This window comes from Methanosarcina sp. 2.H.A.1B.4, from assembly GCF_000979385.1.
GTDB lineage: Archaea > Halobacteriota > Methanosarcinia > Methanosarcinales > Methanosarcinaceae > Methanosarcina.
Map to the genome: position 1 here is coordinate 1 of NZ_JJOV01000016.1, position 56051 is coordinate 56051.

The 56051-nt window shown below is 39.7% G+C and carries 44 protein-coding genes, 1 tRNA gene, 1 pseudogene and 1 CRISPR repeat array; of the genes and pseudogenes, 30 read left to right on the forward strand and 16 right to left on the reverse strand.

Annotation, left to right across the window (positions count from 1 at the left end):
* Positions 1-144: 144 nt before the first annotated feature.
* Both ccsA and EO92_RS03090 read right to left on the reverse strand, forming a co-directional pair.
* On the reverse strand, positions 145-1206 hold the full coding sequence (gene ccsA / locus EO92_RS03085) for a cytochrome c biogenesis protein CcsA (RefSeq protein ID WP_048169222.1): 1062 nt from the start codon (positions 1204-1206) through the stop codon (positions 145-147).
* Between the two features lie 24 nt (positions 1207-1230).
* Complete coding sequence (locus EO92_RS03090; RefSeq protein ID WP_235283150.1) at positions 1231-2250, reverse strand: cytochrome c-type biogenesis CcmF C-terminal domain-containing protein; 1020 nt, start codon at positions 2248-2250, stop codon at positions 1231-1233.
* 322 nt (positions 2251-2572) lie between these two features.
* Between EO92_RS03090 and EO92_RS03095 the strand changes: the two genes are divergently transcribed.
* The 6 genes from EO92_RS03095 (at position 2573) to EO92_RS03125 (ending at position 9437) form a co-directional block, all read left to right on the forward strand.
* Entirely contained in the window at positions 2573-3100 is a 528-nt protein-coding gene (locus EO92_RS03095) for a CDP-2,3-bis-(O-geranylgeranyl)-sn-glycerol synthase (protein ID WP_048133829.1), read from the forward strand.
* Positions 3101-3249: 149 nt separating this feature from the next.
* Positions 3250-3813 carry an orotate phosphoribosyltransferase gene (gene pyrE / locus EO92_RS03100; protein ID WP_048169223.1) on the forward strand — a complete coding sequence of 188 codons (564 nt, stop codon included), beginning with the start codon at positions 3250-3252 and terminating at the stop codon, positions 3811-3813.
* An 851-nt stretch (positions 3814-4664) separates the two neighbouring features.
* Positions 4665-5966: a phosphoribosylamine--glycine ligase gene (gene purD, locus EO92_RS03110; protein ID WP_048169227.1), complete on the forward strand. Its 1302-nt coding sequence runs from the start codon at positions 4665-4667 to the stop codon at positions 5964-5966.
* 435 nt (positions 5967-6401) lie between these two features.
* The gene (gene argF, locus EO92_RS03115; RefSeq protein WP_048133836.1) at positions 6402-7310 is read left to right on the forward strand and encodes an ornithine carbamoyltransferase; all 909 of its coding nucleotides are present in this window, start codon (positions 6402-6404) and stop codon (positions 7308-7310) included.
* 160 nt (positions 7311-7470) lie between these two features.
* Positions 7471-7555 (forward strand) — tRNA-Leu (locus tag EO92_RS03120).
* 433 nt (positions 7556-7988) lie between these two features.
* On the forward strand, positions 7989-9437 hold the full coding sequence (locus EO92_RS03125; RefSeq protein ID WP_048169229.1) for a homospermidine synthase: 1449 nt from the start codon (positions 7989-7991) through the stop codon (positions 9435-9437).
* 682 nt (positions 9438-10119) lie between these two features.
* Here EO92_RS03125 and EO92_RS03130 read toward each other — a convergent pair.
* The 3 genes from EO92_RS03130 to EO92_RS03140 all read right to left on the reverse strand — a co-directional run bounded on the left by EO92_RS03130 (position 10120) and on the right by EO92_RS03140 (position 13513).
* Positions 10120-10377, reverse strand: coding sequence for a hypothetical protein (locus EO92_RS03130; protein WP_048169230.1), 258 nt, complete (start codon positions 10375-10377; stop codon positions 10120-10122).
* Between the two features lie 359 nt (positions 10378-10736).
* Positions 10737-12827 (reverse strand): glycosyltransferase, encoded by a 2091-nt coding sequence (locus EO92_RS03135; RefSeq protein ID WP_048169232.1) that lies wholly within the window; start codon positions 12825-12827, stop codon positions 10737-10739.
* A 278-nt stretch (positions 12828-13105) separates the two neighbouring features.
* A complete protein-coding gene (locus EO92_RS03140; RefSeq protein ID WP_048133945.1) occupies positions 13106-13513 on the reverse strand; it encodes a DUF1699 family protein in 408 nt (135 codons plus the stop codon).
* An 873-nt stretch (positions 13514-14386) separates the two neighbouring features.
* Here EO92_RS03140 and EO92_RS18730 point away from each other — a divergent pair.
* The 7 genes and pseudogenes from EO92_RS18730 to EO92_RS18930 all read left to right on the forward strand — a co-directional run bounded on the left by EO92_RS18730 (position 14387) and on the right by EO92_RS18930 (position 20692).
* Positions 14387-14539, forward strand: a complete 153-nt coding sequence (locus EO92_RS18730; RefSeq protein ID WP_255350320.1) for a redoxin domain-containing protein — start codon at positions 14387-14389, stop codon at positions 14537-14539.
* Positions 14540-14646: 107 nt separating this feature from the next.
* Positions 14647-14844 (forward strand): redoxin domain-containing protein, encoded by a 198-nt coding sequence (locus tag EO92_RS18735; protein ID WP_255350321.1) that lies wholly within the window; start codon positions 14647-14649, stop codon positions 14842-14844.
* Positions 14845-14920: 76 nt separating this feature from the next.
* Positions 14921-15748 (forward strand): annotated as a pseudogene (locus EO92_RS03150) (IS5 family transposase).
* Between the two features lie 390 nt (positions 15749-16138).
* Complete coding sequence (locus EO92_RS03155) at positions 16139-17002, forward strand: chitosanase (RefSeq protein WP_052734247.1); 864 nt, start codon at positions 16139-16141, stop codon at positions 17000-17002.
* Between the two features lie 701 nt (positions 17003-17703).
* Positions 17704-19734 (forward strand): disaggregatase related repeat-containing protein, encoded by a 2031-nt coding sequence (locus EO92_RS18925; protein WP_082107927.1) that lies wholly within the window; start codon positions 17704-17706, stop codon positions 19732-19734.
* A 248-nt stretch (positions 19735-19982) separates the two neighbouring features.
* Entirely contained in the window at positions 19983-20342 is a 360-nt protein-coding gene (locus EO92_RS03165; RefSeq protein WP_048169234.1) for a transposase, read from the forward strand.
* An 11-nt stretch (positions 20343-20353) separates the two neighbouring features.
* On the forward strand, positions 20354-20692 hold the full coding sequence (locus EO92_RS18930; protein WP_369793111.1) for a hypothetical protein: 339 nt from the start codon (positions 20354-20356) through the stop codon (positions 20690-20692).
* Positions 20693-20893: 201 nt separating this feature from the next.
* Here the strand turns inward: EO92_RS18930 and EO92_RS18420 are convergent, their stop codons facing one another.
* Both EO92_RS18420 and EO92_RS03185 read right to left on the reverse strand, forming a co-directional pair.
* Positions 20894-24541: a PGF-pre-PGF domain-containing protein gene (locus EO92_RS18420; protein WP_052734248.1), complete on the reverse strand. Its 3648-nt coding sequence runs from the start codon at positions 24539-24541 to the stop codon at positions 20894-20896.
* Between the two features lie 818 nt (positions 24542-25359).
* The gene (locus EO92_RS03185) at positions 25360-27576 is read right to left on the reverse strand and encodes a PGF-pre-PGF domain-containing protein (protein ID WP_048169239.1); all 2217 of its coding nucleotides are present in this window, start codon (positions 27574-27576) and stop codon (positions 25360-25362) included.
* Between the two features lie 980 nt (positions 27577-28556).
* Between EO92_RS03185 and EO92_RS18425 the strand changes: the two genes are divergently transcribed.
* Complete coding sequence (locus EO92_RS18425; RefSeq protein ID WP_235283152.1) at positions 28557-28757, forward strand: hypothetical protein; 201 nt, start codon at positions 28557-28559, stop codon at positions 28755-28757.
* Between the two features lie 946 nt (positions 28758-29703).
* On the opposite strand, the gene EO92_RS17445 is transcribed toward EO92_RS18425, so the two are convergent.
* The gene (locus EO92_RS17445; RefSeq protein WP_156165711.1) at positions 29704-29955 is read right to left on the reverse strand and encodes a hypothetical protein; all 252 of its coding nucleotides are present in this window, start codon (positions 29953-29955) and stop codon (positions 29704-29706) included.
* A gap of 78 nt (positions 29956-30033) precedes the next feature.
* Here EO92_RS17445 and EO92_RS03195 point away from each other — a divergent pair, with 78 nt between their 5' ends.
* Positions 30034-30984: a phosphotransferase gene (locus tag EO92_RS03195; RefSeq protein WP_235283153.1), complete on the forward strand. Its 951-nt coding sequence runs from the start codon at positions 30034-30036 to the stop codon at positions 30982-30984.
* A 12-nt stretch (positions 30985-30996) separates the two neighbouring features.
* Here EO92_RS03195 and EO92_RS17450 read toward each other — a convergent pair whose 3' ends face one another.
* Complete coding sequence (locus EO92_RS17450; protein ID WP_156165712.1) at positions 30997-31167, reverse strand: hypothetical protein; 171 nt, start codon at positions 31165-31167, stop codon at positions 30997-30999.
* A 37-nt stretch (positions 31168-31204) separates the two neighbouring features.
* Between EO92_RS17450 and cbiZ the strand changes: the two genes are divergently transcribed.
* The 3 genes from cbiZ (at position 31205) to EO92_RS03210 (ending at position 33848) form a co-directional block, all read left to right on the forward strand.
* Positions 31205-31810: an adenosylcobinamide amidohydrolase gene (gene cbiZ / locus EO92_RS03200; protein WP_048169244.1), complete on the forward strand. Its 606-nt coding sequence runs from the start codon at positions 31205-31207 to the stop codon at positions 31808-31810.
* A gap of 100 nt (positions 31811-31910) precedes the next feature.
* Entirely contained in the window at positions 31911-32039 is a 129-nt protein-coding gene (locus EO92_RS18740) for a hypothetical protein (protein ID WP_255350322.1), read from the forward strand.
* Positions 32040-32399: 360 nt separating this feature from the next.
* Positions 32400-33848 carry a tetratricopeptide repeat protein gene (locus EO92_RS03210; RefSeq protein WP_048169248.1) on the forward strand — a complete coding sequence of 483 codons (1449 nt, stop codon included), beginning with the start codon at positions 32400-32402 and terminating at the stop codon, positions 33846-33848.
* 727 nt (positions 33849-34575) lie between these two features.
* Here the strand turns inward: EO92_RS03210 and EO92_RS17455 are convergent.
* The 4 genes from EO92_RS17455 to EO92_RS16605 all read right to left on the reverse strand — a co-directional run bounded on the left by EO92_RS17455 (position 34576) and on the right by EO92_RS16605 (position 39280).
* Positions 34576-34755, reverse strand: coding sequence for a hypothetical protein (locus tag EO92_RS17455; protein WP_156165713.1), 180 nt, complete (start codon positions 34753-34755; stop codon positions 34576-34578).
* 269 nt (positions 34756-35024) lie between these two features.
* Entirely contained in the window at positions 35025-35504 is a 480-nt protein-coding gene (locus EO92_RS03220; RefSeq protein ID WP_048169250.1) for a hydrolase, read from the reverse strand.
* A 118-nt stretch (positions 35505-35622) separates the two neighbouring features.
* Positions 35623-37190: direct repeats of the CRISPR family, unit length 37 nt; unit sequence GTTTCAATCCTTGTTTTAGTGGATCTTGTTCGCGAAT.
* A gap of 363 nt (positions 37191-37553) precedes the next feature.
* Complete coding sequence (locus EO92_RS03230; protein ID WP_048160523.1) at positions 37554-38066, reverse strand: metal-binding protein; 513 nt, start codon at positions 38064-38066, stop codon at positions 37554-37556.
* A gap of 584 nt (positions 38067-38650) precedes the next feature.
* On the reverse strand, positions 38651-39280 hold the full coding sequence (locus EO92_RS16605) for a GNAT family N-acetyltransferase (RefSeq protein ID WP_052734250.1): 630 nt from the start codon (positions 39278-39280) through the stop codon (positions 38651-38653).
* Positions 39281-39913: 633 nt separating this feature from the next.
* Here EO92_RS16605 and EO92_RS03240 point away from each other — a divergent pair.
* The 7 genes from EO92_RS03240 (at position 39914) to EO92_RS03270 (ending at position 48878) form a co-directional block, all read left to right on the forward strand.
* Entirely contained in the window at positions 39914-40123 is a 210-nt protein-coding gene (locus tag EO92_RS03240) for a CxxC-x17-CxxC domain-containing protein (RefSeq protein ID WP_048169254.1), read from the forward strand.
* 1233 nt (positions 40124-41356) lie between these two features.
* Positions 41357-42967 carry an ABC transporter substrate-binding protein gene (locus tag EO92_RS03245; RefSeq protein ID WP_052734252.1) on the forward strand — a complete coding sequence of 537 codons (1611 nt, stop codon included), beginning with the start codon at positions 41357-41359 and terminating at the stop codon, positions 42965-42967.
* A 535-nt stretch (positions 42968-43502) separates the two neighbouring features.
* Positions 43503-45128, forward strand: coding sequence for an ABC transporter substrate-binding protein (locus tag EO92_RS03250; protein ID WP_048169256.1), 1626 nt, complete (start codon positions 43503-43505; stop codon positions 45126-45128).
* Positions 45129-45353: 225 nt separating this feature from the next.
* Positions 45354-46346, forward strand: coding sequence for an ABC transporter permease (locus EO92_RS03255; protein ID WP_048169258.1), 993 nt, complete (start codon positions 45354-45356; stop codon positions 46344-46346).
* Positions 46343-47200 carry an ABC transporter permease gene (locus EO92_RS03260; RefSeq protein WP_048169260.1) on the forward strand — a complete coding sequence of 286 codons (858 nt, stop codon included), beginning with the start codon at positions 46343-46345 and terminating at the stop codon, positions 47198-47200. The genes EO92_RS03255 and EO92_RS03260 overlap by 4 nt, the downstream gene beginning before the upstream one ends.
* A gap of 99 nt (positions 47201-47299) precedes the next feature.
* Entirely contained in the window at positions 47300-48277 is a 978-nt protein-coding gene (locus EO92_RS03265; protein ID WP_048169277.1) for an ABC transporter ATP-binding protein, read from the forward strand.
* Positions 48267-48878, forward strand: a complete 612-nt coding sequence (locus EO92_RS03270) for an ABC transporter ATP-binding protein (protein ID WP_048161290.1) — start codon at positions 48267-48269, stop codon at positions 48876-48878. The genes EO92_RS03265 and EO92_RS03270 overlap by 11 nt, the downstream gene beginning before the upstream one ends.
* Before the next feature lie 664 nt (positions 48879-49542).
* On the opposite strand, the gene EO92_RS03275 is transcribed toward EO92_RS03270, so the two are convergent.
* On the reverse strand, positions 49543-50163 hold the full coding sequence (locus EO92_RS03275; protein WP_082107929.1) for a DUF998 domain-containing protein: 621 nt from the start codon (positions 50161-50163) through the stop codon (positions 49543-49545).
* 682 nt (positions 50164-50845) lie between these two features.
* On the opposite strand from EO92_RS03275, the gene EO92_RS03280 reads away from it, so the two are divergent.
* The 4 genes from EO92_RS03280 to EO92_RS03295 all read left to right on the forward strand — a co-directional run bounded on the left by EO92_RS03280 (position 50846) and on the right by EO92_RS03295 (position 53492).
* On the forward strand, positions 50846-51034 hold the full coding sequence (locus EO92_RS03280) for a CxxC-x17-CxxC domain-containing protein (protein ID WP_048140677.1): 189 nt from the start codon (positions 50846-50848) through the stop codon (positions 51032-51034).
* Positions 51035-51883: 849 nt separating this feature from the next.
* Positions 51884-52066, forward strand: coding sequence for a CxxC-x17-CxxC domain-containing protein (locus tag EO92_RS03285; protein ID WP_048160999.1), 183 nt, complete (start codon positions 51884-51886; stop codon positions 52064-52066).
* Positions 52067-52302: 236 nt separating this feature from the next.
* Entirely contained in the window at positions 52303-52635 is a 333-nt protein-coding gene (gene eif1A, locus EO92_RS03290; RefSeq protein ID WP_048161001.1) for a translation initiation factor eIF-1A, read from the forward strand.
* Between the two features lie 662 nt (positions 52636-53297).
* Positions 53298-53492: a CxxC-x17-CxxC domain-containing protein gene (locus EO92_RS03295; RefSeq protein WP_048169265.1), complete on the forward strand. Its 195-nt coding sequence runs from the start codon at positions 53298-53300 to the stop codon at positions 53490-53492.
* A gap of 563 nt (positions 53493-54055) precedes the next feature.
* Here EO92_RS03295 and EO92_RS03300 read toward each other — a convergent pair.
* Positions 54056-54988 (reverse strand): Fic family protein, encoded by a 933-nt coding sequence (locus tag EO92_RS03300; RefSeq protein WP_052734251.1) that lies wholly within the window; start codon positions 54986-54988, stop codon positions 54056-54058.
* A 595-nt stretch (positions 54989-55583) separates the two neighbouring features.
* On the opposite strand from EO92_RS03300, the gene EO92_RS03305 reads away from it, so the two are divergent.
* Entirely contained in the window at positions 55584-55775 is a 192-nt protein-coding gene (locus EO92_RS03305) for a CxxC-x17-CxxC domain-containing protein (RefSeq protein ID WP_048161108.1), read from the forward strand.
* Positions 55776-55860: 85 nt separating this feature from the next.
* Here the strand turns inward: EO92_RS03305 and EO92_RS18430 are convergent.
* Positions 55861-56051 (reverse strand): hypothetical protein (locus tag EO92_RS18430; RefSeq protein ID WP_369793110.1); only part of this gene is annotated, 191 nt, incomplete at its 5' end.

The following is a 56051-nucleotide window of genomic DNA, read 5'->3' on the forward strand; positions in this document are numbered from 1 at the left end:
GCATTCACAGCTTCCAGAACAAAACTTGACAATAGAGTATAGGTTTGAAAGTTCAAAAACGTTGCCAATAAGCGTATTATTGAAGAGTTGACGGCTGTATCCCGCCATTAAAATGACAGGGATTAGCCTTAGACGCTCCTAAATTTATTCCTCGCCAAAATACTTCCTGGCAAGAAGAACTGTGCTTGAACCTGTAAGGACAAGCAGGAAGAAAGCAATTATCATCCCTTCTGTTGTGAAGTCCTGCCAGGAATGCACCGATACCCACAGCCCGCTTCTTGTGACAAAGGTCGAGAAAATGACCAGGATAAAAGAGACAAGTGCAAGCATCGGGAGCATAAAACCATATTCTCCCTGCCGGACCCTGAGCTTTGCATGCAGATAAGCTGTTGCCGTAAGCCAGGGAATCAGGGAAGAAGTTTCTACAGGGTCCCAGGTCCAGTACCAGGCACCCCAGCCAAGCACTTCATATGCCCAGAATGCTCCGAATCCGATCCCAAGGGTAAGGAAGAGCCAGGAGACGCGCATCCAGCCGGTTGCAAGTTCGGACCACCTATTGTCCTTGAGGGCAAGGCCTGCAATTGCAGCAGAGAAAGGGAGGGTGAAAGCTGCATAGCCGAGGAACAGCAGAGGGGGGTGGATAGCCATCCAGAGGTTCCTGAGCAGAGGGTTCATGCCCTGTCCGTAAGAAACAACGAAAGGCTCCGCAAAGAGGTTCCAGTTTGTAACTTCAGGTATTCCTGCACCTGTTAGATAATACATTGAGAAAGGGTTTTTCAACGCCAGAAGTAGCAGGAATACAGAGGCTACAAAGAGTGAAACCGATCTCATAAGGGCAAAGAGATTTGTCTCCCTGAGAATTTTCCCAGTGCCTGTAAAACGCGTTATTGCAAGCATTATGAAGATAAAACCTGTCCAGATCAAAAATGACCCTTCCTGTCCTGCCCAGAGCGCCGAAAACCTGTAGTGCCAGGCAAGGTCAGTGCTGGAGTGCTGAAAGACATAACTGTATTCCGTGTCCACACCAAGCAGGTGGTAGACAAGCAGGAATATCGCGATTACTATTCCCGCTCCTCCTGCAAGTTCCAGCTTTTCGGAAAGGACCATAAATTTCCGGTCCTGCCTGATGACGGAAAACAGGGAGGTTAAAAAAGCAAGCAGTCCGGAAGCTCCCGCTATCCAGATGAGCCCCATTCCAGTATTCATACGATCACCATCTGCACACCCGTCTCATACATTTTTTTTACTAACTCGCTTCTTTCGATTATCATTTTTAGTTTCATTTCCCTGAGAGCTTCTTTCAGAAGAACGGTTTCCAGGAAGATCATCTCCTGAGGTACCTTTTTCTCTCAGGAGGGAATCCGAGAGGAAGAGTATCAGGACGCCCAGCACCATCAGATAAAATCCGCCCCAGAGAGCGGTCATGAAAGGCACCTTCCGGACATAAAGTTCCACGGTCCGGGCTTTTGTATCCACGGATTTTGGAGCGATAAACAGTTCTTCCAGAAGCCCTCTGTGAATATAGGTCTCGGTGTAAGACTGTTCCCACTTGAAATCACTTATATACCTTACCTGTCCGCGGTCAAAAGGCTGGCCCCACCTGTACACATCAAAATATACGGTACTTACGTAAGCCGAACCGGGATAGCCCCCGTAGGGAGTCCCTTCAATTCCCGATGTGATGTTGGTAACATGAACGCTGTAACCCATAGACTTAAAAGTGCCCACTCCTCCCTGGGGGACAACAGCAGAATCTTCAAGATTCATGTTCGTGCTGAAGAGAATGCCAACCAGAAGCAGGACTGCCCCGAGGTGGATAATATGGGAGCCAGCCCCCCGTAGATTCCCTTTCAGGGTCTTTTCCCGCAAAGAAAGTAGCCTGTACACAACCGCAAAAAAGGCTGCTGCAAGGAGTGGAAATACGAGGTTAAGAGGCAGGCTTGAGAAGGGGGAAAAAATAACCGAGAGCACAGAACCGACAGTTCCAAGCCCGAGGACAAGAAGAGCCTCCTTTCTCCCTGCGCTTCTTAGCAGAAGACACAGGGTCAGCAGCATGACCAGAGCAAGGGTGGGCAGGGCTGCACGCAGGTTAAAATACGCAGCATCGAGAAGAATCTCTTCTCCTGTACTGACCCTCAAGATAAAAGGGGTTAAAAGCCCCATTGTTATCAGAGCTGCGAGCAGCACCAGGACAAAGACCGTGGCAAGCATGGTGCTGCGAACTGTGAGAATATTGTTGAGTGGCTTCATAAAAAACCTTGAAAAATGTGATATAAAATATTACTTAATAAAATAAATACCATTAAATAGGAATTAATATTTACTTAAGCACATTATTTAAAAGTACCTAAAAAAAGTTGAAGAATACGGGGAGAGGAAAGCGGAAAATAATTATCTGGCTTACTTTGTAAACAAGTCATACAAAAAAATAAAAAGGATAAGGATATGGAAGGAAGTTGACTTCTGCCTTAGGAAAGAATGAACCGGAAATTAGAGAGTTATTAGAGAGTTATTAGAGAGTTATTAGAGAGTTGATACTACGATAGAGCTGATAATCAAGGCATTCTGGCTGATGATTCCTGCATACCTTCCCAATCCCTTCGCAGCCGTCTTTGGGGGCGGAAAGCCTATTGACGGAGGCAGGACGTATAAGGACGGGAAAAGGATTCTGGGAGACGGAAAGACCTATAGAGGGCTCTTTTCAGGCATATTTTGCGGGTTTCTTGCAGGATGCATTGAGATCTGGCTGAGTATGAATGGCTTTGAGATTATGGGAATTGAAATGCCCGGCTTTGGTCCGGACTATGCAAGCGCGTTGAAAGTTGTTCTCGCCCTTGCCTCAGGCGCCCTGTTTGGAGATATGTTCAAGAGCTTTTTCAAGCGCAGGATGGGCCTGAAAAGGGGAGCGTCACTGCCTCTTGTAGACCAGCTGGACTTCGTTGTGGGGGCCTGGGTTTTTACATACCTTGCAGCTCCTGAATGGTTCGTGAACAATTTCACCACAGGAATCATGCTTACTGTCCTCATAATGACGCCTCTACTCCATCTTACGACAAACATAATCGGATACATTATAGGTGTGAAAAAAGAACCCTGGTGACACATTCTTGTAATATTCATAAAGACCCTGTACGGAAAAAATTGCATAAAAAGATGAGAAAAACCCTGTATAACGACTGAGAATAAACCACAGGAAAAAACTTTAAAAATATTTATCGCGCTAATAAGGCTGCAAACACCGGTGAGATAATGAGTCAATCAAAACCAGAAACTGGAAATGAATTTGAATCACAAAAACAGGAACTGATCGCAGCCCTGAAAGCCTGCGGAGCTGTCCGCTACGGGGACTTCACGCTCGCCTCGGGAAAGAAAAGCAAGTATTACATCGATATTAAGAAAGCCAGCACCGATCCCAAAACCCTTAAAATTATTGCCAGGCAGGCAGCCCTCAGAGTAAAGGAAATGGATGTGGACACAGTTGCAGGTGTGGAACTCGGAGGCGTCCCTCTGGCAACCGCGGTTTCCCTCGAAACTGAGCTTCCCCTGCTGATTGTAAGGAAATCTGTCAAGGACTACGGCACAAAAAGCAGGTTTGTAGGCGAGCTTAAACCGGAAGACAGGCTTGTAATGCTCGAAGACGTAACAACCAGCGGGGGCTCGGTCAGGGACGCGATCGAGGTAGTCAGGGAGACCGGAGCCCGTGTTAAATACGTAATCACCGTAGTGGACAGGGAAGAAGGAGCAAGGGAAAAACTTAAAGAAGTAGATGCCGAACTTGTGCCTCTGGTAAGTGCGAGTGACCTGTTAAAGTAAGGGGAGTGCTGGAGCACTTTCCTGAACCTCATTCGGTTGCGTTCAGCCTGTCAGCCAGAAAAACAACTGTTCAACTTATAATAATACTATCGATAGAGACTGAATGCTATAGAGAGATATCTTACCTTGCACGAGAGATACTTCCCTTTATCCGGAAACTATTTTTCAATCAAAAAATTATAAAGTGCTCCCGCCAGCTTGTCTGGCGGCCCTTCAAAATAAGAAAGAGCGCGTTTCAATCTTTTTTGAAATCTCTTCGTTTGAAAGTCTACTCTTGTTTTTGGTTAAATGTCCTTAAAGTATGACTACTCCGGATTATCTTTTGAGCAAAACGTGTTTAAAAAGAGGTATTTAAAGCTTTTAAATAGAAAAAGAATGATTTTGGGTGCTATTGAAGGGAATTGTCGGACAGCCTGTAAAGGACGGGGCATTCTTGATCTTCCACACTCCCCAAAGTGATAAAAAGCTCCACCAATATTTCGAATTAAGTCCTCTTGAGCGCAGCGAAAAGGACCGCATACTGTTGCGATTACATCGCAACTCCCAGAAAATCTTCGATTTACTGTGGTCCCACAGCGCAATTCGGGCGAGGCGCAATTCGGGCGGCGAAACTCGGGATTTGAAGCTTAACAATGAGAAGATATTTATCAGAAGAAATAGAGAATTAGGGAATCCTTTATTGTATTGTTGATTAAAAATATCGATTATAAAGATAAAAATGCTTTTGAAATAGAAAGAAAGGTATTGCGAGCCTAATAATCCATCACCTTTTCTTCACTGTATTTCCTCATCAGGTATCAAGAACAAATTTCAGATTAAAAAATAATTTTTTTTGAACAAGGAGAATGAAAATGAAGATTTTGCTTATCGGCGGCGGCGGAAGGGAACACGCAATTGCCGAAGGAATTAAGAAAAGCAAGCATAACCCCAGCCTTTATGCGTTAATGGCAAAGAAAAACCCCGGAATTGCCGCACTCTGTGAGGATTTCCTGCTTGAAAAGGAAACCGAGGTTGTAAAAATTGTTGAATATGCAAAAGCCAGGAACATTGAGATGGCTTTTGTGGGTCCTGAAGCTCCGCTTGCAGCAGGAGTTGCAGATGCCCTCTGGGAAGCCGGGATCCCTGTTGTAGGTCCTAGAAAAGCCTGTGCAGTTATTGAGTTTGATAAGGCATGGGCAAGAAACTTCATGAAGAAATATGAAATCGAAGGCTGCCCTGCCTATGAAGTTTTCACGGATGAGGTTCCTGCACATGCTTTCATCGAAAAACTGGGCGATGTTGCAGTCAAGCCCTCCGGGCTTACAGGCGGTAAAGGCGTAAAGGTGATGGGTGACCAGCTCCCTGACCTCAAAGCTGCCAGGGAATATACAAGTGAGCTTCTGGAAAAAGGGTCTGTGGTTATTGAGGAACGTTTCATAGGAGAAGAATTTACCCTCCAGGCTTTTGTGGACGGAAAAAACCTTGCTTTTTTCCCTGCAGTGCAGGACCATAAGAGGGCTTATGAAGGAGACCTCGGACCGAATACAGGCGGCATGGGCTCATACACCGATGCAGGAGAAATCCTTCCTTTCATGCTTTCTGAAGACCTTGAGAAAGCAAAAAAGATTATGCAGCATACCGTAACAGCGTTGTATGAGGAAACAGGGACAGGGTACCAGGGCATTCTTTACGGGCAGTTTATCCTGACGGCAAGCGGCCCCAAAGTCGTGGAGTTCAATGCACGGTTCGGAGACCCTGAAGCCATGAATGTTATCCCTCTTATCGAGACTGATTTTGTAGAAATTATGTCTGCTGTGGTAAAAGGAACCCTCGAAAGCCTGCCTGTAAAGTTCAGCAGGAAAGCGACAGTCTGCAAGTACGCAGTTCCCGCAGGCTACCCGGATAACCCTGAAAAAGACAGCGAAGTAGTTGTAGGAGATATAGGAGAGGCTTCAGTCTACTATGCAAGCGTGTATGAAAAAGAGGGGAGAATTTACACTACCGGTTCCCGTGCCGTTGCTGTCGTCGGGTGTGCCGAAACAATAGAGGCTGCAGAAAAAATCGCCCAGAACGCTCTTGAAAATATTCGGGGCAAACTTTTCTTCCGGAAAGATATAGGCACTGCCGGTCTTATCCAGAGAAGAATTGACCATATGAAAGAAATTAGAGGCTAACTGTTTAAAACACTATGCAGGAGTAGCGCGTGTAAATAAGTACTATGCAATAATGTGAACTGCCCGCTAAATCTAAAGATTTAACGGGCTTCCTAATTCATAGACTACCTTCTGGAATCTCCAAAGGCATTAATTCGGGCAGTTCCTGCCCTACTATGTCCCGCTCCGTCGCTTGTTTCAGCTTTACCTGGTTTCAAGCTAGAGACGGTGTATTTTCCATGATCTGTGAGTCTGAAGGTGAACATATATTGCATTGGCCACTTGGTTCTCGTAACCATTGCTTAATATTATATTGGTTTCGATGCATATCAAGTCAAAGGATAACGAAACGAATCTTGTAGAAGTTGACGCTTATATCCCCCAGCTAAACCGGGGGTTTAACGCTTCTTCTTATAAAGTTTAAATTCAGCCAGAAATAATTCGGGGTTTGAGACTATGAAGAAAGATGTACTTTCTATAACGGACCTGTCCCGGGAGGAGATCTACGAACTCCTTGAATCGGCCGTGGACCTGAAAGCAAAGCGTAAGGCAGGAGAAAACACAGAGTACCTTAAGAACAAAAGCCTTGGGATGATTTTTGAGAAGTCATCAACAAGGACCAGAGTTTCCTTTGAGGTTGCAATGACCGATTTCGGGGGACATTCTCTCTACCTGAATTTCAGGGATATCCAGATAGGTAGAGGTGAAACCATTGAGGACACCGCAAGAACCCTTTCCGGGTACCTGCACGGAATCATGGCCAGAGTAATCAGCCACGATACTGTGGAGAAGCTTGCAAAATACTCAAACTTGCCCGTGATCAATGCCCTCTCAGACAGGGAGCATCCCTGCCAGATCCTTGGCGACTTCATGACCATCCTGGAGTTCAAGAAAAAGTTCGAAGGCCTGAAATTCGCCTGGGTAGGAGACGGAAACAACGTCTGCAACTCTGCCCTACTGGGTTCGGCTATCATGGGAATGGAGTTTGTCGTTGCCTGCCCGAAAGGCTATGAGCCAAAAGCCGAGTTCCTTGAACAGGCAAAAGCTCTGGGGGGCAAGTTCACAATCACAGATGACCCGAAAGCTGCCGCAAAGGATGCTGACATTATCTATACGGATGTCTGGGTCTCCATGGGTGACGAAGCCGAACAGGAAAAGCGCCTGAAGGACTTTACCAGGTTCCAGATCAACACCGAACTCCTTGGAGTTGCAAAGCCGGACGTACTAGTAATGCACTGCCTGCCTGCCCGAAGAGGCCTGGAAATTACGGATGAGGTCATGGACGGCCCGAACTCTGTAATCTTTGAAGAGGCAGAAAACCGCCTGCATGCCCAGAAAGCCCTTATCCTGAAATTGATGAGATAATATTTCATCAATTTTCCCTATTATTGGTGAGGGAATACCAGAAAAATAAATCTATTTTCCCGGTTAGAGGGATTTTTCACCCTCTGAGAATGCATTCAAGGAAAAAGTTTAAGAACAAAGAATACTACTATGTGCTGCTGAACAACACAAAGTACATCATGCGAGAGTTGCCCAGCCAGGTCAAAGGCGCTGGATTCAGAGTCCAGTCTTGTAGGAGTTCGTGCGTTCGAATCGCACCTCTCGCATCAAACTTTTTTAATTATATCGAGTAAAACTGATTATTTCATTTGTTGGCATGTTATTAAGATATTATAGACCTTTTTCTTAACACTTTTATGAGAAATATAAAATTAATAAACGGCCACTATTGGTTAATTTGCATCAATATTCTCGATCAATATTTTTAGTTTATGATTTATTCCTTTTCATGAGGACACATTTCAATCACTTATATTATATATTTTTTAATTCGGAACTTAACTTTTCACATTTGCACCGATCTGTTTTGTAAATAATGTCTCTTAACCAGTGGTCCGGATTTTGGGATGAAAGTTGTTCCGATTTTTTGAGAATATGCAAGATGACTATCTTTTCAGGTAGGTACATTTACCTATATTTAAATAAGTAGGGCCGTATTTAGGCGAAAAGTTATATCAATGTCTTGCGTTTACGAATCCTATGAAAAAAAAGTTTTCCAATAAAATCCTCATTATAGGTTATGGCTCAGTTTCACAATGTACCCTACCCATTTTACTGGACAAACTCGATGTTCCGCTAGAAAACATTACCTTAATTGATTTTGAAGACAAATCAAAAGCCCTGAAAAAATATACTAATCAAGGATTAAGATTTGTCTGTGAAAAGATTACCCCTACAAATTTGGATCAAGTTTTGTCACAATATATGGAAAATGAAGGCTTGATCATTGATCTTTCGTGGAATATAGGTGCTAATGACATCCTTAAGTGGTGCCATGATCACAATGTATTGTACGTTAACACTTCGGTTGAAGTATGGGATCCTACTGAGGATTTTTTGACCAGAAGTCTATTGGAAAAATCTCTTTATTTGCGGCAAATGAGCTTGCGTGAACTTTCCCGTGATTGGAAAGATGCACCGACTGCTGTTGTTGACCATGGCGCAAATCCTGGCCTGATAACTCATTTCGTAAAGCAAGGCTTGCTGGATATTGCCTCCCGCACCTGTGCTGATAAGAAAGTCTCTCCTGAGGATGAACAGGAAATTACCCTCCTTGCAAAGAACAGGGATTTTGCCCGCCTGGCTCAGAAACTGGGAGTCAGAGTGATCCATTGTAGCGAGCGAGATACTCAAGTAGCAAACCGGGCAAAGGAAGTTAATGAATTCGTTGGGACATGGAGCATTGAAGGATTGAGAGAAGAAGGAACAGCTCCTGTTGAAATAGCCTGGGGAACGCATGAGAGCAAACTGCCGCCCCTGGCACATATACCTCCTTACGGACCGAAAAATATGATTTTCTTGCCCCAGATGGGCATGAATACATGGGTCAGATCGTGGATACCGGATGAAGAAATTGTAGGTATGGCGATCCGTCATGGCGAATCATATGGCCTTTCAAAACTGTTAACTGTTAGGGAAGATGGAGAGGCGGTCTATAGGCCTACCGTACATTATGCTTATATGCCCTGTCATGATACACTTTCCTCTCTTTGCGAATTGCGAGGCCGAAATTATGAGCTTCAACCCAGACTCAGGATTATGACAAATGAAATCGTGTCCGGCGAGGACATAATAGGGGCACTCTTGATGGGCCATTCTTATAATTCCTGGTGGACCGGGAGCTCATTGAGCATTGAAGAGGCCAGACCCCTTGCTCCAGGTCAGAATGCTACTACTCTTCAGGTAGCTGCAGGCATTGTTGCTGCTATACTCTGGATGCTTGAAAATCCACGAGAAGGCATTAAAACACCTGAGGACTTGCCTCATGATTTTGTCCTGGATATTGCCAAACCGTATCTTGGAAAATTTATTTCCACACCTTCGGACTGGACACCGCTTAAAAATCGCAAAGTATTTTTCAAAGAAAATCCAGCTGTGGAACACGATCCCGATCCATGGCAATTCGAGAATTTCCTTTTCGTAGGTTAATCCTGAGTAAACTACCCCTCCAGGGCAGACTGATGTCTGTCAAGGCAGGGGTATAAAAGTAATTTACCTGTGTTCTCACTGAACTGGATACAAAAGGATCCAAAAAGGACACAACTATATCCTAAAAAATTTAATCCAGGATACATGCCTGAAGAGAAGAGGAAAATAAACTGCTGGATACCTGTAAGCCTCTATGAGAAGATTTAGAGCCTGGTCTTGTAGGAGTTCGTGCGTTCAAATCGCACCTCTTACATCTACCTTTTTGATGTAAATTGTTTCCCCACATATTCTATTTTGTCGCGATGCTCTTTGTAAGTAAATCGCTGTGTAGTGACTATTATTTATTAGCTACATTTTGCCTAACTATTTACGGTGTGATTCAGATATTAAGTCACATTACTTCCGTATCTTTTGTAAACCCTAACATAATTTTCGACGATGTATCTATTCAATCAGGTCCTATTTACTATTTCGCGCAATAACATGTCACGTCCAGCGAATGATTGAAACACTTCGATATGCGCAGGTCCTGAGAACAAAAGTCAATTTCTTCGATTTTTGTATCTGTGAGTAATTTTGCATGCACCTCGGACTTTAACATCCTACTCATTTTTGACGATCCATATTTCCCTAGCAGAGCTGACGTTCTGAACAAGGTGGTGCAGTTTTTCAAGAATTTCGTTTAAAAAGCCTTGGAGTCCAAACGATTGATCAGACTTGCATGCAGGAGGACTTGGACTATTTCCTCCCGATATATGACAACGGCTGTGAGCATATAATATGCCTTTTCTCCCATGCACTCACCTGAAAGGTACGGGACTTTTCCGTATTCGATTGAAAACTCATCAACTTTGTACAGCCCGTTTTTGCACGTGTGGGAAAGGAAATCAATGAGTTTTCCAGGAGCTATATGTTCAAAATTTACGATTGTATTAGTCATCGGTATAATTTAGAGTGGGATAGATTCAAGATCCTCAACGGCAAAGCGAGTGTTCTATAAGCCGACTGCTTTATATTGCACCTGAGCGGGCGGTAAGTGCGAGCGAGGGGCAGAGAATTCCAGAGATTGAAATATATCCACATCAGGGCCATGCTTCTGTAACATCTCTGATACATTACCAGAGCCTGAGTTTTACTGATTCTGAGCTCAGGGACATAAAGGAGAGGCTTACTTAATGGGGAATTCTTCAAAGGAATTGAATTAAAAAATACGGGATGCAACAGGACTGTAATATAAAATTTCTAAAAAAATAAGGGGAATTGACCCCTGTAGAATATATTTTTTTGTAATCTTTTTTATTATCTTGCCACAAAAGTCTTTGCACCGAATTTAACTTTTACTCCTTTACCTGTTAGGTAGCAGAGGAAAAGGATACTGAGTACTACCACTTTTATTGTCGCATAGATCAATACATATGGTATCAGCATTAGTAATAATTTTTTGTCTGTGGCAAATAATGGACCAATGAGTATGAGATACAGCATTATGGAGAATGCAAGACATAAGGTCCCACTCATCAGTACCACTGGGATGTTGTCATATTGAAGGATTAAGATCGGTATTGATAAGATCAGGATGATAGAACAAATCCCAATAATATATCCTGAGTAGTTGAATATCATCCAAAGGTTTCTCACTGCCCATTTTTTGTGGAGCCTCCATAACTGGAGATTTCCGTACCACCATCTCTTTCTCTGTTTATACCACCCTTTAACAGTCTCAGGTGCGTTCGTGTAAACTATTGCTTTTGGTTCTTGAATTATCTTAATGGAGTTTTTAAGAGCCTTGATTGTAAAGTCTGCATCTTCAACTATGGTTTCGTTACTGAATTTAATTATGTCACATACTTTGCACCTGACCGCAGTAAGAGGGCCCGGGCATACGAGAATACTGCCAGACAAACCCTGAAGATAGCGGGTAATTTCCTGTTCTGTGCGATATTCAATCATCTGGAAATACTTCATGAATCCCTTTTTTCCGTGATTATCGTGGATATAAACATTTCCTGCCACCATCTGGGCATCTTTATTCTCGTTGAGACATTTCACTAACGAGCTCACTGCATTTGGCGCCATATACGAATCTGAATCCGTAAAGATCAGGATGTCTCCTTTTGCAATCTCAATCGCTTTATTAAGCGCGTTTGCCTTTCCCCCATTCACTTTAAGATCGAGAAGTTTTACAGGATATGTTGAAATAATCTCTGCAGTTCGGTCACTGGACCCGTCATTAACAGCGATTACTTCCATTTCTCCCTTATAGTCCTGGTCAAGGATTGACTGAAGACATTTACCGATTGCTTTCTCTTCATTATAAGCCGGAGCAATAATGGAGACTAACATCGGTCCTTTTGTACCAGGATCTTTCGGATCTCGACCATCTTTAAGTAGATGCTTATTTTGTTTCCTTTTCTTCTGCCACTCTGATAACAACTTCCATATCACTAAAAATGAAAGCGGCAACAGCGTGGTTATGATAAAGAACCCGAAATAGATCACCATTATCTTATTTACATTTATATTTCCGATAGTAGGGTTGTCGCCTTTCCCAGCTCCCGCAGGAATAACTGAAAATGCAACCTGTCCTACTGATTTGTATTGAGTTAACTGGGCCATGTCGGAGATTACTTCTGGTTGGGTATTCACCTCGACATCGTCTACCCTGATTGTGATCTTCATCTTATTAGTCGATGATAAGTAATCAGTGAGAAACTGCTTTGTATATGGATTCCAGTCCTGTACGTGGAGCAGAATGATTGTCGGATTCTCCTCCTTTATTTGCTCGGAAGCCTCTTGGAACCGGGGGTCTTCAAAGCTTTCCATTGTACGCCAGTCCCATGTATATTCGTTTCTATAGTTTCCATTCGTTTCGAGAGCAGGTAATCGTGTTGAGATTCCATTGCTCTCTATTTCCTGTTTTAAGGACGCATCTATTACTCCATTAATGGGTTCAAGTGGGAGGATGAATGCTACAGGGACAATCCCTGCTTTTTCAAAGACCTGCTTTCCCTTTTCTATGTTTTCTTTTATTTGCAATGGTGTTAGAGTTGAATAGTCTTCGTGTACCCATCCGTGCATTGCAATAAGAACTCCTCTATCCTGCACGTCCTTCAGTGCATTGACGAGTTCTGGTTCTTCCAGAATAGTGGTACTTCCTGGAGTGCTACCGTTCAAGTGATTAATTCCCATGTAAAGAAATAATCCCACAGAAACGGTGATTAATACAGCCAGGAGTAATGAGGCAATCGGTATACATTTATTTATAAGATGATTGTCGGATAAGTCCGAAAGCTTTTTCTCTCTCTTCTCTTTTCGGCTAAATACGATATCTGGATACATTACTTTTATTCTTTGATTTTTTGCAAAATCTCCGATATCTTTCTTAGTCATAATAACCCCCCCACATCCTCCCCCATCTGATTGCTTGATAGCTAACAGATATTAAATGGAGATTTCAAATGATGTTAGTATCTAGTGCTTCGATTCCAAAATAAATTCCTGATTTAGTGGGAAATATTAGTGATCGGTAAATAGATTCAAAAGTCAACTTTTGTGAACCTACTTCGGAATCGCAGTACTAGTTTTATCCTGAGTAATTTCGATCCAATTCCTTTTTATGTTTTAATCTTCAGCAAATTCTTAAGGGCCATACTCTATCCTATTTGAATTTAAACAGGAGTTTCCTTGGTCAGGATATAAGCAATCATTTCAGGGTTCAACTTGCTTTCCCTTGCAACCTTTTCTTCGATTCTCTCAGCAGGTGTACCCTCCATCTTCAGTTCTCTTATCTTCTCAATCACTGAGGACGGGATACTGTAATATTCATTAATGTCTTTCCTGTGGCCCCACACATCTCCTTCGATAAGCTGGATTCTCTGCATCTCAAGGAACATTTCTATGGACTTTGAAACCGTTCGCCTGTAAGATTTAGGCAACTGGATTACCTCAATCTTCGGGCAGGTTTCAACCAGTGCAAAGATGTCCTTGTTCGAAGGCCTGAAGGCCAGGTGAACTACACGCTCATTAGGATTGAGTGTAAAGATTTCTTCCCTGGAACTAACTACTCTAATTTTCATATTTTTCCCCCACTGTTAAGCTATTTCTTGATTTACTTTGGTTTTAGTTTCTAATTGCTTTAGGTTAAATGTAAAAAGTAAAGAAATTATACTGTTAATAATGAAACGTAATAAATTTATACAGACCTGAATGAGGAAACTTTCTCCCTCTTCACTTTTTTCTGAGCAGCTGAAAGGCATTCAAGTGTACAGTAAATTGCCTTTTCTTCCACTTTGTTTCATGACTACAAATTCATGCCCACAAATTGGACATTTATTCATTACGGGCCCCACTAATTTCATCCAATTGCGTTTTTCCCTGCACTTTTAAGTTCTTTTATGATCATACTTTGTTATAAAGGAAGTATACTTCGTTATATATAGTTACGCATTGAACTAATATTATTTAGATAGTATTCCGGAAATACTGGTCATATAAGATTTACTTAATTGGCCTAAAAGATCTAAAAAAGCGGCAGTGTGCCGATTTTTCTGAAAAATCACAAATTTCATGAAGTTCTTGGGTAGAAAATTCCACCTCGGAAGATAAATTACCCTCATGGTATACAAAAATTTGACTTCGAATTTACAGCAAATTCGCGACACTGCCCTAAAATATTCCCTTAATTCTACGTATTTTATAAATTTATATGTATACATAATACTGTTCTGTTACCAAATCAACAGTTATAGATTAAACTGTAACTCGGAAATCCATCCAGCACGTAGAATTTAGGAACTACTTTAAATACCAGAAACTCAGGCGTTAGCGAATAGGGTTAATAGAACAGAGGTCAAACGAGTTCATTTTACGAGATGTAAAGGTCAGAAACACATGCCATAAAGGCCATTAATAATTTAAATAGATCGACAAATATAAAGTTAGGGAAATTTATGACAACCGAGGTAAAAATAGGGAAAACTATCCAGGACTTCCGGTTAAAGGACCAGAGGAGAGAAGAAATGCATCTTTATGACCTTAAAAGAAAGAAAGTCCTTCTGTCCTTCCACCCGCTTGCCTGGACGCAGTCTGCGCACAACAGATGAAATCACTTGAAGAAAATCATGAGCTCTTTGCCGAACTGAACACAGTACCCTTGGTATAAGTGTGGACTCCATACCTTCAAAAAAATCCTGGGCAAGGGCTGGGGATTATGCACATCAGGTTCCTTTCGGATTTCTGGCCGCATGGGGAGGTTGCCAGAACATACGGGATATTCAAAGAAAAAGAAGGAGTCTTTGAAAGGGCGAATATCATTATTGACGAAAATCAGAAAGTAATCTTCTTCAAGAAATATCCGGGGCACAAGCTTCCGGATATAAAGGAGATCATAGAGATTCTCAAGAGATAATTAGTCTAAAAAGGGAAGCTTCTAAAGTTTCTATTTAGAGCCTATCCGAAAAGTAGAATAACTGCGATATAAGGTAATATGTAGTAGTGACAACACGAAAAACGGACACAACTACGAGATATCTGACGAATTCTGGAAGAGAATAGAACCATTACTGCCATTCCCTAAGCCAAAAAAGAAACTTGGAAAACCTAGAAAAAATGATCGGAAAATACTGAGTGGTATTTTTGATCTCCTTCGTACTGGCTGCCAATGGAAATCATTGCAAAGATGTTATGGAGCTCCAAGAACTGTACATGGCAGATTTCAGGAATGGCAAAGAGCGGGCTTATTTGAGAAAATGTGGAAATCCGGTCTACTGGAGTACGATAATAAAAAAGGATTAGAGTGGGAATGGCAAGCGATTGATGGAGTCATGACAAAAGCACTATTGGGTGGAACTGGAACAGGAGCTAATCCTGCTGACCGTGGCAAAAAAAGTACAAAAAGGAGTATGTTAACTGATGGTAAAGACATACCACTTTCTGTTGTCGCGGATGGGGCAAATCGTCACGATAAAAAGCTTGTAAAAGGGACTCTAGATGCCATAATTATTGAGAGACCTTCACATAAAGTAATTCAGAATATTTGTATGGATAAGGGATATGATTTCCCTGATATCAGAGAATTGGTTGAGGAATATGGATATACTGCCCATATCAGGAGAAGGGGAGAAGAAAACATAGGAATGAAAGAGATACCAGATTATAGGGCAAGAAGGTGAGTTGTAGAAAGGACACATTCATGGTTGAATAGATTCAGAAGAATGCTTATTCGATGGGAAAAGAAAATTGAGAATTACTTTGCTATGCTTCATTTAACATGCGCATGGATAATATTCGGAGCAGCGGGACTTTTCGGATAGGCTCTTAGTCACAATCCCAGAAATGGGTTTATGAACTGAGGTGATTCGGAACGGCGGGTCTGAAGAAAAATACTTATAAAGAAAACTCCTATTTCCATTTATGACTTCTCTTAATTTTTTAGTAATGGGGCGGATATATCTTTAAGTTTCTATAATATATTTTGATTTTTTAATTTTCGTTAAAAATTATAAGACTGAAGATCAGGATGTATAAATTTAATCCTCTACAGAGAAAAAAACAAGAAAATGCTCTCTACAATGTGAAAATATGCGTTCTGTAGTGTGGCGGGGTTAATCTGGGCATATTTCATCACCAAAAAGTATTGGATCTGATCAATTGTACCCCAACGAGCTAAACATCGGATAAAAATTATTGGGAGAAAAAATAATATGAAGATTAATAAATATTTGATATGGTTCCTTGCTCTATTTTTATTTGTTGTGGGGGTTACTTTTATGCCCAAAGGAGATACTGAGTACCCATCAAATAATTCTGAGTACCCATCAAATAATACTGAGTACCCATCAAATAATACATCGAATATGAAAAATGTAATACTTCAGATGACCTCTACATTAGAAAACAGCGATACTCAGCTACATTTTAATTATGCTGAAAACCTGGGAGACGAGCGTGGTATTACATTTGGGTGTATCGGGTTCTGCACCGGGACTTATGACGGGAACATCCTTATAAAACATTACACAGAATTGAATCCTGATAATACCCTGGCAAAATATATACCTGCCCTGGATAAAATAGACACTGGCCCTCACGATGCAGCAGACGGAGACGGAAATCCTGGAGTAGAGGGATTATCTGGTTTTATACAGGACGTTAATTCGTGTGATGACCCTCTTTTTAAAAATGCTCAGATAGACAAATTGGATGAACTCTATTATAATCCTGCAATGGAAATTGCCGACTCGATAGGCGCAAAAAATCCACTTACTAAAGCTTTCATCTATGACATGTGCGTCCGGCATGGCGTGGACCAGACAGAAGACATCATAAAGGATGCTGGTACAACCCCAAAACAGGGAACCGATGAGAACACATACCTCCAGAAATTAATTTCACTCAGGGATGCAAAATTAAAACAGGAAGGTATCGAAGACGTAAACAGAAATCAAGGATATAAAAAATTATTGAATAGTGGAAATGTTGATCTTAAGACCCCATTTACTTTCGTTGCATATGGAGATTCCTTCACTATTGATGGTAAATTAGATCTAGGTGAATACCAGCAATGAAACTAAAGTTGAAGATGTAAACGATTCCAGTTTGCTGTAATAAACATTCAGATCTGATGAAGCTAACCTTGATTGATCTACTCTTATCTAGATTATTGTAGCTATGGTAACTTCTGCTTAGCCACAAGTATTTCTGCTGCCATTATTGCCATCTAACCAAAAGTAGTGAGATAGTCCCGCCTTGCAAGGCACCTGTAACTTTTTTTGTTGGATTCAGATATCGGTTGTAATCAAAACATGTTCTAAAAAATTGTTTTAGGAACTAAGATGGTTCGAAACTAGGAATCTGGACAAAAAATATTTATAAAGAATATTTCTATTTATATTCATGAACTTTTCTAAGTTTTTAATTAATATGAAGGGTATCTTTTTGCGTTTATATAATACTCTTTGGGTTTTAATTAGTTTGAAATTGCAAGTTTATTGCTGTAATTATATTATATGAGAAATATGAAAACGCAAAGACAATTGTCATATTTTTTAGAAAAGTTAGAGGCAGATAAGACTCCAAAACAAAATGCATAAGTTTAAGCTGTTAATGGGGAAAAACAGACAAAAATACTCTTGACAATAAGAAGATATGCATTCTGTAATGTCAGGGGTTTAATCCGGGTATATATCCGTCACCAAAAGGGATTGGATTTGATCAATGGCTCCCCAATCAACTAAACGTCGGATAAAAATTATTTGGAGAAAAAAATATGAAAATTAATAAATATTTAATATGGTTCCTTGCTTTATTTCTATTTGTTGTGATGGTTACTGTTATGCCCACAGGAGCTGCCGAGAATACATCAAATATGAAAAATGTAATACTTCAGATGACCACAACATTAGAAAACAGTGATACTCAGCTACATTTTAATTATGCTGAAAACATTGGAGACGGGCGTGGTATTACATTTGGATGTATCGGGTTCTGCACCGGGACTTATGATGGGAACATCCTTATAAAACATTACACCGAATTGAATCCTGATAATGTCCTGGCAAAATACATACCTGCCCTGGATAAAATAGATGCCGGATCTCACTATGCAGCAGATGGAGACGGAAACCCGAGCGTAGAGGGATTATCTGGTTTTATACAGGACGTTAATTCGTGTGATGATCCTCTTTTTAAAAAGTCTCAGATGGACAAATTGGATGAACTCTATTATAATCCTGCAATGGAAATTGCCGATTCGATAGGCGCAAAGAATGCACTTACTAAAGCTTTTATCTATGACATGTGCATCAGGCATGGAGTTGACGGGGCAAAAAGCATCATAAAGAATGCGGGCACAACCCCAAAACAGGGAGCCGATGAGAATACATACCTCCAGAAATTATTATCACTCAGGGACGTAAAATTAAAGCAGGAAGGTGCAGGAGACGTAAACAGAAACCAGGGATATAAAAACGTCCTGAATAGTGGAAATATTGATCTTAAAACTCCATTTACGTTTGTTGCTTATGGAGATTACTTCACTATTGATGGTAAGTTAGATCTGGGTGAACAGCAGCAAGAAACTACAGTTGAAGATAGGAAAAATTCTACTGCTGCTGTAATAATAGAAGCTGACAACCGTTTGCGTGAGGCTTCTCCTGATATTGTCTACCAGAGTTCATCCTTTATTGATGTAGGTGGAATTAAGAGTTTCAGGTATAGGGATGTAATGCGGTTTGACCTTAGCGAATATACCAGTGATTTCCATGTTAGTAACGCAACCCTCTCTCTCTACTGGTATTATCCTGCAGGAACCTCAAGGCCAAATGATACTGTGATTGAGGTTTACAGGCCGGCTTCTGCCTGGAATTCGGACTATGTAAGCTGGAATAAAAGGGACAAAGGTGTTTTATGGAAGAATCCCGGAGGCAACTGGTACGATAAAAATGGTGTTTTGCAGGGCAGCACTCCGTATGCTACAATAACCATTAAAGGCAGTACCCTTCCTGACAACAGGTATTACGAGTTTGATGTAACCGATCTCGTAAAAGAGTATACCAGTGGAAAGTACGAAAATACTGGTTTTCTGATAAAAGCCCGCACGGAAAACAACAATTACATAGCTTTTTACAGCTCCGAAGCCTGGAACGAAAACCAGAAACCCAGGCTTGCCGTAACCGAACAAGCATCAGTGGACCCAATTATTGATGTAACCCCAGTCACTGATGTTACCGTGACAGGGGCAATGGACAACCGCCTGCGTGAAGCTTCCTCTGACACTGTTTTCAAGAGTTCCACCTTTATTGACGTCGGTGGAATTAAGAGTTTCAGGTATAGGGATGTAATGCGGTTTGACCTTAGCGAGTACGAAGCTTCCGGGGAAGTTAGTGATGCGACTCTTTCTCTTTACTGGTATTATCCTGCAGGAAGCTCAAGGCTTCAGGATACTGTGATTGAGGTTTACAGGCCGGCTTCTGCCTGGAATTCGGACTACGTAAGCTGGAACAAAAAGGACAAAGGTGTTTCATGGATAAATCCCGGAGGAGACTGGTACGATAAAAATTGTGTTTCTCAGGGCAGCACTCCGTATGCTACAATAACCATTAAAGGCAATAGCTTTCCTGATAACAGGTATTACGAGCTTGATGTAACCGATCTAGTAAAAGAGTATACCAGTGGAAAGTACGAAAATACTGGTTTTCTGATAAAAGCCCGCACAGAGAGCAATAATTATATCGCTTTCTCTAGCAGCGATGTCGGGAACATAAATCAGGTGCCAAAACTTCAACTGGCATACAGCTAAACGCTTAGATGTCCTTTAAGAGGCTGTCTTAAAATTCAAACCATTTCTACAATTGGATAATGGTAAACGTTAACTTTAAATTCATATCGTAAATTTTCCAAAATTCAGGTACACATTGACCTTACGGATAGTACTTTAAGGACTTACGCACTCGAGATATAAAATCAAGTACATTAAACATCATGGTTAAAATTTACATTTTAGACATTTAACGGTTTAATTTATGTTGAAATTATATATTTAGTACTATGTCATTTCAGGAAATCGATGATGTTCTGTGGAAATCCATAGAACCTTATCTTCCCCCACAGAAACCACACACAGGCCGGCCTCATGCAGACTTAAGGAAGTTAATGAATGGAATCTTGTATGTCGTTACAACCGGTTGTACGTGGAAAGATGTTCCTCGTATTTATGGTTCTAAGTCAACAGTTCATAGATTTCATCTCTACCTGTGTGAACATGGTACCTATCAGAAGATTTTCAATGAACTTTTAAACAAAGGTTATGACTTGAAGAAAATAGATCTTTCTCATTGCTTTATTGATACAAAGGATGTTCCTGCTAAAAAAGGGGAAACATCGGTTATGATGGCTACAAGAAAGTAAATGGAGTAAAAATAAGCGTTTTAGTAGATTTAGAGGGTCTTAACCTCTCTATTATTGTTGTTCCTGCAAATGAGAACGACTCCACGCTTTATGTACCTACACTTAAAAATTTCAAGATACAGAGACCTATAGGAAGGCCTGTTTACAGGCCTTCCAAAGTGACAGCTGATGCAATATATGATGATGAAGTGCTGCCCAAGTTTGGGCAGCACAAGCTTCCTGATATACAGGAGATCATACAGGTTCTGAAAAATATCTGTAAAGATAACCGAATACTCCGAATTTTTGAAAAAATGTCTAAAATTAGCTTCAATAGGCAAAATACAAAAAAGACGGGTGTACAGACATAAAGAAACTTAGAACAAAATCAGGGTAAAAAGCTTATCACTTTCGGCATTTTGCTTCAAATAATATAAATATCCCTAAAAGCTCCAGCCTTATCCAATCAAATACATACATAAACTTAGAGGGTTCAATACGAACTTAGAAAAGGTAAAAAAATTAGATAGTGGGATCAGTTATTCCTACCATCTAACTGTTATTCATTCGATTTATCTTTTTTTATACAGGAACACTGCAAGCAGACCAGCTATTCCATAGACCATATCAAAGCCTGGCATGCCTGTGTTTTCTTTGTCCTCGTCGGATTCCTTAACTTCTGATCCTGTCTCTCCTATATTCTCTTCAGGGGTATCAGATTCATCTTCGGATTGTATGTCAGTTACAGATCCTCCCGGAGAAGAATCTGACTTCCCTGTTATTGCAAAGAATGAATAACCTGAGACACTGGATTTGAAATACAGATATTTACTATCTTCTCCTGAAGGGCTTGCTGGGACCTGCTCCCATTTTTTGTCGCTGTATCTGTTCAGAGTGATAGAATCCTGGTCTATCTTTTTATTCTGGATCCAGGACTTTTCAACCTTGAAGCAGAGCACAGGGTTTTCAATATTCTTAGAGGTAGCAAACCCGCTGTTTCCTACCCAGACGTTGAAGTATTTGTAGACCTCTCCTTCAGGCAGCGCGGAAACAAGTGTGGACTTTTTCTTTAACTGCTCAATAATGGTTGTGGTCTTGCCAGCGGTCTTTTTAGCATCAAAACCAACATAAACAACGCAGGTTGCATTCTTTGTGAAATCAAACTGAACAGATTTTCCGTTTGTGATAAAGACCTGGGAAAGTTCCTTTACTTCAACATTTCTTGCAGGTTCAGGAGAACCCCCGCCTCCACCGCTACTGTGGCTGCTTCCTCCGTCATCGTCTTCCTCATCTACAATTATCTGAGCAGTTTTTGAGGAAGTGCTGTTTGCATTGCTTACTGTCAGTTTAGCTGTGTAAGTTCCTACTGTAGAATAAATATGAGTTGGATTCTGTTCAGTCGAAGTGGCTCCGTCTCCAAAGTCCCATGACCAGGATGTTGGAAGTCCAGTTGATGTATCCGTGAATGCTACATTCAGCGGCGCAAATCCAGCTGTGGGATTACTAATGAAATTAGCAGTCACATTAAAAGATATGGAAGGTTGAACCCAGGACGAATTACCCAGATCTCCCATGTGATAAAATTTCCCGCCCTTCTGGTAGGTATAATTTAGAATCGAATCAAGTCTCGATGTTGAAGTTTGATATGGTCCGGGAACATTTGGAGTAATAGTATGACCATATAAAACCAGTACGTACCCATATTTTATTGCGTCATCAATTCCATATTGTATAGACTCCAGGCTAACATTAGACTGGTCATCTATTTCAACACCATACACAAGTCTAGCATTGTCCCACTTGTAATAAGCGGCTGATTCATTTACATTCACTGTACCGAAATTCGTCGCTCTAAGTGTCCGGAAATATGGAGCCAGTAATGCATCAGTAGTATCATTTTGACTTCCATAGGGATATGCAAAGGAATAAACTGGATAATCATAATCGGTTATTTCTGCGATGTTCGGTAGTATTTCCTGGTCCAGCCACTCTTGAGAAGTGTGACTATTTAAAAATGCAACTGGATCTTCGTGATTGAGCCCATGCGCAGATATTTCCCATCCAGCCGAATTCAGTGTATTCAGGTTATCTTTTGTACTCTGCGGGCTTACACTTAATGAATTTAGATTTACAGTACATGTAGCATTATACTTCTGGAACGTTTCTAGATTTTCACGACACGGATCAATATTTCCTGTGTCGTCCCAGCATAGAGCAATACCTCCGTTATAACCAGTTACAACCGTAATTGTTTTAGTCATCGATTGACTGGAAAATCCATTTGTTACCGTTAAAGTAGCCGTATAAGTTCCCGGTGTTGTATATATATGATTAACGTTTGCAGTATTGCTGTTAGACCCGTCACCAAAATCAAGCAGTTCAGAATTCTGGTTGACGCTGTAATCTACAAAAGTTACACTTTCCCCGACCTTCACACTATCTGTAGAAACTGTGAAATTTGCAGTCACATTAGTAGGTTGAACCCAGGACGAATTACCCAGGTCTCCCATGTGATAAAATTTCCCGCCCTTCTGGCTGGTATAGTTCAGAATTGATTCCAGTTTCGATGTTGAAGTTTGAAGTTCTCCGGTAACAGTTGGAGTGATCGTATGCCCATATAACACCAGTACATACCCATATTTTATTGCGTCATCAATTCCATATTGTATAGACTCCAGGCTAGCACCAGACGGTGACTGGTCATCTATTTCAACACCATACACAAGTCGAGCATTGTCCCACTTGTAATAAGCGGCTGATTCATTTACATTCACTGTACCGAAATTCGTCGCTCTTAGTGTTCGGAAACATGGAGCTAGTAATGCATCAGTAGTATCATTTTGACTTCCATAGGGATATGCAAAAGAATAAACTGGATAACCATAACCGGTTATTTCTGCGATGTTCGGTAGTATTTCCTGGTCCAGCCACTCTTGAGAAGTGTGATTATTTAAAAATGCAACTGGATCTTCGTGATTGAGCCCATGCGCAGATATTTCCCATCCCGCCGAATTCAGTGCACTCAGGTTGTCTATTGTACTCTGTGGGCTTACACTTAATGAATTTAGATTTACAGTACATGTAGCATTATACTTCTGGAACGTTTCTAGATTTTCACGACACGGATCAATACTTCCTACATCGTCCCATGATAGAGCAATACCTCCGTTATAACCAGTTACAACTGTAATTGTTTTGGTCATCGAGTGACTGGAAAAGCCATTTGTTACCGTTAAAGTAGCCGTATAAGTTCCTGGTGTTGTATATGTATGAGTAACGGTTGCAGTATTGCTGTTAGACCCGTCACCAAAATCAAGCAGTTCAGAAGTCTGGTTGATGCTGTGATCCACAAAAGTCACAGTTTCCCCGACCTTCACACTATCTGTAGAAACTGTGAAATTTGCAGTCACATTAGAAGATATGGAAGGTTGAACCCAGGACGAATTACCCAGATCTCCCATGAGATAAAATTCTCCGCCCTGTTCTTTGGTATAATTTAGAATTTCTCCCAGTCTTGATGTTGAAGTTTGGTAATCTCCGGTAATGGTTGGAGTAATTGTATGCCCATATAACAGCAGTACATATCCATTTGCCATTGCGTAATCAATTCCAGCTTTTATGGACTCCGGACTGACACCGGAATTATCATCTATTTCAACAGCGTACAGAACTTGAGTATTGTCCCATTTGTAATAAGCGTTTGAGGCATTTACATTCACCACATCGAACTCAGTCGATCTAATTGTCCGGAAGTATGGAACCAGTGCTGCATCAGAATTTGTATCCCTACTTCCATAAGGATACACAAAAGTATAAACTGGAGAATAACCATAGCCTTTTAGATCATTGATGTTAGGAATTACTTCCTGGTTCAGCCACCCATCAGAAGTGTAATTGTTTATATACAAAATTGAATCTTCGTGATTGCGCCCATGTGCAGCTACTTCCCATCCAGCCGAGTGCAGTGCACCTAGGTTATCTTTTGTACCCTGCTTAGAGTAAATTAGATCATTTGAATTTAAATTGATAGTACACGTAGCATTATACGTCTCAAATAGTTGCAAATTTTGATAACACGGATCAATACTTAATACATCGTCCCACGATAGAGCAATACCTCCGGTATGATTCGTAGCTGCATTAGCAGTACCAGCCAGACTGATTACTAGTATGAGAAATAGTCCACATTTTACGTATGGTTTAAACTTATGAACTTTCATTGGGATCAGACCTCGTTAATGAGATGATAGGAACCGGTTTTACTTTATAAATTAATTTTAAAAACTTCGTTTTTCCCATTAAAATGTAAAACCCTCTTTTTGGCGAATGAAGCAAGATTTTTCCTTTTGTAGTTTGCTGCAACTCCAACGTTATTTTTAGTGCGTGTGCCTGGCATGAACTATGTTTTCGGACTTTGATGTGTACAAATATATTCCTTTAACCAGAACATTCAATCTAAAACTACACACACCGTCTGGTTTTGAGCTGCAATCTTACTAGCAAAGAGTGTAAACTTTATCAAATAGTATGTATTACAACATCCTAATATTTATAATTAAGTTAGTCGAGTCTATACCAGGTTCGTAGAGAATTATGTCCATAAAAAATCGAAATCGTTTCGAGTGTAAACATTCGCATTTAAGCCGCATGATAGCTTATAGTTTTATAGTGTATGACCAGACTCCGCAAAGAAAAGCACAGAATCGCCGTTCCTGTACTAAGCGCCCACATAAATAAGAAAAGTTAGATTTGTAGAAGAAAACCTATATACATCAGCTTAAATAGGCTAAAAATAAAAAATGCATCTTTCTATGTATAGCTTTTAATTTGTTTACCTTTTGATTTCCAGGATAATTCCAGTGCCTCAGGAAGACGGAACGCCTTTAGAATTGATCAGGCAGGTATAAACTTCATCCTCCGGGAGTATCTCCACAGTAGGCAAAAGAGGTTTTGAGAATTTCAAATGAACTTAAAAAAAGGTAAGAAATTAGATGGTGGGGTCAGCTATTCCTACCATCTAACTGCAATTTATTCTATTTTATCTTCTTCTATATAGGAACACTCCAAGCAGCCCGATAATACAGTAAATCATTTCAAATCCAGGCATACCTGTCTTTTCCTTCGGCTCAGAAGTCTCTTCAACTTCTGAATCTGTATTGTTTTGTTCAAGATTCTGAGTGTCAGGTATAGGCAGGATTTCAGTCACAGTTTCTTTTGCTGTTATCTCACCCGTTATTGCAAAGGAAGAGAATCCCGGAGTTTCTGTTGTGAAATACATATATTTTTCATCGTCTCCTGATTGACTGGTGGGCAATGGATTCCATTTCTTGTCACTGTACCTGTTCAGGATGATTGAAGACTGGTCAATGCCTTTATCCTTCATCCAGGCCTTTTCAATTTTGAAACACACGACTGCGTTTTCGATATTCTTCTCAGTTGCATATCCACCGTTGCCAACCCAGATATTGAGGTAATTGTAGACCTCGCCTTCGGGTGTTTCCGGGGTAAGCTTAGATTTATTTTTCAGCATCTCAACAATTGTCGTTGTCTTGCCAAAAGTCTTCTTTGAATCGAAGCTCAAATATACAACAGCAGTGGCGTTCTTTGGGAAATTAAACTGTACAGGGTTTCCGTTTGTAATGAAGGCCTGTGAAAGTTCCTTCACTTTGACATTCGTTGCAGGTTCAGGAGATCCACCCCCACCACCGCTGCTGTGGCTGCTTCCGCTGTCTCTTCTATCTACAATTATCTGAACAGTTTTCGAATTCGTGCCGTTTGCATTGATCGCTGTCAAGTTAGCGGTGTAAGTCCCTGCAGAAGCATACTCATAAACAAAGCTTGTCTCGTTTGAGTCCTCGACTCCGTCATTGTTAACATCCCAGCTCCTCGATGTTGCGTTTTGCGAAAGGTCAGTAAAGAGGACTGAAAGCGGAGCATAACCACCTGTAGCACTGGTACTGAAGTCTGCTACAGGAAGCTGCAACACAATGATAACAGCAGTTTTTGAATTCGTGCCGTTTTCATTACTTACTGTCAGGTTAACGTTATAATTTCCTCCTGCAGAATAAGTATGCGTTGGATTCCGATTATTTGATGTACTTCCATCTCCAAAGTTCCATGACCAGGATGACGGAAATCCGGTTGATGTATCTGTAAACACTACGTTCAGTGGTGAAAGTCCAGTTGTGGGATTACTGGTGAAATTAGCAACTAGCGGTTGAATTACCGTAATTGTTTTAGTCATCGATTGAATGAAAATGTTATTTGTTACCGTTAAAGTAGCCGTATAAGTTCCCGGTGTTGTATATGTATGAACGACATCTGCAGTACTGCTCTTAGCCGAACCGTCACCAAAATCAAGAAGTTCACCTATCTGGTTGATGCTGTAATCCACAAACGTCACATTTTCCCCAGCCATCATACTATCTGTAGAAACTGTGAAATTTGCAGTCACAGTAGAGGATCTGGGGGACCCCTGCATCCAGGACGAATTACCCAGGTCTTCCATGTGATAAAATACTCCGCCCTTCTGGTAGGTATAATTCAGAATTGCATCCAGTCTCGCTGTTGAAGTTTGATAATCTCCGGTAACGGTTGGAGTGATTGCATGCCCGTATAACACCAGTACGTACCCATTATCCATTGCGTAATCAATTCCATATTTTATAGACTCCAGGCTAGCACCAGAATTGTCATCTATTTCAACAGCATACAGAACTTGAGTATCGTCCCACTTATAATAAGCGGCTGATTCATTTACATTCACTGTACCGAAATTCGTCGATCTAAGTGTCCGGAAATATGGGGCTAGTAATGCATCAGTAATTTCATTTCTTTCCGAATAGGGATATGCAAAGGAATAAACTGGACAACCATAACCGGTTATTTCTACGATGTTCGGGAGTATTTCCTGGTCCAGCCATTCTTCAGAAGTGTGATTCTTTAGAAATGCAATTGAATCTGCGTGATTTTGCCCATGTGCAGCTATCTCCCAACCAGCCGAATGCAGTGCACCCAGGTGTTCTTCTGCACCATCCCCCGAGTAAATTAATGAATTTATGTTCATAGTGCATGTGGCATTATACGTCTCGAATATTTTTAGATTTTCATAACACGGATTAATATTATGTGAATCATCCCAGGATAGAGCAATACCTCCTTCATGAGTAGCTGCATTAGCAGTACCAGCCAGACTAATTACTAGTAGGAGAAATAGTCCACATTTTACATATGGTTTTAACTTATGAAATTTCATTCTTATCAGACCTCGTTAGTGAGACAATATTAACCGGTTTTTACTTTGCAAGGTAATTTTAAAAGCCTAATTTTCCCCATTAAAATGCAAAAACCTCTTTTTTGGCGAATGAGGCAAGATTCTTCCTTTTGTAGTTTGCTGCAACTCCAACGTTATTTTTGGTGCGTATGCCTGGCATGAACTCTGTTTTCGGACTTTGATGTGTACAAAAATATTCCTTTAACCAGAACATTCAATCTTAAACTACACACACCGTCTGGTTTTGAGCTGCAATCTTGATTGCAAAGAGTGTAAATTTTATTAGATAGTATATGATACAACATTCTAATATTTATACATAAGTGGTTCGGATCTATACAAAGTTCGTAGATAATTATGTCCATAAAAAATCGATATAGTTTCGAGTGTAAACATTAGCATTTAAGCCGCATGATAGCTTATAGTTTTATAGTGTATGACCAGACTCAGCAAGTAAAAACACGGACTAGCCGTTCCTGTATCAAGCAATCACCTAAATAAGAAAAGTTTGATTTGTAGAAGAAAACCTATATACATCAGCTTCGACAGGCCAAAAATCAAAGTCGCGCTGGCGCACCCCGCAACAAGTTAGATGGGTATTCGACTGAAATAAAAGACCGAAAAATATGATTTTCTTGCCCTAGATGGGCATTAATACGTGGGTCATATCGTGGATCCCGGATGAATAAATTGCAGGTATGGCGATCCTTCATGGCGAAGCACACGGTCTTTCACAATCGTTGACTTTTTGGGGCGACAACAAGGCGATATATGGATCGAAGGTGCATTATGCTTATATGCCCTGTCATGATACACTTTCTTCTCTTTGCGAATTGCGAGGCTGAAATTATGAGCTTCAACCCAGACTCAGGATTATGACAAATGAAATCGTGTCCGGCGAGGACATAATAGGGGCACTCTTGATGAGTCATTCTTATAATTCCTGGTGGACCGGGAGCTCATTGAGCATTGAAGAGAAAACACCTGAGGACTTGCCTCATGATTTTGTCATGGATATTGCCAAACCGTATCTTGGTAAATTTATTTCCACACCTTCGGACTGGACACCGCTTAAAAATCGCAAAGTATTTTTCAAAGAAAATCCAGCCGTGAAACCCAATCCCGATCCATGGCAATTCGAAAACTTTCTTTTCGTAGGTTAATCCTGAGTAAACTACCCCTCCAGGGCAGACTGATGTCTGTCGAGGAAGGGATATAAAAGTAATTTACCTGTGTTTTCAATGAACTGGATACAAAAGGATCCAAAAAGGACACAACTATATCCTAAAAAATTTAATCCAGGATACATGCCTGAAGAGAAGAGAAAATAAACTGCTGGATACCTGTAAGCCTCTATGAGAAGATTTAGAGCCTGGTCTTGTAGGAGTTCGTGCGTTCGAATCGCACCTCTCGCATCAATTTTTTTAATTTTCTAGGTCATGCCTGAGCCAAAATCTTTTCCGGGTTGTTTCTCCGAATCTACCTGCATATCTACATCCACATGTGCCCCTGATTTGTTCCCTATTTTAGAAGCTATCAAAATTTAATTGTTCTTTTTCCGAAAAAGTAATTTCAAGCAAGGGAAAGAGATAAAAAAAGATATTTTGTTGGGGTTTTCCCGCCTGATTGCACATTTCAGGCGGGAGGTCTGTTCACACAATTAAGTAATTATAACAACATCTCTCTAAATATATAAATATTTGTATATAGTCGGACTTAAGATCTAGAATCGAAGGATTTTGTGGATTCGAATCACAACTCTCTGACCCCACCAAATTCAGGGCTAAAAAGATCCCGTTCGTTGTTTTTCCCTATCAAGTAATGAACAAATTCCCTAAACTTAAAAGATCAACATGTTTGTGCTCTACATGACCCTGAAACACAGGAGTGGCTTGTCAGAAAAGCAACTTTCTTCAGGAAAATGGGTTCTCAATTGGTGTTCAATAGACTGCTCAGCTGAAGAGCCATTTTTTTCAATCCGTCCCTGAGCTGGAAGAAGGTGCCGATTTCAGGCAATGAAAGCAAAATCTGCAAACGATTCCTGATATAAGATCGACACCCTCCAGGCAAGAACATTTCTTACCGATAATCAATGAATTAAGCTTTGTATCAGATTTCCGGAGCTTCGCTATCAGGTATTGATTCAAGCCCGGGTCTATTAGATTTCCAATAGTATTTGATGTTGTATTCATAACCGGATTTCAAAGTATCCTGTTGGACATAATACCATGAACCTGCTCGGAGGTATTCATCAAAAATACCTGAAGGACTTGTAACCGAGCGGTTTTGTCCCGTGGGAACGTTCACGACGAAAACGGGTTTTTTGGAATCTACCTTTGTCCAGACTACGACGATATCCATTATTGAACAATGCAAACATTTTTTTCAATATGCCAAATAATTTCAGGATACAAAACAAAATGAATGCCGGGAGATTTCTTGGCATCCTTTGAATACGTCAGGACTGTAAAACCCGGCCATGTTTTCAGGGACTGGCTTATCGAGGTGCTCGGGGATAGAATACGGAATAAAAACTGTGAAGTCCGTATCTTTAAACTCAGTAATGCATCGCACAGGGTCTGCAGATATGAGTTTAAAGGGGAAGGGTTCAGTGTTGTAGCTAAATTTTTTGCAATACCCACGGGAATGATCAAAAAATACGATAGTTACGTTTTTATGAAAAAGGAATATGAATACCTTAAAAAAGCCCGAAAAATAATTGACGTCCCGGAACCGATCGCAATACATAACGATTTTTGTTGCGTCCTGGTCAGCAAATACGTACCTGGAAGGTCTTTATTCTGGTATTTTGAGCACGGAAAAGAGCCGAAGGAAAAGTTAGAACTTGTGGCAGGTATGCTAAGAAAGCTTCATGAAAATACGCAGACATATTATGATAAAGAGAATGAATTTTCAAAATTTAATTATTTTTTGAAGCATCTCAAAATAGACCGGCATGAAAAAGAAAAGTATAAACATCTGCTTGAAAAATGGAGGCAGAGTCCCCTGCTGGACAGAGAAAGTGGCTGTATGACCCACAATGATTCCACCCCTGTAAACTATATATTCCATAGGGGAAGACCATTTCTTCTTGATTTTGAACTGGCATCCCGGCATGGGCATTTAGCATGTGACATCGGGATACTTTGCGCCGAGCTAAAGCACTATTTTGCGCGGAAAGGATCGAGCCAGAGGGCAGAGCCATATATTCGTCATTTCCTGAAGCATTACAGCAGAGATGAAGAAGAATTTCATAAAATAACCAGGGTTATCCCATTTTACATGGCTTATGGCCTGCTGAGAATTGCCATATTAAAATGGAATGCACGTTACAGAAAGTATCTCCTGAGAGAAGCAAAGAACTGTCTGAAAGCAATAGAGAAAATGTAACACGCTCCCCCGCTAAACTTGTGGTCCGCCTGCTTCATTTTCCAAACCTTCCCCCCAGATTTGATAGGGAAGTATTATCCTTGAAAGTATTATCCTTGAAAGTATTATCCTTGAAAGTATTATCCTTGAAAGTATTATCCTTGAAAGTATTATCTCGGGAAGTATTATCTCGGGAGGTACCATTAAGCATATTATCCTCTGGAAAAAACGTGATCATTATATGCGATACTACGTAAAAGACAGCACTCTTGTAATCGAAGGCGATTTCGAAGCCGTGAGCACAGGCTTAAATGGTGGCCGCGCACGGGTAAACTATCTTTTCAACAAACAGGTGCCAAGGACCTTCAACCCTCCCGACCCACGGGAATTCGTAAAAGAAGAAGCCCTGAAACTGGGACTTGAAACAGCCAATTTCGGCCTCCTTACAGCTGTCAAAATGGAATACCTCCAGGTCGTTGAAGACGACTATCTAACAGCCTTTATAACCGCTGGCGTAAGCAACGGCTCGGAATTCAGAGCAAAGGTAGGAACCATAAACATAATTCTAATCTCAAAAGCAAGACTATCTGAAACAGCTCTCTTCGGCGCGATTATCACAGCCACCGAAGCTAAAGGGCTTGCGCTTCTTGAAAAAGGATACACTTTCCTGGGCACGAATACGGATGCCGTAATCGTTGCCTATGAAACGGGTTCCTCAGGGTCTGATCCTGGAAATCAGGAAAATAAGGAAATCCCTTATGCAGGCTCAAGTACGGAGTTTGGAAAACAGATTACTGAAGCGGTTATGAGGGGAGTTAAAGTAGGGCTTGAGCTGAGAGGAGAATAATTAGCTGCTGTACATGAAAACTACCTTTTGCTGAAATAATAATGGAAAATAGAATGTCAGATAGACAGACTATCTTACATTATTGATCCACGTTTAAAAAATGTTTGAAAGGTGCGATCAAAAACAGCAATTTTTACTTCCATTAAACTTAGAAGAGTTTGTTCCTGAAAACCATGTTTTGGGAATGGATGTAATTATCATGATTCCTCACTTAACCGAAGATGCATGAAATGGATACGGGTTTTCAGAATTCGGGTCTAGGTTTATATAAGGGTGCATTTAATATTGGGCTTTACCTCTTTATTTTACAGGAGAATTATCTACCCATATCTGCTATTTTCGGCTTTTTCGGAATTGCCGGGAAGGTTTCTTCTCGTTTCCGGATCTATATCGAATATCCTCCGCTTGAAATGGATTAACAGGAATAGGTTAGCAGGAATAGGTTAACAGGATCAGTTTGAAATACGAGAACGGAGTTTGAAATTAGATTTCTCGGAGAATTTGCCGCCCATCAGGGGAGGTTGGGTGTGTACCGAATTCTCATTGCAAAAAAGAGTTACTCTAAAACTAATTACACGGGACCGATACTATGGCAAATGATTTTAACAAAAATAAAGGCAGTACAGGCAAGACAGGTAGGCCAAGCAGTACAGGCAAGACGGGTAGGCCAAGCAGTACAGGCAAGACCGGTAGGCCAAGCAGTACAGGCAAGACAGGTAGGCCAAGCAGTACAGGCAAGACAGGTAGGCCAGACAGAGCAGGCAAAACATGTAATACTGGCAAGACAGGTAGGCCAGACAGAACAGGCAAAACATGTAAGCCTGGCAAGACAGGGAAGACAGGCAAAACTCCCCTGAAAGGTGGCGGCAGGCCCGATAATGCTGGTGACACAGCCTATGAACGCCGGAATAAAGCACTTGCACCTTATGATAAAGCACTTCAGAAAAACCCTGAGGATGCCGCCGCCTGGGCAGGCAAAGCCGCAGTGTTTCTAAGGCACAGGATGTACAGCGATTCCCTGAAAGCCTTTGAAAAAGCTCTTGAAATCGAACCTTCGAATCCTGCTTACCTCTACGAAAAAGGTTTCGTGCTCCTTCAGCTCAAAAGGGATGAAGATGCCCTGCAGGCTTTTGACAGGCTGCTTGAAATAAAGCCTAACAGCGACAAGACCTGGAACCTTAGAACCTCAGTCCTTTGCAGGCTCGGACAGCACGAAAAAGCTCTTGAAGCTTCTGAAAAAGCCCTTGCTGCCAATCCTAAACTCGCGGGTGCATGGAACGCAAAAGGCTCAATTCTCGTTGACCTCGGCAGATACGAAGAAGCCATAATAGCTTACGATGCCGCCCTCAAAATAAACCCGGACCTCTCCCGTGCCTGGGAAGGCAAAGCCTTTGCTCTCTACAACCTGGACAGGCCTGTGGAAGCCACAATAGCCTATGATGCCGCCCTCAAAATAAATCCGGACAATGCAAAGATCTGGGTCGGAAAAGCAATGGTCCACCTCAAGCTCGGCAAACATAAAAAAGCTCTTGGGCCCTGCAATCAAGCCATTTTAATAAAACCCGATCTTGCAGAAGCCTGGTATTGCAAAGGCCTGGTTCTCGCCGGTCTGGAAAAAGGTGAAGAAGCCCTCAGAGCCCTTGATAGGGCCATCAGGCTCAATCCGGACTATACCGAAGCCCGAAAAGCCAGAAATTCCTTAAGCTCAAAACTCGGATTCGATCTGGATGACGATGAAGACGAAGATGAAAGAGAAGAGGGAAGGCCGGAAGTCAGGAAGAGCGTATGGACAAAGAGGGAGCCAACAAGCGAGATAATGAAGAAAAGTTGGGGACAAGGAAGAGACCAGAGAGGAGAGGGGCCTAAGAAGAGCGAATGGACAAGGAAAGAACCAAAAGAAGAGAAGACTGAGAAAAGTTGGGGTCAGGGAACGAAGCAAAGAGGAGAGGGAACTGAGAGAAGTGTACGGACAAGGAGAGGACCAAAAGGAGAGGAAACTGAGAAAAAAGTGGGTAGAGGAAGGGAGACAAAGAAATAACTTTCAATCCTTCTATATTTTGGTTAGATGCTTAACCAGCTGTTTATAAATAACTGGTTAGATGCTTAACCATCTGTTTATAAATAACTGGTTAGACGTTTAACCAGCTGTTTATATGTATATGGTTAACCTGCTTTACGAAAATAAAAAGTAAGTCCTCTCCTTCAGGGGCAAGAATCAGGTTTTACGGGGGGTTTCAATTCTTTTTTAATGTATTTTTTCTGCCATCTGCCAGGAGAAACAGTTTCCTGCACTCCGGTTAATGAGATCTATTCTACAGTTATATGCCAGAAATACCAGAATTCTTTTTTTGGAGAAAACGGATTGAATTAGATCACTGAAAGCACGGAAAATACGGAATAAAGAACGTATCTGAACAGAGATTTCCGTACTCTTCTGTGTTCTCCAGTTGATATATTTATATTCAAATCTAATTCTTTAGATGGATTTTTATATATTGAAGTCTCTTCATCCAGAAAATTAGCCCAATTCCATAAGTTTGTAAAAATTTCTTTGATGACCTGGAAGGTGATCTTACGCTTCAAAATGTGACTCAAGTGTGTGATGTAAACTGCTCAAAGGAAAATCCTTTAGGGCATGGTCCGAATGTTTTGTTAAACATTTTTCACGAGATGGAATTTAATAGCCCGCTGTATTATTTTACTCTGCCAGGTTTCACTCTTGTAGCAGTCGGGTTGTATATACACCTTAATCATGTACAAACCTTTTATCCTGATGGAAACTTTAATCTCGAGACTGCTGTTTTGATGTTGCTGCTGACTTTCATCGGGATTTTTATGGCTTTTACCGGAATTCTGCTGCATTCGATAGCTGGTTTGATCAGATATAAAATGAATAACCTGTGAAAGCTTGCTAATTCACTTAAATTATCTCCTGCTGCAGGCAATCGTGGAGATTATGCTTAAAATGTAAGTTCAATGTCTTCAAATAAGGAGAAAACACACCTTATTTCCTTTTTTATCCGAAAAAACACTTTAGAAAAATGAGACTTTCCACTATTCAATGGACCATTTGAATTTAAGGTGAAATTCTTTGCGTGGGAAACCCCAGCTCAAGAGAACTATTTTAAGTACATTTCTTTGCTAATTTTTTCTAAAAAGATAATCTCTGGAATAGACGCAAACCGGTAATAACTATTATCACTCTATTTTTATTTTAAACTTCGGCAACGATAACAACATAATTTTTCCCGTATTTTTCAGCACAGTCCGGACAGGTAGTGTACCACATATACCATTTCTTGATTTCGAGCCCTTTGCCTTTTACATAGCCTTCAAAGTCCGCACACCATTCCCCTGTTTTTTCAAAACTTCCCTCGTACACTTTGCTCAAAAACTTCCCACTCAGGGTTACGTTTTCAGCCCCCTCAACCTCTCTGTCAACAGCCAGATAGAGATCCATATTGCTTTCGGAGGTATGGTCCGACAGACAGAGCCAGTCAGGCATTTCCGCACCAGCCCTGGCAACTTTCTCGTTCATCCTCATTATTACATCTCCAAAGTTTATAGGCATGTAATGCTGAGTGGTAACGGAATCCTTGATGAACCTTTTATTTTTCCATTCAAAGAGTTTTCCATCCCAGGGGGCGGGGTCAAATCGAGGGCAACATTCCGGAGTTTCGGTTTCGCTGGTCATGACTATTCTCCCTTGTAAATAATTACTTTGGGGGTTATTTTAGGTTTTGGTTTTAGCATTTTTTATGGAAGCTACTTCTCGACAGAGGCATTGTCGGGATAATGGAAATACAGGAAGAGTTTCAATCCTTGTTTTAGTGGATCTTGCTCGCGAATTATCGGTTAGCCGTTGTATATCATTTATCAAGAGTAGTTTCAATCCTTGTTTTAGTGGATCTTGTTCGCGAATCATCCTCAATGTTACTATTCATTTCGGCGTTGTCAAGTTTCAATCCTTGTTTTAGTGGATCTTGTTCGCGAATTACGTTATGGAGTTTTTCTAGACATGTTAACAGACGTGTTTCAATCCTTGTTTTAGTGGATCTTGTTCGCGAATAGTGAATAAGCTTTAATTTTGGAGTGTTTGAAATGTAGTTTCAATCCTTGTTTTAGTGGATCTTGTTCGCGAATATTAAGCGTTTATGCTTAATTTTCGTGCATTGGCGTTTCAATCCTTGTTTTAGTGGATCTTGTTCGCGAATTCTTGTGGGCCGGGATCCGGGCGGGCGTGATGCCTCTCAGTTTCAATCCTTGTTTTAGTGGATCTTGTTCGCGAATCTTCATCAGCACAACATACCCCACCATCCGCAAGCGTGTTTCAATCCTTGTTTTAGTGGATCTTGTTCGCGAATCCAGGAAACACCGACAAGGTGCTGAATCAGGGGTAGTTTCAATCCTTGTTTTAGTGGATCTTGTTCGCGAATCATGTGCTGCACCTTCTCCAGAAGAGAAAGAAGTATTGTTTCAATCCTTGTTTTAGTGGATCTTGTTCGCGAATTATCTTAAAGGGTATTAAAATTGCTCTTGATAATATGTTTCAATCCTTGTTTTAGTGGATCTTGTTCGCGAATTTCTCTCGTAAGCACTTCGCGCTCTAACGTACCGTGTTTCAATCCTTGTTTTAGTGGATCTTGTTCGCGAATCTTCCGCATGATATGGCTTGCAAGACCCGGATAGTGTTTCAATCCTTGTTTTAGTGGATCTTGTTCGCGAATGCTGCGGAGAACTGAGTTTTGAGCGTTGACACACTCAGTTTCAATCCTTGTTTTAGTGGATCTTGTTCGCGAATTGTTCAAGAAAAGTTCGTACATCGTTCCGACAGACAGTTTCAATCCTTGTTTTAGTGGATCTTGTTCGCGAATCAAGAGAAGCTCATGACGATTTCAGATGAAAGGAAGTTTCAATCCTTGTTTTAGTGGATCTTGTTCGCGAATATATTACTCATACAATTTTTTGAGGATACATGATTAAGTTTCAATCCTTGTTTTAGTGGATCTTGTTCGCGAATACATGAATGAAAAGATACAAAAACTAAGAGACTGTGTTTCAATCCTTGTTTTAGTGGATCTTGTTCGCGAATAAATGAGCACCGTTTCTAAAGTACATTTTATCTTGTTTCAATCCTTGTTTTAGTGGATCTTGTTCGCGAATCTGGGATAAGATATGACATTGCAGGCAAGGCATTTATGTTTCAATCCTTGTTTTAGTGGATCTTGTTCGCGAATGAGTCACGGCACTCTCAATATCTTCGCTTGTTTTGTTTCAATCCTTGTTTTAGTGGATCTTGTTCGCGAATGGCCAGCTAATGTACTTCTACAACACCCCAATAGAGTTTCAATCCTTGTTTTAGTGGATCTTGTTCGCGAATAGGGCAAAAATTTCCGGCGTTTGGCCAGAAAAGGCTTGAAATGAGCCCTTTTTCGGGGCTAAAATTCTTGCTGGAAAATTATCAAACCTTTTATAAATACAAGAAAATCAGGGTTTTTGATGGTTTGGAAACATCTGGACATATGCTTTTCTTTCTATTAAACTTTTGTTTTTTATTATCGGCTCATGTTAATAATCAATGATCAATCCAACGCAAAGCCCACTATAAAGAGTAAACATTATATTCCACCAACAACCGTCTGGTATGGAATTCTATAAAAACTGACTAAAAAATATAATGTAGAAAATATAATGTAGAAAATAGAATGTAGAAAATATAATGTAGAAAATAGAATGTAGAAATTTATGATTTGGTGGTGCGAATATTTTTTAGTTTCTTTTTTATTTTAGTGGATTTTCTTTTTGCTTTAGTGTATATTATATCTGTAATTATGTGTGCTTCAATAGAAATAACGATTCCAGTTAATAATGAAATAATATATTTTGTCGGGATGTTAGTAATTTCTAAGTTGAACAATTTGACAACTGGTGCTATGATGAATAAACCTACAGTTGAAATTATGATGATAGGGCCTAATAACGGATGGTGCAATTTTCCACGGTGCTTACAAATTTTTTGATAAGGCCACCAGATATATTTAAGAATTCCCCATCTTCTGAAGGGATCACTTTGAATATCCAGATCAGGACTGAGATAGTACGTCCCAAATATAAGTGCAAATGAAAATATTGCTATAGTGTCAAATTCAATATATTCCGGTGGAATATTCGATTTTATATAATTTATATGTAAACTTAGCAATATACCAAGCAGCAGCGTAATATTTACTTTTATATGAGTTTTTCCATTAGGCATTCCGAACACCGTTTTTAAAACTGGAGAACGTGTATAATACTCACAAAACCTATTCCATGAAACCGATTCATATAAATCCTCATATTTTATAAAACTTTTTTATATATTTTGTTATCTAGTAGGTGATAATAGTTAATATTTAATTCGGTCGTTGCCGCTGGATTTTTTCTAAATGGATTTCAGTTTCAAGTCCTATTTAGCAGTTATTGCTAACGAATTTGCAAATCCCGGCCCGGTATATCCACGTTGTGTACTATGAAATGAAAATTTCATATCAGGGGACACATACTTTATAAATAAAACGATAATGAAGCTGGAAACGGTAGAAGATCAGAAACAGAAATGGAAAATTGTGGGTGCTCAACTACTATTACTGAGGTGAGGGGTTTGACTATTCCTGCTTTTAGTGGGCTCTGGTCGCAGACCGACCATCAAGAGCCCAATAACACCTGCTGCGGACCGACCAGCACCTGGCCAGTGATACCGGCACTTGCCAGCTAGAATAGAAAAACCTTACTGTATCCTTTTTTCAATTTTGGCTTCGAATAAGGTTCAAAAACTCTCAAGCTTGAAACAATAGCACTTTACTGAATGAGACCTTTTTTATTGCTTGAATTTCCAGGCCGATTGATTGCATTAACCATGCTCACAAAATTTGTACCCGCTTGCTTCAACTTCCCTCTTACAGAATAGCCATGTTTTTTATATAATTTTAGAGCTTCTGTGTTCTCGGGTTTAACAATCAATGAGGTCCTGGAAATGCCAAGTTTATGAGATTTGAGAGTTGCTGCCTTTAGCAATCTGCTCCCAACCCCACAGGCCCTGTACTGTGGATAAACGGCAAGTGAATCTATATAATATTCCCCGGGCTCTGCCTCTTTTGTTTTTAACATGGGAATTACTTTTCCGCGGTAATCCGTGGCATTGGATTTATATAATTTTGGAAGTTTTTCTACCAATAATTTATTCAAGCGTGGGAAATGGTCTGAGGGAAAGGACAAAACTAAACCTGCTATACCATTACGTCCCTCGGCAACATCTATATTTTGATAACTCAAAATATTATCAGGCTGTTTATAGAACTTTTTAATAACCTCTTGCACAGCTTTCCGATTCGTAGAACCCACCAGCACATAAGCACACTCTTCCCAGGCCATACAGATTAATTCTGCAGCTTCATCAGCATCTTCAATTTTGGCCTGTCGAATAAACACAATTATCAAACCTCCATAAATAAAGTTAAATATTATAGTTCACTAGTTCATTTCTATCCTTTTATTTCTGTCCTTTTATTTCTGTTATTATACAGTTGATATTTACATTATTTTTTTCACTATTTTTTCATATTTTTTATATCATTCTTAAAATCAATATCAATGCCATCAACATCAATACCCTGGAAATCATGTTCCAATAAATAGACGTATAATCATCGGTTGCTAAATACCAATTTTGGTATTTAAACCAAAGAGTTATATATAATTATACTTTAAAACTATTGATTGAACTGGTCCCTAAACTCAAAATTGCTTCTCTGAATCTCGTGTTCTGAATTATTAATTGAGTTTATGATCAAAAAAATAGTTCTGAGACTTTATGGCTTTTCGCTGTTTCGAGTAAGGAACTTACATTCATTTTCTAAATGTTGAAGTGGCATGTATAAAATTTAGAAACGTTTGCGGTTGAAACTCACATTCATGCTCGACGTTTCGTTTTTTAGCATGGCTAATTTCTAACTGAGCAATTATTTTCGGCCCATACGAAACAGAGAAGAGTAAACTTCTGATTTGCGAATAAAATTAGTTGGGGGATCAGTTTACTATCAACTAAAACCAAGGTGAAACAAAATGGCTTATAATGACAGAAAAAACCTTTTCAGGGTAAGAGACAGTGACCGCGGAGGTTTCGGAGCTACCAGAGAAATGTACAAAGTAACCTGTTCTGACTGTGGGATTGAAACCGAAGTGCCTTTCAAACCTGATCCCGAAAGACCGGTTTACTGCAGGGACTGTCTTCCTAACCACAGGAAACCCAGATTTGAGAACCGCAGATACTGAACTTATCTCAATAATTGAGATCTTTTTTTAAGAGGTTTTTAGACTCAGTACCAAAATCCAGTGAGGAATGTAAAATTAAAAATCACTGGGTTTTGGAACAGGGTCGGTTTCTACGAAGCCGAATAAAAGAATACGTGGTACATTACGGGGCAGTCATTGAGAAGAAAACAGGGCAGTCATTGAGACGAAAAAACCCTTCGGCTCCGGCACAGAACTACCTCTGCACATTCCCGATTGGACGTTTTGATTTTCACGATCATGGTCTCCAATCAAAGTTCCAATTAATTACGAGTTGCATAGGTTATTTTGTTGCGGGTACTTAGTTTAAACCCTAATTTGACCTAAGAATACATTTTCTACTGGATAAATGGGTTTCATGCTTCTGTTTTCTTTACACAATTAAAAGTAATATCTTGTATTTTTTGGGCACTTCGTTGTTTTGTATTGATCTCCTCATAAAAACCAACGTGATCTTTAATTGAAAGTCTTCTTATCCATGGGAAATAACGAAGAGCCATTTTTTGATTTGTGATGTTTCTTTATTTTTTCCGTAAGAGCCTGTGCCGCTACAACTCGTTTTTTGTACGAAAACACTTTATTAATTAGTGGAACTTCTCAAATTCGGGTTAAAATTCAGAAGCAATCGTAAAAAAACTGTATTGTAGAGTAAAATGTTGCTATCCAAAAGAATGAAAAATCAGTTTTCTTCAATTTCATACCGGATACTTGCAAAGATAATAAGTTTCAATCTTTGTCTTAGTGGGTTTTACTCAAGAATTTTGTTATTGATCGCGAAATATGCAGACTTTTGAGTTTCAATCCACTTTTTCTTGTTTTTATCGCCAAAATTTCTACTTCTTTTCGGCACCTGATGTCTACAGCTAATTAAAAACCTACAACAAAATAATTTATCATATCTGGTAATACTAAATTGTATATAACAAACATATCTGTAACACATTTTTTTAGAAACGTATATATAGTAAAATGGTTTTATTCAACTAATTATAATTATTACTTAAAAAGTAACACTTTGGCAATATTTGTAGTTATATAAGTATTATCTAAAAAAAGAATCTTTCCAGTCATTAAAACACTGGTTCGGGAATTAATGTCAAAAAAATTCCGGACTCTAATATCAATCGAGGAGGAGTTTAAATTAAGAAAAACCAGCAATATTTGCTCATAGGCTCAATAGTCATAATTATGGCGGCTGTTGTTGTTGTCAGTTCGATGTCCAGTCCTGCTTCAGATTCTGCGTTAGATGACCCGGCTTCCCAGGTTTCGGCGGAAATGGAATTCCGGGGGTCTGGAGAACTGGTAAGTTCCCAGGGGTCTGACGAACTGATCGCAGCCGTAGGGACTCACGGCGGAGAACCGGAAGTGGGCTTTAACCCGATTACCGGCTGGGGTTATAACCGTGAACCTCTGGTCCAGAGCACTCTTTTCAAAAAGGACAGCAGTGCAAATCTGATCAACGATTTAGCTACAAATTATACGGTTAGCAGTGACGGGTTAAAGTGGACTGTTACAATAAGAGACGACGTTAAATTCCATGATGGAGTGCCTTTAACAGCTAAGGATGTGGCATTCACCTTTAACACGGCAGCAGATGCCAGTGGCAGTGTGGATTTATCCATGCTGGAAAAGGCTGCAGCAATCGAAGATTATACTGTTGAATTTGATTTGAATGACCCTCAGGCTACCTTCATCAATAAACTCGCAGTTATTGGCATTGTCCCTGAACATGCTTACGATGAAAATTACGGTCAAAATCCAATAGGGTCAGGCCCATACAAATTTGTCCAGTGGGATAAAGGGCAGCAGGTAATCTTTGAAGCAAATCCGGATTATTATGGGCAGGAACCGTACTTTAAAAAGATAACTATGCTCTTTATGGGATCAGACGCTGCTTTTGCGGCGGCCAGGTCTGGACAGATTGATCTGGCTGAAATTCCTGCTTCATTCGCCAAACAAACCGTAGATGGAATGAAAATAGTATCTCTTGATTCTATTGATGCTCGAGGAGTAAGCTTTCCCCTGCAAGCAAATACCGGTGAAAAAACTGAAAATGGCTACGCAATCGGGAACAATGTAACTTCTGATATTGCAATAAGAAAAGCCCTGAACATCGGAATAGACAGGCAGGCGTTAATCAATGGAGCATTAAATGGGCAGGGCAAAGAGGAATTCACGGGTGTGGATAAATTACCCTGGGGAAATAAGGAAGCTATTTTTGAGGATGGAAATCTCGAAGCAGCAAAGAAAATCTTAAATGAAGCCGGCTGGGAAGATACTGACGGCGACGGCATCATTGAGAAAAATGGATTAAAAGCCGAATTTACTTTGCTATATACTTCCAATGCGCAGGAAAGGCAGGCATTAGCTGTTTCTGTATCGGAAGAAGCAAAAAAATTGGGTATAAACATTAAAGTCGAGGGTAAAAACTGGAATGAAATTGACACCCTTGTTCATTCAACTCCGGTAGTCTTTGGTTATGGTTCGCTGGATCCAACTGACGTATACTTAAGATACTACAGCAAGAGCTACGATCCTTCGAATTACAACAATGTAATTATGTACAACAATTCTGCTGTGGACAACTACCTGAGAACAGCCATAACCAGTTTTGATCCGGATACTGCCAATGAAAACTGGCAGCTGGCTGCCTGGGATGGGACAACAGGCTTTTCAGAAAAAGGAGATGCTACATGGCTGTGGATGGCAACCATTAATTATGTCTTCATTATGGATGACGACCTGGATATCGGAACTCCCAAAATACAGCCTCACGGTGCAGATATCTTTGGTAGCATTCTGGAATGGAAACGCACAGGAAATTAAACCGGGAGTTGAATTTCTATTTCAAATCCCATTTTTTTTCTTTTGAATATCTTATGAAACTCTGAAAAGCTGCTCAATCTTGAAATGGAAGCTGTTTAGTATTGTTACCTTTTGATATCGTTACCTTTTGATATCGATACCTTTTGATATCGATACCTTTTGATATCGATACCTTCCGGTATCTTCCGGAATCGTCATAATTTATACTTATTTTCAGCATCCAATAGCTGCAGCTGATTAAAATGCTCTTAAAATGAATAATAACTCTCATTTAATGATACGATATTCCATGAAACAAACGGTTTAGTAACACTTTCTTTTAGGAAAGTATATATAGTAAAATTGTTTTAATTTAACCTATCTTAATAATTGTGTAAAAAATAATACTTTGGTAATATTTTTATCTATGAAAGTGTTATTCAAAAAGTATTTCTAGTCATTACAATCTGGTAAAGGGCTTTTTGCAAAAATAATTCAGTGTGTTGATTAAAATGGAGGAGGAGTTCAGATTAAGAAAAACCAGCAGTATTTGCTTATGGGATCAATAATCGTAATTATAGCGGCTATTGTTATAATCAGTTCTATGCCTGGCTCTACGTCCAGTTCTACGTCAGACAGCTCAACGTCCCAGGCTTCTGATGAATTGGTCGTAAATGTATATTCGCATACAGGGGAACCAAAAGCAGGATTTGATCCGCTTATGGGATGGGGATCAGGTCATGTGAATTTTGAACCATTGATACAAAGTACTCTTTTTAAATCAGCTGATGATGGCAGTATAATAAATGACCTTGCTACGGATTACTCTGTTAGTTCTGATGGGAATACCTGGACTGTAAATATAAGAGATGATGTTAAATTTACAGATGGGGAGAAATTATCAGCAGAAGACGTAGCATTTACCTTTAATACAGCAGTTGGAAGTAATTCAGAGCTGGATATGAGTAATCTTGAAAATGCTGCAGCAATAAATGATACTGCAGTTGAATTCAAATTAAAAGAACCCCAGTCAAGCTTTATATGGAGACTCAGATACGTTGGAATTGTGCCAGAACATGCATATAAAAAAGAAACCTACGGGTCAAATCCAATTGGATCGGGACCATATAAATTGATACAGTGGGACAAAGGTCAACAGGCAATATTTAATTTAAACGAAGATTACTATGGAAAAAAACCATTCTTCAAAAAAATAACCATGTTATTCCTGGATAAAGAAACTGCATTTGCAGCTGCAAGGTCCGGTGATGTAGACCTGGCTGAAATCGACATTAACCATGCCAATCAGACTATAGATGGATATAATTTAATGTCTCTTCCCTCATCAAGAGCATTCGGAGTTTCATTCCCCCTGCAGAATAATACCGGGGAAATAAGTCTACAGGGAGATCCAATAGGCAATAATGTAACCGCAGATCTGGCAATTCGAAAAGCCTTAAACATAGGTATCGACAGAAAAGCCATACTTGACGGAGTAATATATGGAAAAGGGGATGTAGAATACACCGGAGTAGATCAACGAAACTTTGGGAACCCTGAAGCTAAAATCAACGATTCAAATCTCGAAGAAGCCAAAATAATGTTAGAAAACGCAGGATGGAAGGACAATGATGGCGATGGAATTCGAGAAAAAGATGGAACTAAAGCAGAATTTAAACTATACTATTCTTCAGCAGACCAAACAAGGCAAGCTCTTTCAGTGGCTGTAAGTGAACAAGCCAAAAAATTAGGTATAAAAATAGACCTGGTCGGCACAAACTGGGATGAAATATATGCCAATCAATACAGTTCAGCCGTTTTATACGCTTACAGCAGTATAGATACCTTCAATTTATACATGCAATACCACAGTAAAGAAGCAGATGATACATACAAGAATCCGGGGCTTTACAATAATCCTGTTGTAGATGGATATTTAGAATCAGCTTTAAGATCCGCAGACCAGGCCCAGGCTACAAAAAACTGGCAATTAGCTGCATATGATGGAAAGACCGGTTACGGGCCTGCAGGAGATGCAACATGGTTATGGCTGGTGACAATGGATTATCTGTATACGGTGGATGAAACCTTAGACATAGGAACTCCACAAAAAAATGCTGGGTCCGATATTTTAGGAAATATCTACGAATGGACAAGAACAAATGCAACCAGCTCGACTTAAAGTGAGTGATATTAACATCGTAATAAAATGATGTTATAAATATTACTCATTTTACCTTTTTTATTTGGGGCTGGAATTTGATGGGAAATTCTTGAAAAATATAGTGCAATCTATTTCGACTTAAAATCGTATGAAAATTATTCAGATTATTCCTAATTATTCATAATATTTGTATCTACGTTAAAATGAATCTATTATAAAATAATTATTATGTGAGGGAATCGCGTGTTAGACAATGAAAAAATAGCGGGCTTTATAGGAAAAAAAATACTTCGGTTGATAAGTCTTTTGATTCTAGTTTGTTTTGTAAGTTTCATGCTCATTCAATACTCACCTATAGACCCTGTTAGAGCTTATATTGGAGAAATGCCAGTGAGTGCAGAGCACAAAGAGAAACTTGAAGAATATTGGGGAGTTAACACGCCTCCGCAGGAAAAATTCTTGAACTGGGCGGGAGATGTTCTTAAAGGAAACTTTGGAATTTCATTGATTTATAGAATACCTGTTACTGATGTAATCAAAGAACGATTCACAGCTTCTCTTGCTCTGATGGCGGCTTCATGGCTGTTTTCTGGAATTTTAGGTTTCATTTTAGGGATAGTAGCGGGAATGAAGAAAGGAACGTGGATAGATAAGGCAATAAAAACTTATTGTTATGTTTTAGCTGCCACACCAACTTTTTGGCTGGCATTGATTCTATTAATGGTATTTTCAGTGTATTTGGGCTGGTTCCCTATAGGTTTAAGTGTACCAATAGGTGTCACTGCGGAAAATGTGACATTTTTGGATTGGTTTCTGCGTTTAATTCTCCCTGCACTAACTTTGAGTTTATTAGGAGTTGCTCAAATTGCGCTGTTTACTCGAGAAAAATTAATAGAAGTTCTATCCAGTGATTATGTATTATTTGCAAAGGCAAGAGGGGAAAAAGGATTAAATCTGGTATTAAGGCATGGAATTAGGAACGTTGCACTTCCAGCTATTACACTACAGTTTTTAGGATTCAGTGAATTGTTTGGAGGAACAGTTCTGGTTGAACAGGTATTTTCCTATCCCGGAATTGGACAGGCTGCAGTAGCAGCAGGATTGAGATCTGATGTACCACTGCTTTTAGGAATAGTTATTGTTAGTGCTTGCTTTGTCTTTTTTGGAAACGCAATTGCTGATCTTATATACCAGTTTGTTGATCCCAGGATAAAACAACAGGAGGCCTCAATATGAGTACTGCTGTTGTAACAGTTAACAAAGGAGTATTCAGCGGATTTAATTTAAGGCAGAAGACTCTTTTAATAATAGGCTTCACGTCCCTTTTATTGCTTGCAATTGTGATTTCTAGCGTGAGTTTCGGCGAAGAATCTTTACATACTAATTTTGGCTCTAAAAACCTTAATCCTTCCCCGGAACATCCGTTTGGGACCGATTGGATGGGAAGGGACATGTTCATAAGAACTCTAAAGGGACTTGGTTCAAGCATACTGATTGGAGCTTTTGCTTCTACAATCAGTACTATACTGGCCATAATTTTAGGCTTGCTCTCAAGTACAGGAAAGATCGCAGATTCCTTTATCGCCTGGTTAGTAGATTTATTCCTTTCAATCCCCCACCTTCTTTTAATAATCCTTATTTCCATAGGATTCGGAGGAGGAGCAACAGGAGTCATTATTGGAGTTGCATTAACGCATTGGACAGGCTTAACAAGGGTTGTAAGAGCAGAAATTAAGCAGCTAAAAACCCAGGAATATATCCATATATCCAGAAATCTTGGTAAGTCAAAATGGTGGATAGCTACAAAACATATTCTGCCTCATTTAATTCCTCAGATTTTATTAGGCACGATTTTAATGTTTCCACATGCTATTTTACATGAAGCCTCAGCTACATTCCTGGGTTTTGGACTTTCACCCCACGAACCGGCAATTGGTATCATTTTATCAGAGTCTATGAAGTACCTCTCGGCAGGATACTGGTGGCTTGCATTCTTCCCGGGGTTATCCCTGTTAATTGTAGTCCTGGCATTTGATATGATTGGAGAAAATTTAGGAAAGCTGATGGACCCAAAAAATGCTCACGAGTAAATTTCACATGAGTAAATTTCACCGGGTATCGGTTGAGATATTTTTTGCCTGAATGGCAAGTACAGATCTTAGATTTAAAAGGTGTGGAATATGGGAAATATGAGAAATAAAACTGAAATAAATGCTAAAGAAAAGAAGGAGACTGAAGCTCTATTAAAAGTAGAAGACCTTTCCCTTTCTTTCATTCAATATGCTTCCGGACTCAGGCAAACTGAGTTAAAAGTAATCTGTAATTTGAGCATAGAAGCTTACAGAGGTGAAATTTTAGCCGTTGTTGGTTCGAGCGGGTCTGGTAAAAGTCTTCTGGCACATGCAATTTTAGGGATTTTACCTTCAAACGCGAAACTTGATGTGAATATGGAATACAATGGCAAGAAACTCACTCAGGAGATAAAAGAAGAAATCAGGGGAAAAGAAATAGCTCTGATCCCTCAATCCACAAACTATCTGGACCCTTTAATGAGGATCTCTAATCAGGTAATAGGATGTGTTGAAGAAAAAAATGAAGGCTTAATGAAGAAGGTCCAGAGAGAAATTTTCCAGAAATATGATTTAAAACCAGATGTTGATAGAATGTTCCCCCATGAGTTATCAGGAGGTATGACCAGAAGAGTTCTGGTTTCCACTGCCGTAATGAGTTCCGCAAAGCTCATAATTGCAGATGAACCAACTCCGGGTCTGGATGAAAAAACTTTGAATGAAACCTTGAGTTACTTCAAAGACATGGCAAATAAAGGGTGTGCAGTGATACTTATAACTCATGATATAGAAGCTGCATTAAAAATTTCTGATAAAATTGCAATCTTCTATGCAGGTACGGTTTTAGAAGTAGCTAATGTTGAAGATTTTAAAAATAACGGGGAAAATTTAAGGCACCCATACACCCGGGCACTCTGGAATGCCCTTCCCCAGAACAATTTCCTGGCAATTAAAGGCCATCAACCAATGCAGGATGAAGTCATTGACGGATGTATATTTTATGAAAGGTGTTCCAAAAAGAATGAGCTTTGCTCTAAAGGCATCCCTCAATTTAGAAATATCAACGGAGGAGTGGTGAGGTGCAATAATGTGTCTTAAAGGCGAAAATATAAGTTTCGGGTATAAAAGAAACAATTTGATTTTAAATAATGTGAATATATCTCTAGGTAGTGGGGAAGTACTGGGTCTAATCGGGGACAGCGGAAGTGGTAAATCAACCCTCTGTAAAATATTGGCTGGTTACGAAAATGACTATCAGGGAAATGTAAGTATCGACGGAAAAGAAATTCCATCAAAAGGATATAACCCGGTCCAGTTAGTCTTTCAACACCCGGAAAAAGCTGTAAACCCTAAATGGAAAATGAAAGACATTTTAAATGAAGGACATATTGTTCCACAGGATATTTTAGATTCATTCGGAATAAAAAAGAGCTGGCTTAACAGATGGCCAAATGAGCTTTCCGGAGGAGAACTTCAAAGGTTTGCCCTTGCAAGGGCTTTAAGCCCTGAAACTAAATTTTTAATCGCTGATGAAATAACTACAATGGTAGATGCCATTACTCAAGCCCAAATCTGGAGTATAGTTCTGGATATAGTCAAAGAGCTGAATATCGGAGTACTGGTTGTAAGTCACGAAAAAAAATTAATTAAAAGGCTATGTAATGATGTCGTTTATTTTAATGATATAAATAATGCCTAACCAAAATTCCAGTTTTTCCTCATAAACTGGGAGATCTCTTCCAGAGCCGCGGAGGATATTTTTCGTTTTTCTCCCTCCGCTGCAATGGGATTGAGCCAGCCGTCAGTCCGATAAAAAGAGATCCAAAAGACGGCACTGAAATTAAGAGAGACAGATATTGAAGGAAATATCCCCGGGATAGAGAGAATATTTTCCTTTTATTCCCCGAGGACTGTTTTTTAATTCATAGGCGATACAGACGCCTCCGCCAGCTTGTCTGGCGGCCCTTCCCAAAAGGAAAAATGAAAGCAAAACTATTTGAAAGAGAAATGAGACTGAAAAAGAGATGAGATCGAAATTTCTGCAGATTTGACCCGTTTGGTTCTCGTTCTTTCTAACTCAAAAGTGTTCTCAGTTGTTTTTATTTCCCGGGCTTTTCTCTTCTCTTCTCTTCTCTTTTCTTCTCTTCTCTTTTCTTCTCTTCATTTTGGGAAAGACCGCTCTCCTGTGTCGAGCGGGACAAAAAAGACTCAGTATAGCGAGTACCGTTGTATGGATTAGAAATAATGTAATTTAGTCCTCCTGTGCGAGGAGAAAAGTAACGTTACTTGTCCATAAGTTAGTCTGCTTGAGCGAAACTCACTTTATTACCCGAAATTGGCCCTCTTGAGCAAAGCTCCCATTCTTATGCTCTCGAATGTCCTATCAGGTACCCTCCAAAACCTGTGACCCAGAGCAGGATCGGATATGCTATCCACCGCTCAAGCCCTCCGAGCCCAAAGGCTGAAAAAGGGCTTGCCTCTCCCATTATGTAGTAAAGAAACAGGTCCAGAAGTGCGATTCCTCCGAGTATGACTGAGAAATAGCTAAGTGGTGCCCTCTCGATCCTGGAGCTTGTAATTGCGGATATGCCTCCCATAACGAAAGCCATCAGGGCAAAAATTCCGTGTATATCCCCATAGCTCCCGTTGAAGATTCCAACTCCCAGGACTCCGATCCCGAATAAGGCCAGAGGAGCAGTGACTTCTCGCTTCCGGAACGCGCGGTTAATGCAGTAGGCAGAGGCGGTGATTAAGAGGCCTGTTACAGCCATTGCAGCACTGAAGATGGTTGAAGATGGTTGTATTATAATACTGTTGGGCGTATCGGTCGCACCCAGGTCGCTTATCATGTTCTGCGAAGTGCTGTACCCGGGATATAGCGTCTCAGCCGTGATAATCCCGAGGAAAGCCAGCACGCCTGCAATGAATAGGAGTGCTCCTGCAATGTTTTCGTACCGCATACGAGAATGTGATCTGTCAACCATGGCAATCTGATAAACCAAGGGGGGTGAGGGTATTTAGGGGTTGTGTTGGGGGGATTCCGGTCAGTAATAATAATTCCAGATACTTTTAACAATTTCAGATACTTTTAACAATTTCAGATACTTTTAACAATTTCAGATACTTTTAACAATTCCAGATACTTTTAACAATTCCAGATACTTTTAACAATTCCAGATACTTTTAACAATTCCAGATACTTTTAACAATTCCAGATACTTTTGATTTCTTCTTGTTTCTCTGTAAAGGCTGTATATTACCATTGAAATGATAGGGATTAGCCCTTCTTTCGCCCTAATAAGGGTAAATATTAATTCGTAAATCTAAAGAGCATTAATCTACTTTCTTATCATAAAAACAGTCCTGAAAACTTTTTAAAATTAAGAGTGAAATGGCTTTTTTTATTAACTCATAGATCTCTTTTCTGCAGGCGGTTTTCAGAAATCTCTTCTGCAAACTCTGGATATAAAGTGTTTTTTTAGTTGAGAGAGTGCCATCATTTGAATAGATACAGTTATATATTAGAAGTGCGATGTAGATGTATTGAAAATAAAGAGAAGTATACTCATCTGTTGTTAAAAAACCAATTTTTGTTTTTAAACAAAGAGCTCTATACAATCTTATTTTTAAACTATTAACAAAAACTAAAACAAAGGTGAAACAAATATGGCTTTTAATGACAGAAATAACTTCGGTGGTAACAATTTCGGCGCTCCTAGAGAAATGCACAAGACAACCTGTTCAGACTGTAAAGCTGAGACAGAAGTGCCTTTCAAACCTGACCCAGAAAGACCTGTTTACTGCAGGGACTGTCTTCCTAACCACAGGACACCCAGAGAAAACCGCAGATATTAAGCGCCCAAATTTCGTATTGGGATCACAGGAAATTTGATATTTCCTGGGAGTTGCGATGTAATCGCAACCGCATGAGGTCCGTTTCGCTTTGCTCAAGCGGACTAATTCTTTTACTTTTTTAAAATACACTATAGTCGGAATATACTTTTCTCTTTACCTGTAATCTTTTGCAGCTTTGAAGATTTGCAGCTTGAGAATTAGCACTTTACAGGGCCGATAAGTTTTGCTTATCGTAAGTCTTTATTGAGGTGCTGTTTCCGAGTTAAAGTTAAAAACTGTTAGCCAAATCCTTTTTTCATTGGATATATCCGACAATGGATTGCTATATAATAAATGAAACTTCCTCTATTTTCAATTCAATTAAAATATATTTTTCCTTCCGACGGTTTACTCCAATCTTCCTCGAATCTTTTTTAAAAATCTGAAATCTCGAAAAACTGAGAGCCTTTGCAGGTCTAGAAGTAGCAATTTCCATACCTGATCATTTTTGCCCTTCATAGATAGATTTCCCTCTGGGCTGTTTTTTAGATAATCAATATGATTTGTGGCATAGAATAGCTGTTTTCAAATCATGTTGAAAATTTTTCAAGTAACCCTGGTTTCAAAAGTTATCAAAAAATGGGCTGTTATCTCCTCTGAAATCCATGTCTAAAAAGAGTTCTCTCATTTGAGAGAGTTTATGTGCATTTGTATGGATGCATTTATATAATTTGACTGTGTAGTATATGTATTGAAAATAAAGAGATGTATAATCTGTTATTAAAAACCAATTTTTGTTTTTAATCTAAGGGTCTATACAATCTTGTTTTTATATTATTGACTATCCGCTAAAGCGGAGGTGAAACGAAAATGGCTTTTAATGACAGAAATTTCAGGGGAAATTCCGGAGGTTTCCGTGGTAACAACGGACCAAGGGAAATGACGAAAGTAACCTGCTCTGACTGCGGTGTTGAGACCGAAGTACCGTTCAAACCCACCGAAGGCAGGCCAGTATACTGCAGGGAATGTTTTCCTAACCACAAGAAATTCTAACGATAATCTGCATCAGGTGTTAATCTTGTAATTAAGTTTACATTAACGCCTGATTCATCTTTTTGTTTTTTTGGTTTATTCTCTTTGTTTCTTTACTTATTTCCACCTCGTGCGGTAGGGGAAAGTAAGATAAACCGGCATTGAAAATGAGAACCTGTACTAATTATTCAATATTGAACTATACAAAAATAAAAATCCATTAAAGAGGAATTAATTTGGCAAACTACAGAAGCACAATTAGAAAAAGAAAATTAGGAACCACAAGACCAGTAAACTCAGGAGATACCTCTGAAGTATCCAGGGTACGAACTCCTCGCAAGGACAGAAATGAAGTCCTGGCAACGGTTGCGTGTTTACTCGGCGCGAAAAGGGTAACACTTCAGTGTATGGACGGCGTTGTCCGCATGGGCAGGATTCCAGGCTCTAAAAAGAAGAGAATGTGGATCCGTGAAGGCGACATTGTCATAGCCAATCCCTGGGAAGTTCAGGACTCCAAAGCCGAAGTAATCTGGAAATACACAAGGCCCCAGGTCGAATGGCTTGAGCGTAAAGGCTACATTAAGTACTGATTTAAAGGTATCAGAATAAAGATGCCTGATAAAGGTATCTGAAATAAAGGTATCTGAAAAAGATGCCTGAAATCCATATTTTGCTTTTCTGCAGGATCGCATCGATGTTGATGCGGACAAAGTTCTATAAACGACAACTTATTTAACGACAACTTATTTAACGACAACTTATTTAACGACAACTTATTTCTATATTCCACTCTGTAATATTTATTATTACTAAAGAAGGACGCTGAAATTTTTGTTATTCCCTCTTATTTCTATACGAATATATTTTTCCTGCCGGTGGTCTACCTCACTCTTTCCCTAATCCTTTTGTAGATATTGAGATCTCGAAAACCTGCGAGCTTTTTTAGATTTAGAAGAAGCACTTTGCAGGCCCGATAAGCTTTGTCCTTTATCCATAATCAGCCAGAATTAGAATTTCAGCACTTTTATCTGTTCCAGAACCTGGTCTGGAAGTTGTTCTCTCATTTGAAAGAGTGTGCTTTCATTTGTATGGATATATTTATATATTATAGGTGCCATGTATGTGTGTTGATAAATAAAGAGACGTATAATCATCTGTTATTAAAAACCAATTTTTGTTTTTAATCAAAGAGTTCTATACAATCTTATTTTTGAACAATTAACTAACAACTAAAACCAAAGGTGAAACAAATATGGCTTTTAATGACAGAAACTTCAGAGGAAATTCTAATTCCAATTTCGGCGCTCCCAGAGAAATGCACAAGACAACCTGTTCAGACTGTAAAGCTGAGACAGAAGTGCCTTTCAAACCTGACCCAGAAAGACCTGTTTACTGCAGGGATTGTCTTCCTAACCACAGGACACCCAGAGAAAACAGCAGATATTAAGTGTTATTTGTGTAACTGAGTTTACATTAACACTTAACTGAGTTACATCAACACTTATTTCTTTTCCACTTTTTTAGTACTTTATAAAACCGGAATTACTTTTTCTTAACTTCTGATCTTTTACATCTTGTGAATATTTGCAGCTTTATAAGGAGCACTTTGCAGGGCTGATTAGTTTTGCTTTATCAATAGATTTTCTTCAGGGCTATTTTTTATGTATCCAGGACTTACGCGGTTGAACTGGAACTCAATAGCATTAAACTTTCAACTATATAATATATTAAACTTCAACGTCTGTTGTACTTGATTTTATCTTTCAAGTGCGTAAGTCCTGGTATCAATAGGATTTTTTCTTAAAATAACATCCATGTGTCTTCGGCTAAGAGAGGAATCATGGTAAATTGCCCTATTTCTGCGACAGATCTCGAAAACATATATTGATCTGAAGTTGAAACAGGGTATCGATTTTAGTTTCGGTGTTCGAAATTTGAGACTAATTTTTACTCTAAAATCGATAGCATACAGGCAGGAACATTCCTTAACCGATGACCAATGAAATCACATCAAACATCTTTTTTCCCATGCTCGGATAGATATTGCTCAACCGCACGTTTTGGACTATGCCATGTTTTTCCTATTTTTACTGCATCAAGGAGTCCCTGTCTAGCCCGCAGGCTGAGATATTCCTGAGAATAAGGGGTTTCCAGGGCAAGTTCTTTTAGAGGCAGTAGTTCGTCGTTTCCTCCTGAGATGGAGAGATACAGGGTCAGGTTTTCATCCACGGCTTTTGCAATGAAATTGGTAAATTGTCCGAGGTTTCCTGCATCTGCAGCTTTAAGGGATTTGTAGTATTTTCCTCTATCCTCTTTTTTGAGCACAACAGGAGGATAATCCCTTGCAATCAAATACAGGTTTGTGAGGAGTCGGGCTACTCTGTCGTTTCCGTCATTGAAAGGATGAATCTCAACAAATCTGTGATGCAGGGCTGAAGCTGTTTCAATGGGATGCTCCTTGCTTTCAGCAATATTTTCGATCAGTTCATCCATCAGTTCCACTATCTTCGACCAATCGGGTGGAGTCTTTACTGCACCTGTTATCCTCATATTTCTGGTGCGGTATCTTCCGGCATCCTCAAGTATACCTCTGGTTACAATTTCATGGATCTCCTGAATTGTAACATGGTCTATAGCGTGTTTTTTCTGTGCTAGCTCTTCCACCCGGTCAAAAGCTTTTGCGTTATTGCTCACCTCAAGATGTCCTCGGAGTGATTTTCCACCAATTGTCAGCCCTTCTTCCAGAATAAGTTTTGTTTCCTGGAGTGTTAGTGTATTCCCTTCTATTGCATTGGAGTGATAGGTATGCACCAACCTCATATATTCATGAAGCCTTCCTAAAGCATCTGCCGGAATTGGCCTCATGGAGTTTAGCCGCTTCATTTTTTCATCAATTCTTGCAAGAAGTTCTTCTTGAATCAGGGGTATATCGGTATCGTCCATAATTTTACATTTCCGATATATATATCCCGTGTTATATATCGGTATCGACAGATTTTTGAGTTATCCGATAGTTGAATCTTTTTTCCCGGTTAATCCAATTGAAATATATTTCTCCTGGCGGCAGTCTGCTGGAATCTTCCCGGAATCCTTTTTGCAGATATTTGGAGAAATCGAAAACCTATTACCTTTTGCAGCTTTAGAAAGAGCATTTTCCAGCCCTATCAGTTTTGCACTTCATATATCGGTTCCCTCGAGGCTATTTTTTAGATCATCAATCATATTTTTGGCTTTAGAGAGCTGTTTTCAAATTATAGTGGCAGGTTTTTCAGGCGAAGCCCATTTTCGGGAGCTATCAGAAAATGGGCTGTTATCTCCTCTGCAAACCATGTCTGGAAGTTGTTCTCTCATTTGAAAGAGTGAATTTTCATTTATATGGATACCTTTATATATTATAGGTGCTATGTATGTGTGTTGATAAATAAAGAGACGTATACTCATCTGTTATTAAAAACCAATTTTTGTTTTTAATCAAAGAGTTCTATACAATCTTATTTTAAAACAATTAACTAACAACTAAACCAAAGGTGAAACAAATATGGCTTTTAATGACAGAAACTTCAGAGGAAATTCTAATTCCAATTTCGGCGCTCCCAGAGAAATGCACAAGACAACCTGTTCAGACTGTAAAGCTGAGACAGAAGTACCTTTCAAACCTGACCCGGAAAGACCTGTTTACTGCAGGGATTGTCTTCCTAACCACAGGACACCCAGAGAAAACAGATACTAAGTGTTATTTGTGTAACTGAGTTTACATTGACACTTAACTGAGTTACATCAACACTTATTTATTTTCCACTTTTTTTAAATATACCTCAGACCCGGAATATACTTTTTCTTAACTTGTGATCTTTTACATCTGTGAATATTTGCAGCTTTAGAAGGGGCACTTTGCAGGGCTGATTAGTTTTGGGCTCTGTAGAAATCCTTAATTTTATGCAAATTATTTCTACAACTTTTTTGTTTATGTTATACACTATCAGTTTAATTTTTATTTCTTTGATCT

Bases quoted from the DNA above. Each gene is read 5' to 3' on its own strand.
- EO92_RS03230 (WP_048160523.1), bottom strand. From the start codon at position 38,066: ATGCCTAATGGAAAAACTCATATAAAAGTAAATATTACGCTGCTGCTT.
- purD (WP_048169227.1), top strand. From the start codon at position 4,665: ATGAAGATTTTGCTTATCGGCGGCGGCGGAAGGGAACACGCAATTGCC.
- EO92_RS18420 (WP_052734248.1), bottom strand. From the start codon at position 24,541: ATGAAAGTTCATAAGTTTAAACCATACGTAAAATGTGGACTATTTCTC.
- EO92_RS18735 (WP_255350321.1), top strand. From the start codon at position 14,647: ATGCACATCAGGTTCCTTTCGGATTTCTGGCCGCATGGGGAGGTTGCC.
- EO92_RS03275 (WP_082107929.1), bottom strand. From the start codon at position 50,163: ATGGTTGACAGATCACATTCTCGTATGCGGTACGAAAACATTGCAGGA.
- EO92_RS03270 (WP_048161290.1), top strand. From the start codon at position 48,267: ATGTGTCTTAAAGGCGAAAATATAAGTTTCGGGTATAAAAGAAACAAT.
- argF (WP_048133836.1), top strand. From the start codon at position 6,402: ATGAAGAAAGATGTACTTTCTATAACGGACCTGTCCCGGGAGGAGATC.
- EO92_RS17445 (WP_156165711.1), bottom strand. From the start codon at position 29,955: ATGGATATCGTCGTAGTCTGGACAAAGGTAGATTCCAAAAAACCCGTT.
- EO92_RS03210 (WP_048169248.1), top strand. From the start codon at position 32,400: ATGGCAAATGATTTTAACAAAAATAAAGGCAGTACAGGCAAGACAGGT.
- EO92_RS03305 (WP_048161108.1), top strand. From the start codon at position 55,584: ATGGCTTTTAATGACAGAAACTTCAGAGGAAATTCTAATTCCAATTTC.
- EO92_RS03250 (WP_048169256.1), top strand. From the start codon at position 43,503: ATGGGATCAATAATCGTAATTATAGCGGCTATTGTTATAATCAGTTCT.
- EO92_RS18925 (WP_082107927.1), top strand. From the start codon at position 17,704: ATGAAAATTAATAAATATTTAATATGGTTCCTTGCTTTATTTCTATTT.
- cbiZ (WP_048169244.1), top strand. From the start codon at position 31,205: ATGCGATACTACGTAAAAGACAGCACTCTTGTAATCGAAGGCGATTTC.
- EO92_RS03280 (WP_048140677.1), top strand. From the start codon at position 50,846: ATGGCTTTTAATGACAGAAATAACTTCGGTGGTAACAATTTCGGCGCT.
- EO92_RS03295 (WP_048169265.1), top strand. From the start codon at position 53,298: ATGGCTTTTAATGACAGAAACTTCAGAGGAAATTCTAATTCCAATTTC.
- ccsA (WP_048169222.1), bottom strand. From the start codon at position 1,206: ATGAATACTGGAATGGGGCTCATCTGGATAGCGGGAGCTTCCGGACTG.
- EO92_RS03125 (WP_048169229.1), top strand. From the start codon at position 7,989: ATGAAAAAAAAGTTTTCCAATAAAATCCTCATTATAGGTTATGGCTCA.
- EO92_RS03240 (WP_048169254.1), top strand. From the start codon at position 39,914: ATGGCTTATAATGACAGAAAAAACCTTTTCAGGGTAAGAGACAGTGAC.
- EO92_RS17450 (WP_156165712.1), bottom strand. From the start codon at position 31,167: ATGGTACCTCCCGAGATAATACTTCCCGAGATAATACTTTCAAGGATA.
- EO92_RS03135 (WP_048169232.1), bottom strand. From the start codon at position 12,827: ATGACTAAGAAAGATATCGGAGATTTTGCAAAAAATCAAAGAATAAAA.
- EO92_RS03155 (WP_052734247.1), top strand. From the start codon at position 16,139: ATGAAGATTAATAAATATTTGATATGGTTCCTTGCTCTATTTTTATTT.
- pyrE (WP_048169223.1), top strand. From the start codon at position 3,250: ATGAGTCAATCAAAACCAGAAACTGGAAATGAATTTGAATCACAAAAA.
- EO92_RS03090 (WP_235283150.1), bottom strand. From the start codon at position 2,250: ATGAAGCCACTCAACAATATTCTCACAGTTCGCAGCACCATGCTTGCC.
- EO92_RS18740 (WP_255350322.1), top strand. From the start codon at position 31,911: ATGTTTGAAAGGTGCGATCAAAAACAGCAATTTTTACTTCCATTAAAC.
- EO92_RS03300 (WP_052734251.1), bottom strand. From the start codon at position 54,988: ATGGACGATACCGATATACCCCTGATTCAAGAAGAACTTCTTGCAAGA.
- EO92_RS03220 (WP_048169250.1), bottom strand. From the start codon at position 35,504: ATGACCAGCGAAACCGAAACTCCGGAATGTTGCCCTCGATTTGACCCC.
- EO92_RS03185 (WP_048169239.1), bottom strand. From the start codon at position 27,576: ATGAAATTTCATAAGTTAAAACCATATGTAAAATGTGGACTATTTCTC.
- EO92_RS03245 (WP_052734252.1), top strand. From the start codon at position 41,357: ATGTCCAGTCCTGCTTCAGATTCTGCGTTAGATGACCCGGCTTCCCAG.
- EO92_RS03140 (WP_048133945.1), bottom strand. From the start codon at position 13,513: ATGAAAATTAGAGTAGTTAGTTCCAGGGAAGAAATCTTTACACTCAAT.
- EO92_RS18730 (WP_255350320.1), top strand. From the start codon at position 14,387: ATGACAACCGAGGTAAAAATAGGGAAAACTATCCAGGACTTCCGGTTA.
- EO92_RS03265 (WP_048169277.1), top strand. From the start codon at position 47,300: ATGAGAAATAAAACTGAAATAAATGCTAAAGAAAAGAAGGAGACTGAA.
- EO92_RS03260 (WP_048169260.1), top strand. From the start codon at position 46,343: ATGAGTACTGCTGTTGTAACAGTTAACAAAGGAGTATTCAGCGGATTT.
- EO92_RS03130 (WP_048169230.1), bottom strand. From the start codon at position 10,377: ATGACTAATACAATCGTAAATTTTGAACATATAGCTCCTGGAAAACTC.
- EO92_RS03285 (WP_048160999.1), top strand. From the start codon at position 51,884: ATGGCTTTTAATGACAGAAATTTCAGGGGAAATTCCGGAGGTTTCCGT.
- EO92_RS03095 (WP_048133829.1), top strand. From the start codon at position 2,573: ATGATTCCTGCATACCTTCCCAATCCCTTCGCAGCCGTCTTTGGGGGC.
- EO92_RS03165 (WP_048169234.1), top strand. From the start codon at position 19,983: ATGTCATTTCAGGAAATCGATGATGTTCTGTGGAAATCCATAGAACCT.